Origin of the sequence: Pseudomonas sp. MOIL14HWK12:I2 (assembly GCF_000510745.1) — a bacterium.
Taxonomy (GTDB): Bacteria; Pseudomonadota; Gammaproteobacteria; order Pseudomonadales; family Pseudomonadaceae; genus Chryseomonas; species Chryseomonas oryzihabitans.
In genome coordinates this window covers 610316-653237 of the sequence record NZ_KI783313.1, presented here as the reverse complement: position 1 = coordinate 653237, position 42922 = coordinate 610316, and the positions used below count along the sequence as shown (strand labels likewise).

The window sequence follows — 42922 nt, the reverse complement described above, 5'->3', positions numbered from 1 at the left end:
GGCACGCTTCACGATGAAGGCCCAGGCGGAAAAGGCTGCGCCGTTTTCCACGCTACGGTGCTTTCCTGGCCGCGGAAGACCAACCGCTCGCTCGAACAACCCCTCTCCCCTAGGGAGAGGGTTGGGGTGAGGGCAGGGCTCACCATGGGTGCGTGACCGGAACAGACTCCGATTCGTATCGCGGCCATGCCGGTGCGCCGTAGCGACCGCTCCTACAGAAGATCCAGCTGCTGTAGGAGCGGCCCATGGCCGCGATAAAGACAGTAGCTCTTATCTTCGGAGATCCCCCCCGCAGGAGCGGCCGCATCCGTGGACCGACCTTGCCGCAACCGAAAACGAAAAAAGCGCCCGAAGGCGCTTTTTCAGCTGAGTCCTACAGACCTCAGGCCGGCGCGTTGACCAGCGCCTTGCAGGTATCGAGCATACGGTTGGAGAAGCCCCACTCGTTGTCGTACCAGGCCATGATCTTCACCAGCTTGCCGCTCACCTTGGTGTGGTTGGCGTCGAAGATCGACGACAGGCGGTTGTGGTTGAAGTCGATGGAGACCAGCGGCTTGTCGTTGTAGCCCAGTACCGGCGAGGCTTCGGCCGCGGCCTTCATGAAGGCGTTGATGGTCTTGGCGTCGGTTTCCTTGGCGGTCAGGATGGTCAGATCGACCAGTGACACGTTGATGGTCGGCACCCGCACGGCCATGCCGCTAAACTTGCCTTGCAGCTCCGGCAGTACCAGGCCCACGGCCTCGGCGGCACCGGTCTTGGTCGGGATCATCGACTGGGTGGCCGAACGCGCCCGGAAGGGATCAGAGTGATAGACGTCCGACAGGTTCTGGTCGTTGGTGTAGGCATGGATGGTGGTCATCAGACCGTTCTCGATGCCCAGTTCGCGCTGCAGCACCTGGGCGACGGGCGCCAGGCAGTTGGTGGTGCAGGAGGCGTTGGAGATGATCTGGTGCGACTGGCGCAGGATGTTGTCGTTGACGCCATAGACGATGGTGGCGTCCACGTCCTTGCCCGGGGCCGAGATGATCACCTTGGAGGCGCCGGCTTCCAGGTGGGCAGCGGCCTTGTCGCGGTTGGTGAAGAGACCGGTGCACTCGAACACCACGTCGACCTTCATCTCTTTCCACGGCAGCTCGGCCGGATTGCGGATGGCCGTCACGGCGATGCGATCGCCATTGACCACCAGCTTGTCGCCCTCGACGGACACCTCGGCAGGGAAGCGGTCATGAACGCTGTCATACTGTAGGAGATGCGCATTGATGGCGGCGTCGCCCAGGTCGTTGATCGCGACGACCTCCAGGTCCTGGCGATAGCCTTCGGTATACAGCGCCCGCAGCACGTTGCGGCCGATGCGTCCAAAACCATTGATGGCAATACGAATACTCATTGAGAGAAACCTCGCGATAGCTGGGTTTTGTTGTAAAAAACATTACACATGACGCGTGCTAAGCGGAATAATAGCGCCAATTTGGCTGTGAATGTTTTAAATAACAACAAATTTAGCCCGGTGGAGAATCGAAACCATGCATCCTCGCGTCCTCGAAGTCACACAGCGGTTGGTGGAACGCAGTCGTCCGACCCGTGAGCGTTACCTCGCCATGATCCGGGCCGCCGCCAGCGACGGTCCGCAGCGCGGCAAACTGCAATGCGCCAATTTCGCCCATGGCGTCGCCGGGTGTGGATCCTCGACGGATAAGCAGCGCCTCCGTTTGATGGACCAGGCCAACGTCGCCATCGTTTCCAGCTACAACGACATGTTGTCGGCTCACCAGCCCTATGAGCACTATCCGGAGATCATCAAGCAGGCCCTGCGCGAGATCGGCTCCGTCGGTCAGTTCGCCGGTGGCGTGCCCGCCATGTGCGACGGCGTGACCCAGGGCGAGGCCGGCATGGAGCTGAGCCTGGCGAGTCGCGAAGTCATCGCCATGTCCACCGCCGTGGCCCTGTCGCACAACATGTTCGACGCCGCGCTGCTGCTCGGCATCTGCGACAAGATCATTCCCGGGCTGATGATCGGCGCGCTGCGCTTCGGCCATCTGCCGATGATCTTCGTCCCGGGCGGCCCCATGCCTTCGGGCATCTCCAACAAGGAGAAGGCGCGCGTGCGCCAGGCCTTCGCCGAGGGCAAGGCGACCCGCGAAGAGCTGCTGGAATCGGAGATGAAGTCCTACCACAGCCCCGGCACCTGTACCTTCTATGGCACCGCCAACACCAACCAGGTGGTGATGGAGGTCATGGGCCTGCACCTGCCGGGTTCCTCCTTCGTCAATCCCTACACCCCGCTGCGCGACGAACTCACCCGCGAGGCGGCGCGTCAGGTGACCCGCATCACCCACCAGGGCGGCAACTTCATGCCGCTGGGCGAGATCGTCGACGAGAAGTCCATCGTCAACTCGGTGGTGGCCCTGAGCGCCACCGGCGGCTCGACCAACCACACCCTGCACATCCCGGCCATCGCCCAGGCCGCCGGCATCCAGCTGACCTGGGACGACATGGCCGAGATCTCGGCGGTGACCCCGACCCTGGCCCAGGTCTATCCCAACGGCAAGGCCGACGTGAACCACTTCCACGCCGCCGGTGGCGTCAACTTCATGGTGCACACCCTGCTCGAGGCCGGGCTGCTGCACGAAGACGTCAACACCATCATGGGTCGCGGCCTGTCGCGCTACCTGCAGGAGCCCTTCCTGGTGGAGGGCAAGCTGGAATGGCGCACCGGCCGGGCCGAGAGCCTGGACGAAGACATCCTGCGTCCGGCCAGTCGCCCGTTCAACGAGGAGGGCGGTCTGCGCGTCATGCAGGGCAACCTCGGTCGCGGCGTGATGAAGGTGTCGGCCGTGGCGCCCAAGCACCAGCTGGTGGAAGCCCCGGCGCGGGTCTTCCATGACCAGAGCGAACTGGCCGCCGCCTTCAAGGCCGGCGAGCTGGAGCGCGATTTCGTCGCGGTGGTACGCTTCCAGGGACCCAAGGCCCTGGGCATGCCCGAGTTGCACAAGCTCACCCCCTACCTGGGCGTGCTGCAGGATCGCGGTTTCAAGGTGGCGCTGGTCACCGACGGCCGCATGTCCGGCGCCTCGGGCAAGGTTCCGGCGGCGATTCACGTCTGCCCGGAAGCCATCGATGGCGGTCCGCTGGCCAAGGTCTGTGATGGCGATCTCATCCGCGTCGATGGGCGTACCGGAGAGCTGAAGATTCTGGTCCCGGCGGACGAATGGATGGCCCGCCAGGCGGTCGAAGCGCCCCAGGGCACCGGGGTAGGCTGTGGTCGTGAGTTGTTCGCCTTCATGCGCGGCGCCATGAGCACGGCCGAATCGGGTGCCAGTGCATTTACTTCCAGCCTGGAGGCGCTGAAATGAGTTTGGCTTTGGTTGGCGACATCGGGGGCACCAATGCCCGCTTCGCCCTGTGGCGCGACGGTCGCCTGGAGGCCATCGAGGTCTTCGCCTGTGCGGATTACGCCTGCCCGGAAGACGCCGTGCGCAAGTATCTGGCGCAGACCGGCGTGGCGCTGGACGACATCTCCGCCGTGTGCCTCGCCTGTGCGGGCCCGGTGGGCGAGGGTGACTTCCGCTTCACCAACAATCACTGGGTGATCAAGCGCGAGCAGTTCTGCCGCGAGCTGGGCCTGACCCATCTGCTGCTGATCAACGACTTCACCTCCATGGCCTGGGCGATCGCCCGCCTGGATCCGGCGGACTCCGTCCAGGTGCGCGACGGCATTGCCCTGCCGACCCGCCCGCGCCTGGTGATCGGGCCGGGCACCGGCCTGGGTCTCGCCAGCCTGGTGCCGAGCGGCAAGGATCGCTGGATCGTGCTGCCCAGCGAGGGCGGTCATGTCGACCTGCCGATCAACACTCAGCGCGAATTCGATATCTGGAAGATCCTCAAGCGCCAGTTCGGCAACCACGTCTCCGCCGAGCGCGTGGTGTCCGGCAGCGGCCTGGTCAACCTCTATCACGCGAGTTGCGAACTGGACGGCCGGACCGCCGCCCTGCACAGCGCGGCGGACATCTGCGAGCTGGCGCTCAAGGGTGATCCCTATGCCGACGCCGTGCTGGAACAGTTCTTCATCTGGCTGGCGCGGGTCGCCGGCAACGCGGCCCTGACCCTGGGCGCCCTGGGTGGCGTCTACATCGCCGGTGGCATCCTGCCGCGCTTCGTCGAGCGCTTCCAGAGCGGGGCCTTCGCCCATGCCTTCGCCGACAAGGGCAAGACCAGCAGCGCCTACCTCAAGGACATCCCGGCCTGGCTGGTGACCGCCGAGTACCCGGGCCTGTTCGGTGCCGGCGTCGCCCTGGATCAGACCATCGCCGAGGCACGGCAGGCCTGATCCACCCCCGGGGTCGGGCGACTACTCAAGGTCGCCCGACCCCGGTATGCTGCCGGCACTACCGGTAGCTGGCCTCCGGCCAAGACAACAAGAGCGAACATCGCCATGTCCACCCTGGGCAAATCCCTCCTGGTCGTCGACGACGACGGGGAAATCCGTGAGCTTCTCGACGCCTATCTCACCCGTGCCGGCTATCGGGTGCGCGCCGTCGGCGACGGCCGCGAACTGCGCCGGGCGCTGGGCGACTTCGTCCCCGATCTGCTGATCCTCGACGTCATGCTTCCCGGCGAAGACGGCTTCGCCCTCTGCCGCTGGATGCGCGAGCAGTCCAGTTGCCGCCAGGTCCCCATCATCATGCTTACCGCCAGTTCCGACGAAGCCGATCGGGTGATCGGCCTGGAGCTGGGCGCCGACGACTACCTGGGCAAGCCCTTCAGTCCGCGTGAATTGCTGGCACGCATCAAGGCGCTGCTGCGCCGGGCCGGCTTCGGCGAGACGCGCCCGGCGGCCACCGGTCTGCTCACCTTCGACGACTGGCGCCTGGATCCGGTCAGCCACCGGCTGTTCCATCGCGACGGTGAGGAGGTGATCCTCTCCGGCGCCGATTTCACCCTGCTCAAGCTGTTTCTCGACCATCCCCAGCAGATCCTCGATCGCGACACCATCGCCAATGCCACCCGCGGCCGCGAGGTGCTGCCGCTGGAGCGCATCGTCGACATGGCGGTGAGTCGCCTGCGCCAGCGCCTGAGAGACACCGGCAAGTCGCCGCGGCTGATCCGCACCGTACGGGGTTCCGGCTATCTGCTCGCCGCCGAGGTCAGCGGACTGGTCGCCGATGCGGTGTAGCGGTCTGCTCGCGCGGCTGGTGCCGCGTTCCCTGTTGGCGCGGATGCTGCTCCTGACCCTGCTGGCGGTGCTCCTGGCCCAGGGTGCCTCGGCACTGTTCTGGTCCGCCTCCCTGCGCAGCGACCGCAACCAGGGCCTGCAGACGGCGGCCCGCAGCCTGGGCTATTCCATCGCCGCCAGCGTGCGCTACTTCAGCCTGCTGCCGCCGGCCTATCGGCCGCTGGTGCTGGAGCAGTTGCGCAACATGGGCGGCACGCGCTTCTTCGTCTCGCTCAACGAAAAGCCGCTGACCATGCAGGCGCTGCCGGATACGCCCGGCCGCCGGGCGGTGCTCCAGGGGGTCGAGGCGGTACTGCGCGAACGCCTGGGCGCGGCCATGCCCATGTACGTCGAATTCATCGGCCCGCAGCAGCTGCGGCTGTTCAACGGCGCCGTGGCGCTCGACGAACTGCCGCGCTCCTGGGCGCACTACGCCCTGAGTCTGGAGCCGCTGGAGCCGCCGGTGCTGGTGACCCAGATCCGCATCGGCGAAGGGGAGTGGGTGTATCTCGCCACCCTGATGCCGGCGCCCTACTACAGCCTGGACGAGTCCTGGCTGCCGCTGCAGCAGCTGCTGTTCATGGTCTTCAGCAGCGCCTTCCTGCTGCTGTTCATCGGCCTGCTGATCCGCTGGCAGAGTCGCCCGCTCAAGCGGCTGTCGCGTGCCGCGCGAGAGTTGTCGCTGGAGGTGCATACGCCGCCGGTGCGCGAGGAGGGCGCCCAGGAGATCCGCGAGGTCACCCGCGCCTTCAACGCCATGCGTGAACGCATCGCCCGTTACCTGGACGAGCGCGCCCAGCTGTTCAGCGCCATCTCCCACGACCTGCGCACGCCCATTACCCGGCTGCGCCTGCGCGCCGAGCTGGTGGACGACGAGGTGATGCAGGCCAAGCTGGTGCGCGATCTTGACGAGCTGGACCTGCTGGTCAAGGGCGCCCTGCAGTGCGTCAAGGACACCGACATCCACGAGAATCTGGAGCCCGTCGACCTGCAGGCGCTGCTGCTGCAGCTGGTGGAGCCCTTCACCCAGGAGCAGCCACCGCGGGTGCGCCTCACCGGGGAAGCCCGGGGCACCCTGCTGGGCAAGCCGCTGGCGCTGAAACGCTGCATCGGCAACCTGCTGGACAATGCCCTCAAGTATGGCTATCGCGCCCACCTGCAGGTGGAAGACGACGGCCAGGCCTTCGTCCTGCATGTCGACGACGAAGGCCCGGGAGTGCCGGAGCAGGAGCTGGAGCAGGTGTTCCAGCCCCATGTCCGCCTGGCCACCGACCGCCAGGGTTACGGCCTGGGCCTGGGCATCGCCCGCAACCTGGCCCATGCCCATGGTGGCGAGGTGGAGCTGCGCAACCGCCGCGAGGGCGGTCTTCGGGTTACCCTGACCCTGCCGCGCAGCTAGGTAGCCGTCTTTCGCTATGTCACCAGCCCGTGACAAATCTCCTTCCCTTCGTTACCCACGGCCGCAGTCGTCTGACTAGACTCGGCCCAGCTCCAATAAAAAAACAACAAGGAACGACCCCCTCATGAATGCGTTGAATCGTCTCGCTCTCGCCGTCTCCCTTTCCTGCGCCGCGCTCGCCGCCCCCCTGACCGCCCATGCCGGTGAGGTCGAGGTGCTGCACTGGTGGACCTCCGGTGGCGAGGCTCGCGCCGTCGATGTCCTCAAGCAACTGATGCAGAAGCAGGGCGATACCTGGAAGGACTTCGCCGTGGCCGGTGGCGCCGGCGAGGCCGCCATGACCGTGCTCAAGACCCGCGCCGTCTCCGGCAATCCGCCGTCCGCCGCCCAGCTCAAGGGCCCGGACATCCAGGAATGGGCCGGCATGGGCTTCCTGGCCAACATCAGCGACATCGCCAAGCAGGGCAACTGGGACACCATCCTGCCCAAGCGCGTGGCCCAGACCATGCAGCACGATGGCGAATACGTCGCGGTACCGGCCGGCATCCACCGCATCAACTGGCTGTGGATCAACCCCGCCGTCTTCAAGAAGGCCGGCGCCAAGGTCCCCACCACCCTGGACGAATTCTTCGAGGCCGCCGACAAGCTCAAGGCCGCCGGCGTCGTGCCCCTGGCCCATGGCGGCCAGAACTGGCAGGACGGCACCATCTTCGAATCTCTGGTCATGGCCATCATGGGCCCGGAAGGCTACGACAAGGTCTTCGTCCAGACCGATGCCGACACCATCCGCAGCGACAAGATGGTCGAGGTGTTCAAGACCTTCAAGCGCATCAAGGGCTATGTCGATCCCAACGCCGCCGGTCGCGACTGGAACCTGGCCACCGCCATGGTCATCGAGGGCAAGGCCGGCATGCAGATCATGGGTGACTGGGCCAAGGCCGAATTCACCGCTGCCGGCAAGAAGCCGGGCGTCGACTACGAGTGCGTGGTGATGCCGGGCACCCAGGGCGACTTCATCTACAACATCGACTCCCTGGCCATGTTCAAGATCAAGAACAAGGATAACCAGAAGGCCCAGGACGACCTGGTGCGCACCGTCATCGACAAGCCCTTCCAGGAGGTGTTCAACCTCAACAAGGGCTCCATCCCGGTACGCAACGACATCGACCTGGCCAAGTTCGACAGTTGCGCCCAGCAGTCCGCCAAGGACTTCCAGGCGGCCAACGCCGACGGCAAGGCCGAGCCGAGCATGGCCCACAGCATGGCCAACACCAGCTATGTGCAGGGCGCGATCTTCGACGTGGTGACCAACTTCTTCAACGACGCCAACGCCGATCCGAAGAAGGCCACCGAGCAACTGGTCGCCGCCATCCAGGCCGCCAAGTAAGGCCAATCGCGGCCATGGCGGTCCGCCGCTGCGGCCGCTCCTGCAGGCGCCCGAACTGCCTGTAGGAGCGGCCCATGGCCGCGATAAGCCCAGGTGCTGTGCCGCGATGCATTCTGAGACCGGCCAGCTCCATAAAAATAATACCACCCCTTGGGAGCGCCCCATGGCTCTTACCGAAACCCTTCCCGTCGCGACCGTCAGTCGACGTCCGGACCGGCTGCAGCGCCTGCTGCCCAAGCTGGTGCTGGCGCCCACGGCCATCGCCATGGTCGTCTGCCTCTATGGCTACATGCTGTGGACGGCGGTGATCTCCTTTACCAACTCGCGCTTCCTGCCCAGCTACACTTTCGCCGGCTTCGCCCAGTACGCCCGGCTCATGGAAAACGATCGCTGGCTGGTGGCCTGCAAGAACCTGGCGATCTTCGGCGGCCTGTTCATCCTGCTGAGCCTGGCCATCGGCGTCTTCTTCGCCATCCTGCTGGACCAGCGCATCCGCCGTGAAGGCTTCATCCGCACCATCTACCTTTATCCCATGGCGCTGTCGATGATCGTTACCGGCACCGCCTGGAAGTGGTTGCTCAACCCCGGCATGGGGCTCGACAAGCTCTTGCGCGACTGGGGCTGGGAAGGCTTTCGCTTCGACTGGCTGGTGGATCCCGACCGGGTCATCTACTGCCTGCTGATCGCCGCCCTCTGGCAGGCCTCGGGTTTCGTCATGGCCATGTTCCTCGCCGGCCTGCGCGGCGTGGATTCCTCCATCCTCAGAGCCGCCCAGGTCGACGGGGCAGGGCTGCCGACCATCTACCTGCGCATCGTCCTGCCCAGCCTGCGGCCGGTGTTCTTCAGCGCGGTGATGATCCTCGCCCACATCGCCATCAAGAGCTTCGACCTGGTGATGGCCATGACCGCGGGCGGCCCCGGCTACGCCTCGGACCTGCCGGCGGTGTTCATGTACCAGCACACCTTCACCCGCGGCCAGATGGGCCTGGGTTCGGCCAGTGCGGTGCTGATGCTCGGCGCGGTGCTGGCGGTGCTGGTGCCCTACCTCTACTCGGAATTGCGGAGCAAGCGAAATGGCTAAGGCTCTGAACGTCAATCGCGTGGCCATCCACGCCACCCTGATCATCGCCTGCGCGGTCTATCTGGTGCCGCTGCTGGTGATGCTGCTGACCAGCTTCAAGACCCCGGACGACGTCCGCACCGGCAACCTGCTGAGCCTGCCCCTGGACTGGACGATCATCGGCTGGCTCAAGGCCTGGGACGTGGTGCACAGCTACTTCTGGAACTCCTTCATGATCACCGTCCCGGCGGTGCTCATCTCCACCTTCATCGGCGCGCTCAACGGCTACGCCCTGTCGAAGTGGCAGTTCCGCGGGTCGAATCTGCTGTTCAGCCTGCTGCTGTTCGGCTGCTTCATTCCCTTCCAGGTGATCCTGCTGCCGATGTCCTTCACCCTCGGCCAGCTGGGCCTGGCCAACACCACCGCCGGCCTGGTGCTGGTGCACGTGATCTACGGCCTGGCCTTCACCACGCTGTTCTTCCGCAACTACTACGTGGGCATCCCCGATGCCCTGATCAAGGCGGCGCGGCTGGACGGGGCGGGCTTCTTCACCATCTTCTTCAAGATCCTGCTGCCGCTGTCCACGCCCATCGTGATGGTCAGCCTGATCTGGCAATTCACCCAGGTGTGGAACGACTTCCTGTTCGGCGTGGTGTTCGCCAGCGGCTCGTCGCAGCCCATCACCGTCGCCCTGAACAACCTGGTCAACACCAGCACCGGCGCCAAGGAATACAACGTCGACATGGCCGCCGCCATGATCGCCGCGCTGCCGACGCTGCTGGTCTACATCTTCGCGGGTAAGTATTTCGTCCGGGGCCTGACCTCGGGCGTGGTCAAAGGATAAGGAAGGCCACCATGGCAGCTCTCGAACTCAAAAGCGTACGCAAGACCTACGGCAACGCCGCCCAGGAAGCCCTCAAGGGCATCGACATCCGCATCGACGCCGGCCAGTTCCTCATCCTGGTGGGGCCCTCCGGCTGCGGCAAATCCACTCTGATGAATGCCATCGCCGGCCTCGAAGACATCAGCAGCGGCGCCATCTGCCTGGATGGCGAGGACGTCACCCAGGTCGAGCCCAAGGACCGGGACATCGCCATGGTGTTCCAGTCCTACGCCCTCTACCCGACCATGACCGTGCGCGAGAACATCGCCTTCGGCCTGAAGATCCGCAAGACGCCCAAGGAGCAGATCGACGCCGAGGTGGCGCGGGTCAGCAAGCTCCTGCAGATCGAGCATCTGCTCGAGCGCAAGCCGGCGCAGCTCTCCGGTGGTCAGCAGCAGCGTGTGGCCATGGGCCGCGCCCTGGCCCGCCGGCCCAAGCTCTATCTGTTCGACGAGCCGCTGTCCAACCTCGACGCCAAGTTGCGGGTGGAGATGCGCACCGAGATCAAGCTGATGCACCAGCGCCTGCAGACCACCACCGTCTACGTCACCCACGACCAGATCGAAGCCATGACCCTCGGCGATCGCGTCGCGGTGATGAAGGACGGCGAGGTGCAGCAATTCGGCACCCCCGAAGAGATCTACAACGACCCAGCCAATCTCTTCGTCGCCAGCTTCATCGGTTCGCCGCCGATGAACTTCGTGCCGGTGCGCCTGGAAGCGCGCGAGGGCAGGGTGGTCGCCCGCGTCACCGGCGATACCGGCGACAGCCAGGTCGACCTGCCCGATCTGGATCCGGCGCTCGCGGGGCGAGAGGCTATCCTTGGGGTGCGTCCGGAGCAGATCCAGTCGGCGCATCCGGCGGACAACGCCGTGCCAGGCATCCTGACGCGGATCCAGGTGGTCGAGCCGACCGGTCCCGATACCCTGCTGTATGCCGAGTGGAACGGCACCAAGGTCTGCTGCCGGGTGGCCCCGGGGGAAGCGCCGCGGGCCGGCGACCAGGTGCTGTGGCGGATCGATTCGCGACGGGCGGTGCTGTTCGATCCTGCGAGCGGTCGCCGACTTTCTTGAACGGAGCTCATGGCTGAAACGTTACAGCAATGGTAAGGTCCGCCCGCCGCCGCGCCTGACGTCGGGTCGCGGCCCTACCAGAGGCCAGGAGTGCACCTCCGGCCGCCGTGACAGACAGGAGAACAACAATGGCACTACCCCGCGTCGTGGTCTTTGGCGAAGCCCTCACCGACATCGTCCAGGGTAATCCTGGCGAATGGCGGGGTTACCCGGGCGGTGCCCCCTGGAACGTGGCGCGTGGCCTGGCCCGGCTGGGCGTGGAAAGCGCCTTTGGCGGCGCCATCAGCCAGGACGGTCTGGGTGACGAGATCGCCTGGCAGTCGGAAACCGCCGGCCTCGATACCCGCTTCCTGCAGCGCGTCGCCGCCGATCCGCTGGTGGCCATCGTGCCGTCGAGTCGTCCGCCGCGCTATTTCTTCGCCGGCGAAGCCGATCTCCAGTTCGATCCGGCGCTGCTGCCCGAAGGCTGGCTGGAGGCCGCCGAGGTCTGCCATTTCAGCTGCATCAGCCTGGCCCGTTATCCGCTGGCCGACACCCTGCTGGACCTGGCCCGTCAGACCAAGGCCGCCGGCAAGCGCCTGAGCTACGACCCCAACTGGCGCAACCTGATGGACGATCGCTATCGCCAGCAGACCTTTCCCGAGCTGGTGCGCCTGGCCGACGACATCAAGCTGTCCGACGAAGACATCCGCCAGATCTATCCGGGCCTGGACGAGCGTGCCGCGCTGGACGAATTGCGCGCTCTCAATCCCCACGCCCGCATCCTCTTCACCCGCGGCGAACACGGCCTGGTGCTCTATACGCCGGAAGGCGAGTGGCAGCAGGCCGCCATCGCCGTGGACGTCGCCGACACCGTGGGTGCCGGCGACGCCTGCATGGCCGGCTGGCTGGCCTCCGGCCTGCTGGGCCTGACCGATCTGCAGCAGCGCCTGAGATTCGCCGCGGCCAGTGCCTCGGTGTCCTGCCGCCATGCCGGCGCCTATGCGCCGACCCGCGCCGACGTCGAAGCCCTGTTGCAGGTGAGCCCCCTCTAGACCGCGTTCCCACAACAACAATAGCCGCCAAGGAAACCCGATGGACTTCCCCGATTTTCGTCGTCGCGACACCCTGCTGGAGCACGTCCGCCACACCCTGGCGTTCTACCATCCCCGCTGTGTCGATCCGCAAGGCGGCTTCTATCACTTCTTCAAGGACGACGGCACGGTCTACGACAGCCAGACCCGCCATCTGGTCTCCAGCACCCGCTTCGTCTTCGATTTCGCCATGGCCTACCGGCACTATGGCGATCCGGCCTTTCTGGACGCGACCCGCCATGGCCTGAGATACCTGCGCGAGCGGCATCGCCAGGCCAATGGCGGCTATGCCTGGCTGCTCGACGGCGACACCGTGGTGGATGGCACCAATCACTGCTATGGCCTGGCCTTCGTGGTGCTGGCCTATGCCCACGGTCTGCAGGCCGGCATCGAGGAAGCCCGCGGCTGGCTGAGCGAAGCCTGGGAATCCCTGGAGACCCATTTCTGGCGCGAAGCCGATGGCCTCTATGTCGACGAGATCAGCGCCGACTGGCAGACCGTGGCGCCGTATCGCGGCCAGAACGCCAACATGCACGCCTGCGAAGCCCTGCTGGCCGCCTTCGAAGCCAGTGGCGAGGTGCGCTACCTGGACCGCGCCGAGACCCTGGCGCGCAACATGACCCAGCGCCAGGCCGCACTGACCCTGGGGCAGGGCGGGGTGGCCGACGAGGTCCCCGGCGGCCTGGTCTGGGAGCACTACCACAGCGACTGGTCCATCGACTGGGACTACAACCGCGACGATCCGGCCAATCTGTTCCGGCCCTGGGGTTTCCAGCCGGGGCACCAGATCGAATGGGCCAAGCTGCTGCTCATCCTCGAACGCCATCGCCCCCAGCCCTGGCTGCTGCCGCGGGCCAGGGCGCTGTTCGACATCTCCTGGCGCCTGAGCTGGGATGACGAGCACGGCGGCCTCTACTACGGCTTCGCCCCGGATGGCTCGCCCTGCGATCCGGACAAGTACTTCTGGGTGCAGGCCGAGGCCCTGGCCGCCGCGGCACTGCTCGCGGAGCGCAGTGGCGAGGCCCGCTACTGGGAACACTATGAGGCGCTCTGGCGCTACAGCTGGACGCATTTCATCGATCACGAGCACGGCGCGTGGTGGCGCCTGCTCGACCGTCGGAACCACAAGTACTCCGACGACAAGAGTCCGGCCGGCAAGGTCGACTACCACACCATGGGTGCCTGTTACGAAGTCCTCAACGTCCTGCCGTAAGTATTAGAGACGCGGGTTTCGGGCACCCGGGGTGTCATCACTTCAATAAAAAGGGATCTCAGTAATGAACAAGCAAAACCACAAGAATCGTCCGGGGCGCGCGCTGCCCCTGGTGTCGCTGCTGGCCCTGGCGGTCGCCGCGGGTGCCCAGGCGGCGCCCCAGGCCAATCCGGGTGGCAACTTCAGTGGCGTCAACAACACCGAGGCCGCCTTCGAGCCGCTGGGCAACACCATGACCGGTGACTGGGGTGGCGTGCGCAAGGACCTGCGCGACAAGGGCTGGGACATCAAGCTCGAATACGTCGGCGAGGGCGCGACCAACCTGCGTGGCGGCTACGACGACGACCGCACCGGGCGCTGGAGCTCCCAGTACATGTTCGGGCTCTGGGGCGACATGAACAAGATCGCCGGCTGGGAGAACTCGGTGTTCAAGCTGGCCATCACCTCCCGTGACGGCCGTAACCTGACCGACGACCGCATCACCGATCCGCGCGTCGGCGGCTACTCCTCGGTGCAGGAAGTCTATGGCCGTGGCCAGACCTGGCGTCTGACCCAGCTGTGGCTGTCCAAGGGCTTCTTCGATGGCCGTCTGGACATCAAGGCCGGTCGCTTCGGCGAGGGCGAGGACTTCAACTCCTTCGAGTGCGACTTCCAGAACCTGGCGTTCTGCGGCTCCCAGGTCGGCAACTGGGAAGGCGTCTGGTACAACTGGCCGGTCAGCCAGTGGGCCCTGCGCGTCAAGTACAGCCTGACCCCCGAGCTGTTCGTCCAGGTCGGCGCCTACGAGCAGAATCCGTCGCTGCTGGAAACCGGCAACGGCTTCAAGCTCAACGGCAGCGGCACCAAGGGTGCGGTACTGCCGGTGGAAATGGTCTGGTCGCCCAAGGTCAACGGCCTGCCGGGCGAATACCGCGTCGGCTACTACTACAGCACCGCCGATGCCAACGACGTCTACGAAGACGTCAACGGCAACTCCGCGGCCCTCACCGGGCTGGATTACAAGGAGCACTCCAGCAAGCACGGCTACTGGGTCGTGGCGCGTCAGCAGATCACCGCGCACAACGATGACCCGAGTCGCGGCCTGTCGGTCTTCGCCAACTTCACCGCCCATGCCAAGGACGTCAACAAGGTCAGCAACTACGTCCAGGCCGGCCTAGTGTACAAGGGCCCCTTCGATGGTCGTCCCAAGGATGACATCGGCTTCGGCGTCGCGCGCATCAGCACCAACAGCGACTTCCGCGACAACCAGCGCGCCCTCAACCAGGCCGCCGGTGCCACCGACTACGACGATCCGGCCTACACGCCCCTGCAGCACAACGAGTACGACGCCGAGCTTTACTACGGCGTGCACGTGACCAACTGGCTGACCGTGCGCCCCAACATCCAGTACATCAAGAGCCCGGGTGGCGTGCGTGAAGTCGACAATGCCGTGGTCGGCGGCCTGAAGGTTCAAGCGGTTTTCTAAATCGCCCCCATAGCCCGCCATCCTGCCGGATGGCGCTGGACAGGGCCCTGCAGTGGTTATACTGCAGGGCCTTTTTCATTTCCGAGGTTGCCGTGGGTAAGGTCGAAAGTCCCTGCATCAGCCAATGCAAGATCAAGGACGAAGTCTGCCAGGGATGTGGCCGCAAACGCTCAGAGATCAAGGGATGGAAGGAATTGAAGGACAAGGAGCGCAAGGAAGTCATCGACAAGTCCAGGAAGCGCCTGAAGAAGCTCAAGAAGGGCTGATGCGTTTCTGACGGCGCCGTAGGTTGGTCTGAGCGCCGCGAAGCTCGACAATGCCGGGCCGCGTGCCTTATGCGAGTGCCGGCTGATCGCGGCCATGGGCCGCTCCTACAGCACAGGCCAAATTATAGGAGCGGCCGCATCGGCGGACCGCCATGGCCGCGATAAAGACATCCAGCCCAGGTCGAGCCCGCGCTGTTGGAGCTGAACCCCTACTCGGACAGCCCCCTCTCCCTTGGGGAGAGGGTTGGGTTGAGGGCGCTCCTCGCCATCAACCCCCCTTGCGGAAAAGGCTGTGCCGTCTCCACGCTACGTATCTATGCGTACGTAGCCTGCCTGTAGGAGCGGCCCATGGCCGCGATCTCAGGCACGGCTAGTCCCCAATCACGGCTCAACCCACCTCATCCAGCAATCCCATGAACGCCTGCGCCGCATTCGAATGGGTGCGCTCAGTGTGCAGGATGTACCCGAGCTGGCGCTCCAGCTGAATCCCCGGCAACGGCAGGCGACGCACCTGGTCGTCCAGCAGGGTGCGCGGCAGCACGCTCCAGGCCAGGCCGATGGACACCAGCATCTTGATGGTCTCCAGGTAGTTGGTGCTCATGGCGATATTGGGTGTCAGCCCCTGGGCATCGAACAGCCCATGCACGATCAGCCGGGTAAAGGTGTTGCCACCGGGAAACACCGCCGGATGCCGCGCCACGTCGGCCAGGGTGACCTCCGCCTGGTTCGCCAGCGGATGTTCGGGCGCCGCCACGAAATCCAGCGGATCGCTCCACACCGGCACCGCCTTGATCGGCGCCGCGGTCTGGGGTGCCAGGGTGATGATCGCCAGCTCCACCCGCCCATGCAGGATCTCGTCGTAGGCCGCTTCCGAATCGAGAAAGCGGATGTCCAGGGCGACGTCGGGATAGTCCCGGGTGAAGCGCCTGAGGATCGGTGGCAGCCGGTGCAGGCCGATGTGGTGACTGGTCGCCAGCGTCAGCCGCCCGCCGATGGCACCATTGAGATTGGTCAGGGCACGCCGGGTGTCATCGATCACGCCTAGAATCTGATAGGCGCGGGGGAGCAGGGCGCGTCCCGCCTCGGTCAGGCTGACCTCGCGCCCGATGCGATCGAACAGCCGCAGTCCCAGCTGCAGCTCCAGGGCGGCGATGCGTTTGCTCACCGCCGGCTGGGTCAGGTGCAGCCGCTCGCCCGCATCGGAAAAGCCGCCGGTTTCGGCCACCGCGACGAAGGCATTCAGATTGGCGAGATCCAAGACGTCGAATTCCTGTTGGTTATGCGCTTCATGAAAAAGATGAATTTGTTTCATGCGAGCCTAGCGCGGTATCTTTGACCCCACAAGCACCAAGGGCATGCAAAGGCCCGTGCCGTTCCACGCCTGATGAGGAATCGATCCATGGCTGGCAAGACGCTCTACGACAAACTCTGGGATATGCACCTGGTCAAGCAGCGCGACGACGGTTCCGCGCTGCTCTACATCGACCGCCACATCATCCACGAAGTGACCTCGCCCCAGGCTTTCGAAGGCCTGCGTCTGGCCGGCCGCAAGCCCTGGCGTCTGGACGCCAACCTGGCGACCCCCGATCACAACGTGCCGACCACCCCCGATCGCAAGGAAGGCCTCGACTCCATCAAGGACGAGATCTCGCGCATCCAGGTCCGCACCCTGGACGAGAACTGCGACGACTTCGGCGTCACCCAGTTCAAGATGAACGACGTCCGCCAGGGTATCGTCCACGTGATCGGCCCGGAGCAGGGCGCCGTGCTGCCCGGCATGACCGTGGTCTGCGGTGACTCCCACACCTCCACCAACGGCGCCTTCGGTGCCCTGGCCCATGGCATCGGCACCTCCGAGGTCGAGCACGTGCTCGCCACCCAGTGCCTGGTGGCCAAGAAGATGAAGAACATGCTGGTGAAAGTGGAGGGTGAATTGCCCTTCGGCGTCACCGCCAAGGACATCGTGCTCGCCGTTATCGGCAAGATCGGCACCGCCGGCGGTAACGGCCATGCCATCGAATTCGCCGGCAGCGCCATCCGCGCCCTGTCCATGGAAGGCCGCATGACCATCTGCAACATGTCCATCGAGGCCGGTGCCCGGGTCGGCATGGTCGCGGTGGATCAGACCACCATCGACTACGTCGAGGGCCGTCCCTTCGCGCCCACCGGCGCCGTCTGGGAAGCCGCCGTCGCCCAGTGGCGCGGCCTGGTGTCCGATGCCGATGCCCACTTCGACACCGTGGTCGAACTCGACGCCGCCCAGCTCAAGCCGCAGGTCAGCTGGGGCACCTCGCCGGAGATGGTCCTGGCCGTCGACCAGCAGGTACCGGACCCGGCTCGCGAAGCCGATCCGGTCAAGCGCGGTTCCATCGAGCGCGCCCTGAAGTACATGGGCCTCAAGGCCAACCAGCCGATCACCGACATCGTGCTGGACCGCGTCTTCATCGGCTCCTGCACCAACTCCCGCATCGAAGACCTGCGCGCCGCCGCCGCCGTGGCCAAGGGCCGCAAGGTCGCCGCCACCCTCAAGCAGGCGCTGGTGGTGCCGGGCTCCGGCCTGGTCAAGGCCCAGGCCGAGCGTGAAGGCCTGGACAAGGTGTTCATCGAAGCCGGTTTCGAATGGCGCGAGCCGGGCTGCTCCATGTGCCTGGCGATGAACGCCGACCGCCTGGAGAGTGGCGAGCATTGCGCTTCCACCTCCAACCGCAACTTCGAAGGCCGTCAGGGCGCCGGTGGCCGTACCCATCTGGTGAGCCCGGCGATGGCCGCCGCCGCCGCCATCGCCGGTCGTTTCGTCGACGTCCGCGACTTCGCCAACGCCTGAGGAGCCTGACCATGCAAGCCTTTACCCAGCACACCGGTTTGGTCGCACCCCTGGATCGCGCCAACGTCGACACCGACCAGATCATTCCCAAGCAATTCTTGAAGTCGATCAAGCGCACCGGCTTCGGCCCCAACCTGTTCGACGAGTGGCGCTACCTGGATGTCGGCCAGCCCGGCCAGGACCACAGCAAGCGTCCGCTGAATCCCGAGTTCGTGCTCAACCAGCCGCGCTACCAGGGCGCCAGCATCCTCCTGGCCCGCGAGAACTTCGGCTGCGGTTCCAGCCGCGAGCACGCGCCCTGGGCGCTGGATGGCTACGGCTTCCGCTCGGTGATCGCGCCGAGCTTCGCCGACATCTTCTTCAACAACAGCTTCAAGAACGGCCTCTTGCCGATCATCCTCAGCGATGCCGACGTCGACGAGCTGTTCCGCCAGGTCGAAGCCAGCGAGGGCTACCAGCTGGTGGTCGATCTCGAGAGCCAGACCGTGCGCCGTCCCGATGGCGTGGCGCTGTCCTTCGAGATCGATGCCTTCCGCAAGCACTGCCTGCTCAATGGCCTGGACGACATCGGCCTGACCCTGCAGGATGCCGACGCCATCGCGAGTTTCGAAGACCGCTATCGCCAGAGCAGTCCCTGGATGTTCCCCAGCGCCTGAACCCAGTCGCCGGCCCGCGAGGTCGGCGCTCTTTCCGGAGGCTCCATGAGCGGTGACCACGAGCAACACGTACAGCAGCAATTCGGCGCCACCGCCGAGGCCTATCTGACCAGTGCCGTCCATGCGCAGGGCGCCGAACTCCTCGAACTGCGCGACGCCGTGGCCCAGCGCGAAGGCGCCAAGGTGCTGGATCTCGGCTGCGGTGGCGGTCACGTCAGCTACAACGTGGCGCCCGTGGCCGGGCAGGTTGTCGCCCTGGACCTGGCCGAGGAAATGCTCTCGGTGGTCAAGCGCAGCGCGGCCGAGCAGGGCCTGGACAACATCAGCGTCCAGCCCGGCATGGCCGAGCACCTGCCGTTTGGCGACGCCAGCTTCGACTTCGTCTTCAGCCGCTATTCGGCGCACCACTGGCGCGACATCGGTGCTGCCCTGCGCGAAGTGCGCCGGGTACTGCGCCATGGCGGCGAGATGGCCATCATCGACGTGATCTCGCCAGCCAACCCGCGCCTGGATACCTACCTGCAGACGGTGGAGATCCTGCGCGACATCAGCCACGTGCGTAACTATTCCTTCGCCGAGTGGCACCGCCTGCTGGACATGGCGCGCCTCGGCGTGACCCGTTGCCGTCGCCAGCGCCTGCGCCTGGACTTCGCCAGCTGGACCGCGCGCATGCGCACCCCCGAGCCACAGTGCCAGGCCATCCGCAGCCTGCAGAGCAAGATCGGCCAGGAAGTGCGCCAGTATTTCGAAATCGACCGCGACGGCTCCTTCACCGTCGACGTCATGGTTCTCTGGGCCCAGCCCATCTGATTTGGAACAGGAAAAGACAATGAGCAAGCAGATCCTCATCCTGCCGGGCGACGGCATCGGTCCGGAAATCATGGCCGAGGCGGTCAAGGTGCTGGAAGCGGTCAACCGCGACCATGACCTCGGCTTCGAACTGGTCCATGACGACCTGGGCGGCGCCGCCATCGACCGTTACGGCGTGCCCCTGGCCGATGAGACCCTGGCGCGTGCCCGCGCCGCCGACGCCGTGCTGCTGGGCGCCGTGGGCGGTCCCAAGTGGGACAAGCTCGAGCGCGACATCCGTCCCGAGCGCGGTCTGCTGAAGATCCGTTCCGCCCTGGGCCTGTTCGGCAACCTGCGTCCGGCCATCCTCTATCCGCAACTTGCCGAGGCCTCGACGCTCAAGCCGGAAGTGGTCTCCGGCCTGGACATCCTCATCGTCCGCGAGCTGACCGGTGGCATCTACTTCGGCTCGCCGCGCGAGACCCGCGTGCTGGAGAACGGCGAGCGCCAGGCCTTCGATACCCTGCCGTACAGCGAAGGCGAGATCCGCCGCATCGCCCGCGTCGGCTTCGACATGGCCCGCCTGCGGGGCCGCAAGCTGTGCTCGGTGGACAAGGCCAACGTCCTCGAATCCAGCCGCCTGTGGCGCGAAGTGGTGGAGGAGGTGGCCAAGGACTATCCGGACGTCGAACTCAGCCACATGTACGTCGACAACGCCGCCATGCAGCTGGTCCGCGCGCCCAAGCAGTTCGACGTCATCGTCACCGACAACATGTTCGGCGACATCCTCTCCGACGAGGCCTCGATGCTGACCGGTTCCATCGGCATGCTGCCCTCGGCGTCCCTGGATGCGCACAACAAGGGCATGTACGAACCCTGCCACGGCTCGGCGCCCGACATCGCCGGCCAGGGCGTCGCCAACCCGCTGGCCACCATCCTCTCGGTCGCCATGATGCTCAGATACACCTTCGGTGCCGCCGCGGCGGCCGAGGCCATCGAGGCGGCTGTGGGCCAGGTGCTGGACCAGGGCCTGCGGACCGGCGACATCTGGTCGGAAGGCAAGCAGCGGGTCGGTACCCGCGAGATGGGCGAAGCAGTAGTAGCGGCGCTCGTTAGGCGTTAATCTGATCGGCCGCCAGGGGAGGCGGCCGTCCTCAAGACAACAAAGGTGCAGTAGCGATGAAACGTGTAGGTCTGATCGGTTGGCGTGGCATGGTGGGCTCCGTGCTCATGCAGCGCATGCTCGAAGAGCGGGATTTCGACTTGATCGAGCCCGTGTTCTTCACCACCTCCAACGTCGGCGGCGAAGGCCCGGCCATTGGCAAGGGCGTGGCGCCGCTCAAGGATGCCTACAGCATCGACGAGCTCAAGACCCTCGACGTCATCCTCACCTGCCAGGGCGGCGATTACACCAGCGAGGTGTTCCCCAAGCTGCGCCAGGCCGGCTGGAAAGGCTACTGGATCGACGCGGCCTCCAGCCTGCGCATGCAGGATGACGCCGTCATCGTGCTGGACCCGGTCAACCGTCGCGTCATCGACCAGGCCCTGGCCGATGGCCGCAAGGACTTCATCGGCGGCAACTGCACCGTCAGCCTGATGCTGATGGCCCTGGGCGGCCTGTTCGAAGCCGGTCTGGTGGACTGGATGAGTGCCATGACCTACCAGGCTGCCTCCGGCGCCGGTGCGCAGAACATGCGCGAGCTGATCCGCCAGATGGGCGCCACCCACGCCGCCGTCGCCGACAGCCTGGCCGATCCGGCCAGCGCCATCCTGGACATCGATCGCCAGGTCGCCGAGACCCTGCGCAGCGAAGCCTTCCCCACCGAGCAGTTCGGCGTTCCCCTGGCTGGCAGCCTGATTCCCTGGATCGACAAGGAACTGCCCAACGGCCAGAGCCGCGAAGAGTGGAAGGCCCAGGCCGAGACCAACAAGATCCTCGGTCGCTTCAAGAATCCGATTCCCGTGGATGGCATCTGCGTGCGCATCGGTGCCATGCGCTGCCACAGCCAGGCACTGACCATCAAGCTCAACAAGGACGTGCCGCTGTCCGACATCCATGGTCTGATCAGCCAGCACAACCCCTGGGTCAAGCTGGTGCCGAACAACCGCGACGTCAGCATGCGCGACCTGACTCCGGCTGCCGTCACCGGCACCCTGAGCGTGCCGGTCGGCCGCCTGCGCAAGCTGAACATGGGCTCCCAGTACCTGGGCGCCTTCACCGTGGGCGACCAGCTGCTGTGGGGCGCCGCGGAGCCGCTGCGGCGCATGCTGCGGATCCTGCTGGAACAGTAGGTCGACGGCTAAACGTTTGCTTAGGGAGGAGGGCCGCCAGTAAAGTGCGGCCCTCTTTCGTTGCGGACGCCTCATCATGACTGCCAGAGATATCGCCCTCGTCGGCGCCACCAGCGCCTACGGCGAAGCCATTCGTGAACTCCTCGACGAGCGCGACGTCCCCCTCGGGCGGCTGCACCTGCTCGCCAGCGGTGAGTCGGCGGGTCAGAATCTGCCCTTCCGAGGCAGCAACCTGCGCGTCACCGGGCTCGAAGGCTTCGATTTCGCCCAGGTCGGCATCGCCATCCTCGCCGTGCCCGCCGCCGTGGTGGAAAGCCTGAGGCCGCAACTGGCCGCCGCTGGTTGCGCCGTGCTCGATCTCAGCGGCGCCTCCGCCGCGCTGTCCGTACTGCCGCGCATCAATGGCGAACGCCTGGACAGCCTCGCGGCGAATGCCTGGCTCGGCGTGCCCCTGGCGGCTGCCCAGGCCGCCGCCAGCGTGGCCGCCGTGCTGGCCCGCCTGAATGCGCTCACCGATGCGTCCCTGACCGCCTGCCTGGCGGCCTCCGGTGCCGGCCGTGGCGGCGTCGAGGAATTGGCGCGGCAGGCCACCGAATTGCTCAATGGTCGCCCGGTGGAAGCCCGGCTGTTCGAAGGCCAGCTGGCCTTCAATCTGCTCGGTCGCACCGGTGCACCGGCCGCGGATGGCTATACTGCCCAGGAACATCGCCTGCTGGACGAATGTCAGCAGGTGCTGGGAGCGACCTTGCCGGTGCTGGATGTCACGGCCCTGCAGGCCCCGGTCTTCTTTGGCGACAGCCTAGCGCTGAGTCTGAGGGGCAAGGAGCAATGGCAGCTGGAGCAGGTGCTCGAGGCCCTGGGTGACGAGCCGGGTCTGGCGCTCGACGAAGACGCCGATTGTCCGTCGGCGGTCGGCGATGCCCTGGGGCGGGAAGAGGTGCTGGTGGGGCGAGTACGGCGACATCCGCGGGATGCGCGACGGCTGGAGTGCTGGCTGGTGGCGGACAATGTCAGATTGTCGGCACTGACGGCCGTTCAGCTGGCCGAATTGTTGCTTAAACAGTCGGCCTAAAAGATACTTCGTGAAATGCTTCGCCCTTTTGGCTTGAGTAAAAGGGCAGTGGACGTGGCACGCAGCGATGGACACAGGCGCCCGCACGGTGGCGCGATCGACAGCTTCTAAAAAGGGACGGTCATGGTTCGAGTTCAGAAACTGGTGCGGGCAATTGCAGCGGCGAGCGCCTTGATGTCTGGCGCGGCCCAGGCGCTCAGCCTGGGGGAGATCCACCTCAACTCCGCCCTCAATCAGCCCTTCGATGCCACCATCGATCTGTCGGACCTGCGTGACCTCGGCACCGCCGACTTGCGCCCTAATCTGGCGTCCGTCGAAGAGTTCGGCAAGGCCGGCGTCGACCGTGCCTTCTTTCTCAACGACCTCAAGTTCACCCCGGAGGTGCGCAACGGGCGCACCGTCATCCGCGTGACCTCGGCACGTCCGGTGCGCGAGCCCTATCTCAACTTCCTGCTGGAAGTGAACTGGCCCAGCGGCCGTATCCTGCGCGAGTACACCGTGCTGCTGGATCCGCCGCTCTATACCCCGCAGGCCGCCGCCGCGCCGTTCGCGCCCCAGGTCCCGGCCACGCCGCGAGCACGCGCCAACACGTCGAGCGCACCGCGTCCGGCCACGCCGCCAGCCGCGCCGGCGCCGAGTGCGACCCAGACGCCTGGCACCTACACCACCGAGCCGCGCGACACCCTCTGGGAAGTGGCGGCGCGCAATCGCCCTGCCTCCAGCGTCAGCGTCGACCAGACCATGCTGGCGATCCAGGATCTGAATCCCGACGCCTTCATCGATCGCAACATCAATCTGATGAAGAGCGGACAGGTGCTGCGCCTGCCCGATCAGGCCCAGGCCGGTACGCGACCCCAGCGCGAGGCGGTCGCCGAGATCGCTCGCCAGACCCGTGCCTGGAAGCAGGGTGGCATCGCCGCACCAGCCGGTACGCCGCGCCGTCAGGTGGACGCCTCCGCCCAGCCGAGCGGCAACGAGGCGCCGGCCGCCGCCGCCCCCAGGGACAATCTCAAGCTGCTCTCCGGTCAGCCGGCCGGGCGCGCGGGCGAGTCCGCCGGTGGCAAGGGCGGTGACCAGTCCCTCGCCGATCGCCTGGCGGTGACCCAGGAAAGCCTGGACACCACCCGCCGCGAGAACGAAGAACTCAAGAGCCGCCTGGGCGATCTGCAGTCGCAACTCGACAAGCTGCAGAAGATCATGCAGCTCAAAGATGCCCAGCTGGCGCGGATGCAGGCCAACATGGCCAATCCGCAGGCTGCGGGCCAGCCGGCCCAGCCGGCGGCGACCCCGGAAGCCGCGGCGCCGGTCGCGCCTGCGCCGACCGAGAACACCGCCACGCCGGCGCCTCAGGAGCCGACGGCCGCGACCCCGGCCACACCGGTCGAGGCCACCCCTGCGCCCGCCACCACGCCGCCGGCCAGCGAGGCGGGTACCGGCTCGGCGCCGCCCGCGGCCAGCGAGCCCAAGGTCATTCCGGTCACCCCGAGCACCCCGGCCACCGAGCCGACCGAGGCCACCAACAGTTTCCTCGACGAGATCCTCAGCAATCCGCTGTGGCTGGGCATCATCGGCGGCAGCGCGCTGCTGGCGCTGCTGGTGCTGCTGATGATCAATTCGCGCCGCAATGCCGTGAAGGAGGCCGAGCGTGAGCGCGACGCCGAAGCCGCGCGCAGCGATACGGTGTTCGACGCCGATCCTGAACTCGGTGATCACCACGCGCTCGCCGGTCTGGAACTGAACCAGGGTACCCAGGACGCCGCGCGAGACGCCGATGCCCAAGACGATGCCCTGGGTCAGGCCGACATCTACATGGCCTATGGTCGCTTCAGCCAGGCGGCCGAGGTGCTCAAGAAGGCCAGCGACCAGGAGCCCCATCGCGCTGATCTGCGCCTCAAGCTCATGGAAGTCTATGCCGAGATGGGCGACAAGGATGGCTTCCAGCGCGAAGAGCGCGAACTCAAGGAGATCGGCGGCGCCCAGCCGGCGGTCGAGCATCTCAAGTCGCGCTATCCGGCCATGGCCACCGTCGCGGTAGCCTCCGCTGCGGTCGGCGCGGCTGCCCTGGCCGCCGCCCACGAACTGAGCGAGGAGCAATCCCGCAACCAGGGCTTCTCGGCCACCGAGGACAGCCAGGACTTCGATCTGTCCCTGGATGACTTCGGCAGCGAGGACACCCAGGGTCATCAGCCTGCCGGTCCGGCCGAGGAGCCGCTGTTCGGCGAGGCCTTCGCCGATGCCCAGGCCAAGGCGGCCGACCCGCGCGACGATTTCGACTTCGATCTCAATTTCGATGCCGAACCCGCGGCCACCCCGGCGGCGACTCCCGCCGCCAAGGACGACGACTTCGCCCTGGACTTCAGCGAATTCGAACGGCAGGGCGACCTGGCGCACGAGGAGCCCCTTGCGGATTCCAGTGCGGTCTCGGCCTTCGACGAGCCGCTGGCGCCGCCGGCGGCCTCGACGACCGACGCCGAATTGCCCGCGAGTTTCGATCTGTCCGACTTCGACGACGAGCAGCCGGCGCCCAAGCGCGAAAGCGACGAGGAATTCGCCGCCCGCCTGCAGGAGGCCTCCCGCCAGTTCGATGCGGAGACCACCAGCGGCACCACCGGGGGCGATGGTCTGGACGACTTCGACTTCCTGTCCGGCGAAGACGAGACCGCCACCAAACTGGACCTGGCGCGTGCCTACATCGACATGGGCGATCCGGAAGGTGCCCGGGACATCCTCGACGAGGTGCTGGCCGAGGGTAACGCCGGGCAACAGCAGGAAGCGCGCGAGATCATCGCCCAGCTCAGCTGAGGCTGGCCGGACTTGGCAGAGGAGGGGAGGCGCTATAAGCTGCCTCCCCTTTTTTTCGCCTGGCCGTCGCCTTGGATTTTCTAGACCCCACCATCATCGTCCCGCCGCAGCGCATCGCGCTCGGCGTCGAGTACAAGGGCGCCCGCTATCGCGGTTGGCAGCGCCAGCAGCCGGGCGTGCGCTCCGTTCAGGAGACCCTGGAAGACGCCCTGTCCGAGGTCGCCGCGGCGCCCGTCGCGCTGCATTGCGCCGGGCGTACCGACTGTGGCGTGCACGCCACCGGCCAGGTGGTGCATTTCGAGTCCCCGGTCGCGCGGCCACTCAAGGCCTGGGTAATGGGCACCAACGCCAATCTGCCGTCCGACATCAGCGTCACCTGGGTCAAGCCGGTCAGCAACGAATTCCATGCCCGTTTCAGCGCCATGGCGCGGCGTTACCGCTATGTGATCTATAACGATCCGATCCGGCCTGCGCACCTGGCGGAGGAGGTCACCTGGAATCATCGTCCGCTGCGCATCGAGCCCATGCGCGAGGCAGCCCAGGTGCTGCTCGGTACCCATGATTTCACCTCCTTCCGGGCCAAGGCCTGCCAGGCCAAGTCGGCGATCAAGACCATCCACCACCTGCGCCTCTGGCAGAGCGGGCGGCTGATCGTGCTGGACATCCGCGCCAACGCCTTCCTGCATCACATGGTGCGCAACATCGCCGGGGTGCTGATGGCGGTGGGCTGTGGCGAGCGACCGGTGGAGTGGGTCGCCGAGGTCCTGGCGGCGCGGGAGCGGCGCCTGGGTGGCGTAACCGCCCACCCATACGGCCTCTACCTGGTGGACGCCGAATATCCCGAGAGCACGCCGGTGCCCAAGCGGCCGCTGGGTCCGCTGTTCCTGGGGCATATCCCCGAGCTGGATGACCCCCAAGGCTGACGCTGCGCGGGTGGTCTGCTAACATCCATCGATTTGGAACGAGGTCATTCCGGTTTGGCTAACGTTCGAGTGAAGATCTGCGGGATCACCCGGGTCGAGGATGCGCTGGCCGCCGCGGCCGCCGGCGCCGACGCCATCGGCCTGGTGTTCTATGCGCGCAGCCCGCGGGCGGTGAGCGCTGCCCAGGCGCGCCAGATCGTCGCGGCGCTGCCGCCCTTCGTGACCACTGTCGGGCTCTTTGTCGATGCCTCGCCCTGCGAGATCGAGGAGACGCTGGACGCCGTGCCCCTGGACCTCCTGCAATTCCACGGCGACGAGACCCCGGCGCAGTGCGCCCGTTATCGCCGTCCCTATATCAAGGCCCTGCGCATGCGCGAGGACATCGACCTCGCCGCCATCGCCCGGGACCATGCCGGCGCCCGCGGGCTGCTGCTCGACACCTATGTCGCCGGCGTACCCGGAGGGACAGGGCAGGCCTTTGACTGGACGCGGGTGCCTCGGGATCTGTCGCTGCCGCTGATCGTGGCCGGTGGCCTGGACGCGACTAACGTTGCCACCGCCATCGCCGCGTCCCGCGCCTATGGCGTGGACGTGAGCGGCGGCGTAGAGCAGGCCAAGGGCATCAAGGATGCCGCCGAGATCGCGCGTTTCGTGGCGGCCGTGCGGGGTGCGCAGGTCGCCTGATGTGACCCTCGTCGGGTGGTTGCCGTCCACACCTGCGACATATTCAAGCAGATCCGCCCTGGTGGGCCTGCCGTCCGACTCTTCGGGAGTCGGCATGAGACAACAGGGTGGCGACCCGGGAAATAGCGGGCGCTGCCGAACCTATTACAGATGCTCAAGGAAGGCGCGGCCGCGGTCGCGCTGGGAGCCCATGCAAGTGGAGAGAGATGCATGAGCAATTGGCTGGTCGACAAACTGATTCCTTCCATCATGCGGTCCGAGGTGAAGCGCAGTTCGGTGCCGGAAGGTCTTTGGCACAAGTGTCCGGCCTGCGAAGCGGTCCTCTACCGTCCGGAGCTGGAAAAGAACCTGGACGTGTGCCTGAAGTGCGGTCACCACATGCGCATCAATGCGCGACGCCGCCTGGACATCTTCCTCGACGCCGAGGGCCGTGAAGAGCTGGGCACCGAGCTGGAGCCGGTGGACCGCCTGAAATTCCGCGACAGCAAGAAGTACAAGGACCGTTTCACCGCCGCGCAAAAGGAAACCGGCGAAAAAGACGCCCTAATCTCCATGCGCGGCACCCTCAAGGGCATGCCGGTGGCGGTCTGTGCTTTCGAATTCTCCTTCATGGGTGGCTCCATGGGCGCCGTGGTCGGCGAGCGCTTCGTGCGCGCGGCCAATGTGGCTTTGGAAGAGCGTTGCCCGCTGATCTGCTTCTCCGCCTCGGGTGGTGCGCGGATGCAGGAAGCGCTGATCTCGCTGATGCAGATGGCCAAGACCTCCGCGGTGCTGGCGCGTCTGCGCGAAGAGGGCATCCCCTTCATCTCGGTGCTGACCGATCCGGTCTATGGTGGCGTCTCCGCCAGTCTGGCGATGCTGGGTGACGTCATCGTCGCCGAGCCCAAGGCGTTGATCGGCTTTGCCGGTCCGCGCGTGATCGAGCAGACCGTGCGCGAAAAGCTGCCGGAAGGCTTCCAGCGCAGCGAATTCCTGCTGGAGCACGGCGCCGTCGACATCATCGTCTCGCGCAAGGAATTGCGTGATCGCCTGGCGCGTCTGCTGGCGACCTTCCAGCACCAGCCGGTACCGGCGGCCTGATGGCTTCGCGCAGCCTCGCGCAGTGGCTGGCCTATCTCGAGCAGCTGCATCCGTCGGCGATCGACATGGGCCTGGACCGGGTGCGCGAGGTCGCGCAGCGGCTGGGTCTGACCCGGCCGGCCCCGCGGGTGGTGACCGTGACCGGCACCAACGGCAAGGGCTCCACCTGCGCCTTTCTCGCCAGTCTGCTGCGCGCCAGCGGACAGCGGGTCGGCGTCTATGCCTCGCCGCATCTGGTGCGCTACAACGAGCGCGTCGATGTGGACGGCACCCTGGCCAGCGATAGCGATCTGTGCACCGCCTTCGCCGCGGTGGAAGCCGCGCGGGGCGAGATCAGCCTGACCTATTTCGAAGTGGGTACCCTGGCGGCCTTCTGGCTGTTCGAGCGTGCCCGGCTGGACGTCGCCGTCCTCGAAGTCGGTCTGGGCGGACGCCTGGACGCGGTCAATCTGATCGACGCCGATCTGGCGCTGGTCACCAGCATCGGCCTCGACCACGCCGAATGGCTGGGTGATACCCGCGAAAGCGTGGCCGTGGAAAAGGCCGGTATCTTCCGCGCCGGCAAGCCGGCCCTCTGCGGCGATCTGGAGCCCCCCGCGCCACTGATCCAAGCCGCCGAGCGCCTGGGTGCTCCCTTGCTGCTGCGCGGCGAAGCCTTCGACCTGCAGATCGAGAGCGCCGGCTGGTTCTGGCGCGGGCGCGATGCCCAGGGCAACGCCCTGGCGCTGCCCGGTCTGCCGTTGCTCGACCTGCCCATGGAAAATGCCGCCCTGGCCTTGCAGGCCTACGCCTTGCTCGACCAGCCCTGGCTGCCGGGAAAGATCGCGGCGGCCCTGCAGGCGACGCGCATGACCGGACGACTCGATCGCCGCCAGGTCGAGTGGGCAGGGGAGACCCGTAGCGTCCTGCTGGACGTGGCCCATAATCCCCATGCCGCCGAGTACCTGGCCCGGCGCCTGGCCATGAAGCCGATCGCCGGCGTGCGTCGCGCGGTGTTCGGCGTCCTGGCCGACAAGGACCTGGACGGCATCCTGGCGCCCCTGGAGGGCCTGTTCGCCAGCTGGGCTGTCGCGACCCTGCCGACCCCGCGCAGTCGCGAAGGTGCCGAGGTGGCCGCACTGCTGGCCGCACGCGGTGTCCAGGCCGAGGCCCATGCCTCCCTGCTGGCCGCCTTCGAGGCGCAACTGGCCGCCAGTGCGGCCGACGACGAGGTGGTCGTGTTCGGCTCCTTCTACAGCGTCGCCGAGGTGCTCGCGCAGCTCTCTTCCCCATCCGAATCCGCGGAGGCATAACCCATGCTCAAGCAAAGAGTCATCGGAGCGCTGGTGCTGCTGGCGCTGATCATCATCTTCGTGCCCATGCTCTTCAATCGCCAGGACGACGCCCGCAAGGTGGCGGTCGAGGCGCCGCCCCAGCCGGCCGCACCCACGGTGCCCGCGACCGAGGTGCAGCCGGTGCAGACGCCCGAGGCGCCGCCCGTGGTGGTGGTACCGGACGAGCCGGCCAAGCCGCTCGGCAAGCCGCAGACCCCCATTGCCGGTACCGCCGGCCAGGCGCCGACGCAGAATGCGCCGGTAAGTCCCGCGCCTGCCCAATCCCAGCCTGCCGCGCCGGTCGCCAAGGCGCCCGCCACCCCTGCACCCGTCGCAAGCGCGCCGGCAGCACCCGCAGCTACACCGGCGCCGGCGGCCAAGCCGGACTCGCGGCTGGGCGCGGCCAATCTGCCCAACAGCTGGTCGGTCCAGCTCGCCAGCCTGTCGTCCCGGCCCAGCGCCGACGCCCTGCAGGCCAAGCTGCGCAGCCAGGGCTACAACGCCTATGTGCGCACCGCCGACGGCATGAATCGCGTCTTCGTCGGGCCGGTGATAGAGCGCAGCGAGGCGGATCGGCTGCGCGATCAGCTCAACAAGCAGAATGGCGTCAAGGGTTTCGTCGTGCGCTTTCAGCCGGAGCGCGGTTAACCCGGTCACAAGGCTCTGCTAGAATGCAGGGCCTTTTTGTAAGTGGACCTTGCCGTGGGCTTCACCTGGGTGGACTGGGCGATCGTCGCCGTTGTCATCGTTTCCAGCCTGATCAGTCTCAGGCGCGGCTTCGTCAAGGAAGCGTTGTCACTGGCCACCTGGATCGTTGCCGGTGGCGTGGCCTGGGTCTTCGGTGGGGCACTGTCCACCTATCTGGTCGACTATATTCAGGTGCCGTCCGGGCGAGTGATCGCCGCCTGTGTCATTCTTTTCGTGCTGACGCTGCTGGTGGGTGCCCTGGTTAGCTTCTTGCTTGGCGAACTGATCCGCGTCACCGGATTGTCGGGCACCGATCGCTTTCTCGGCATGGCCTTTGGCGCTGCCCGCGGTGCCTTGCTGATCACAGTGGCCGTGGGGCTGTTGAGCCTGGGGCCGGTCCAGCAGGATGGCTGGTGGCAGCAGTCGGTGCTGGTTCCACATTTTCTGCTGGTGGCCGATTGGTCGAAGAATCTGCTGTTGGGCTTTGCCGGCCAGTGGCTGGGCGCGACGCCCATGCCCAGTCTGCAACTGCTGCCGCAGCTGGGGCCCAAGGCTCCTTGAACGCTTTTCCAGGCCTCGCATTGCCGGGGTCATCCTGCGATGGTCCGCCGTCGCATCACTTGAAACAGTGGGGTCGCGTCACATGTGTGGCATCGTAGGTATCGTGGGCAAGACGAACGTCAACCAGTCTTTGTACGACGCGCTCACCGTCCTTCAACATCGCGGTCAGGATGCCGCCGGTATCGTCACCAGCCTGGACGGTAAACTCTTCCTGCGCAAAGACAACGGCCTGGTCCGCGACGTCTTCCAGCAGCGGCACATGCAGCATCTGGTCGGCCACATGGGCATCGCCCACGTGCGCTATCCCACCGCCGGCAGCTCCAGCTCCGCCGAGGCGCAGCCGTTCTACGTCAACTCGCCCTATGGCATCACCCTGGCGCACAACGGCAACCTGACCAACGTCGAGCAGCTGTCCCGCGAGATCTACGAATCCGATCTGCGCCACGTCAACACCACCTCCGATTCCGAGGTGCTGCTCAACGTCTTCGCCCACGAGCTGGCGGTGCGCAACAAGCTGCAGCCGACCGAGGACGACGTCTTCGCCGCGGTCTCCGAGGTCCATGAGCGCTGCCGTGGCGGCTATGCCGTGGTGGCCATGATCACCGGCTACGGCATCGTCGGCTTCCGCGATCCCAACGCCATCCGTCCCATCGTCTTCGGCCAGCGTCACACCGAATACGGCGTGGAGTACATGATCGCCTCCGAGAGCGTCGCCCTCGACGTACTCGGCTTCACCCTGATCCGTGATCTGGAGCCGGGCGAGGCGGTGTACATCACCGAGGACGGTCGCCTCTACACCCGCCAGTGCGCGCAGAATCCGCAATACGCGCCTTGCATCTTCGAGCACGTCTACCTGGCGCGTCCGGATTCCATCATCGATGGCATCTCGGTCTACAAGGCGCGCCTGCGCATGGGCGAGAAGCTCGCCGAGAAGATCCAGCGCGAGCGCCCCGAACACGACATCGATGTGGTCATCCCGATTCCGGACACCAGCCGCACCGCGGCGCTGGAGCTGGCCAATCACCTGGGCGTCAAGTTCCGCGAGGGCTTCGTCAAGAACCGCTACATCGGCCGAACCTTCATCATGCCCGGCCAGGCCGCGCGCAAGAAGTCGGTGCGCCAGAAGCTCAACGCCATCGAACTGGAATTCCGCGGCAAGAACGTGATGCTGGTGGACGACTCCATCGTCCGCGGCACCACCTGCAAGCAGATCATCCAGATGGCCCGCGAAGCCGGCGCCAAGAAGGTCTACTTCTGCTCGGCGGCCCCGGCGGTGCGCTTCCCCAACGTCTACGGCATCGACATGCCCAGCGTGCACGAGCTGATCGCCCACGGCCGCACCACCGAGGAAGTCGGCGAACTGATCGGCGCCGACTGGCTGATCTACCAGGATCTGCAGGACCTGCAGGAAGCCGTGCGCACCCGCAAGGCACCCAAGGTCGAGCAGTTCGACTGCGCGGTGTTCGATGGCGAGTACATCACCGGCGACGTCGATGCCGCCTATCTGAACCGGATCGAGCAGGCGCGCAACGACGCGGCCAAGGTCAAGCACAAGGCGGTCAGCGCCATCATCGATCTCTACAACGACTAAGGAGCTGCACATGAGCCAAGACTGGGATGCCGGACGCCTGGACAGTGATCTCGAGGGCGCGGCCTTCGAGACCTTGGCGGTGCGGGCAGGGCAGCAGCGCTCGCCGGAAGGCGAGCATGGCGAAGCCCTGTTCCTGACCAGCAGCTACGTGTTCCGGACCGCCGCGGATGCCGCGGCGCGCTTCGCCGGCGAGGTGCCGGGCAACGTCTATTCGCGCTACACCAACCCCACGGTCCGTACCTTCGAGACCCGCATCGCGGCCCTCGAGGGCGCAGAGCAGGCGGTGGCCACCGCCTCGGGCATGTCGGCCATCCTGGCGATGGTCATGAGCCTGTGCAGCGCCGGCGACCATGTGCTGGTCTCGCGCAGCGTGTTCGGCTCGACCATCAGCCTGTTCGAGAAGTACTTCAAGCGCTTCGGCATCGAGGTGGACTATCCGCCGCTGGCCGATCTGGACGCCTGGCAGGCGGCCTGCAAGCCCAACACCCGGCTGTTCTTCGTCGAGTCGCCGTCCAATCCCCTGGCCGAGCTGGTGGACATCGCCGCCCTGGCCGAGATCGCCCATGCGCAAGGCGCGCTGCTGGCGGTCGACAACTGCTTCTGCACCCCGGCGCTGCAGAAGCCGCTCGCGCTGGGTGCCGACATCGTCATCCATTCGGCGACCAAGTACATCGACGGTCAGGGTCGCGGCATGGGCGGCGTGGTCGCCGGTCGTGCCGAGCAGATGAAAGAGGTGGTGGGTTTCCTGCGTACCGCGGGCCCGACCCTGAGTCCCTTCAACGCCTGGCTGTTCCTCAAGGGCCTGGAGACGCTGAAGATCCGCATGCAGGCGCACAGCCAGACCGCACTGGAGCTGGCACGGTGGCTGGAAGGCCAGCCCGGCGTCGAGCGGGTCCACTATGCCGGCCTGGAAAGCCATCCGCAGCATGAGCTGGCGTGCCGCCAGCAGAGCGCCTTTGGCGCCGTGGTGAGCTTCGAGGTGGCCGGTGGGCGCGACGCCGCCTGGCGCTTCATCGACGCCACCCGGATGATCTCCATCACCACCAACCTGGGCGATACCAAGACCACCATCGCCCACCCGGCGACGACCTCGCACGGGCGGCTGTCGCCGGCCGAGCGCGCCAATGCCGGGATCAGCGACAGCCTGATCCGCATCGCCGTGGGTCTCGAAGACCTGGGTGATCTGCGCCAGGACCTGGCCCGCGGACTGGCGGCGCTATGAGTCTGACGTTTGCACCGGTAGAGCTGCGCGTCGCCCTGGTCACCGGCGCGGCGCGTGGGATCGGGTTGGGTATCGCCGCCTGGCTAATAGCCGAAGGCTGGCGGGTGGTGGTGGCCGACATCGAGCAGGAGCGCGGCGCCAAGGTGGCCGCCGCCCTGGGTGAGCGGGCCTGGTTCGTGGCCCTGGACGTGGCCGACGAGGCGCAGGTGGAGGCCGCCGTGGCCCAGGTGATCGGCCAGTTCGGTCGGCTGGACGCCCTGGTCAACAACGCCGGTCTCGCCACCGCCCAGGGCCAGCCGCTGGAAAGCCTGGCGCTGGCCGAGTGGCGCAAGGTGCTCGGGGTGAATCTGGACGGCCCCATGCTGCTGGCCAAGCATTGCGCGCCCTATCTGCGCGAGCAGCAGGGCGCCATCGTCAACATCGCCTCGACCCGCGCCCGGCAGTCCGAGCCCCACAGCGAAGCCTATGCCGCGAGCAAGGGCGGGTTGCTGGCTCTGACCCATGCCCTGGCCGTCAGCCTCGGCCCGGAAGTGCGGGTGAATGCCCTCTGCCCGGGCTGGATCGACGCCCGCGATGCCCATGTCCGCGCGGCCGAACCGCTGTCCGCCGCCGACCACGAGCAGCATCCGGTCGGACGGGTAGGGACGGTGGAGGACGTGGCGGCCTGCGTGGCCTGGCTGCTCGGCGGCAACGCCGGTTTCATCACCGGCGAGGCCATCACCCTGGACGGCGGCATGACCCGCAAGATGATCTACCTGGAATAGCGCCCGTAAAAAATAAAATTGGAAAAATCCTTGACGGATCAAGGGGCTACGAGGAGAATGCGCGTCACCCGAAGGGGATGGCTGATTAGCTCAGCTGGGAGAGCACCTGCATCACACGCAGGGGGTCGGCGGTTCGATCCCGTCATCAGCCACCAAACTCTTCGGGAAGTGTTCCGCAAGGTGCACGCAATGCGCGGCGGTAGTTCAGTCGGTTAGAATACCGGCCTGTCACGCCGGGGGTCGCGGGTTCGAGTCCCGTCCGCCGCGCCATACGAGTCGTTCCGGGTCCTCTGAACTGCCCGAACGACGCAAGAGAAGCTGCCCTAGGGCAGCTTTTTTTGTGCCTGGAGAAAAGGCCGGCCGATCCTTCGCGGACTGGCGCCGTTTTGGCGGCCAGCGCTGGCCCCGGTCAAATCACGAATTCCGCCACCACCTGACGGAGACCGGCCGCCAGGCGCGACACCTCGTTGCTGGCGCTGGAGGTCTGACTGGCGCCCGCGGCGGTCTGGTCGGACAGGTCCTTGATGCTGATCAGGCCCCGGTCGATGTCCTTGGCCACCAGGGCCTGTTGTTCGGCGGCCGTGGCGATCAGCGCCGTACGCTCGTCGATGCCACCCATGGCTCCGGCGATGGCCAGCAGGGCGCCATTGGCTTCCCGGGCAACGGCCAGGGATTGCTCGGCGGTCTGGCTGCTCTGCTGCATGGCCTTCACCGCGTCCGTCGAATCCTGCTGGATGGTGCCGATCATGGCCTCGATCTCCCGCGTCGACTGCTGGGTGCGGTGGGCGAGGGCGCGAACCTCATCCGCGACCACGGCGAAGCCGCGACCCTGATCGCCTGCGCGTGCCGCTTCGATGGCGGCATTGAGCGCCAGCAGATTGGTCTGCTCGGCGATGGCGCGGATGACGTCGACCACGTTGCTGATGGCCTGGGCGCGCCCCGAAAGCGTCTGGATCTGGCCGCTGCTCTGATCGACCTGGGTGGCCAGCCGTTCGATGGCGGTCAGGGTCGCGGCTACGTGTTGCAGACCGGCTTGGGTAAGGGTGCTGCCCCGTTGCGAGGCGCCGGCGCTTTCCTCCGCGTGGCGCGCCACCTCGTCCACCGCGGCGCTCATTTCCGTCACCGCGGTGGCTACCTGGCCGATCTCGTCGTTTTGCCTGAGCAGGCCGCGATTGCCAGCGTCGGTCACCGCGGTCATCTCCTCGGCGGAGGCGGCCAACTGACTGGAGCTGTCCGCCAGATGGGCCACGGTATCGCGCAGATTGGCCTGCATGTCGGCCAGGGCGGTCAGCAGGCCGGCGGCCTCGTCGCGGCCCGTGACCTGGATGTCTTCGGCAAGATCCTTGTTGGCGATCCGCTGGGCGATGCGCAGGGCTTCGCCGATGGGCAGGGTGATGCTGCGCGTCAGCAGGAAGGCCAGGGCGATGGTGGCCAGCAGGGTGGCGAGGATCAGCCCCACGACCCAGGCCAGGCCGTGGTCGTAGATCCGTCCCGCTTCGATGCCTGAGGCGACGGCGCCCCGGTCATTCAGCGCGGCCAGGTTTTCGATCTGCGTCTGCAACTGGTCGGCGGCCGCGCGCATGCTGCCGTTGGCCAGGGCCTCGGCACCGGGCAGATCCCCCGTGCGGTAAAGGGTCTCGAAGCTGTCCAGCAGGCCCAGATAAGCCGTGGCCCCGTCCTGCACCGCCTGGTACAGCCGCTGCTCCGCATCGCTGGACACCAGGGGTGCATAGTCCTTTACCCCGGTGGCGAAGCGGCTGCGCAGATCGACCAGGGCCATGGCCATTTCCGGCTGGCGCGCGGGATCCCGGGTGCCCAGGGCTCTCAGGCTTTCGAGGCGCAACCTGAGCAGTGCCGCGGTCATCTGACCGGCCTGGCGGACGCTGGGCATCCAGTCCGTCTCCACCTCGATTTCCGACTGCCTGAGTTGCCGCATCTGGATCAGGGCGATGGCCCCGAGCGCGATGACGATTGCTACGATAACCGAGAAGGCCAAGGCCGACCGGCGACCCACCTTGAGTGTGCGCATCATCATGACAGTCACCGTGAGGGTAGCCCCGGCGGGACACCGGGTTGGAGTTGTGATGTGCATCACACGCTATAGGGGGTGGCTTAGCGGCGGCTTAAGGCCGAGCCGGCCATAGGACCATTGGTCTGACTATGGCTGGACGCCCGAATCAGTGCCCTCGTGGGACCGACGATCCCGGCTGGCGCTAGCCGGCCGGGGCACCCATCTGCGCCGAGATGCGCGCCGTGGTGGCGAGCATCTGCTCGACGTACTCGGCCTTGAGGTCTTCGCGAAAGCGGAAGCAGGGAAAGGACACGCTCAGGCCGGCGATGACCTGGCCGAAGCGATCGCGGATCGGCGCCGCCAGGCATCTCATGTTGGCCTCGAATTCCTCGTGGTCTTCGGCGAAGCCCAGCTCACGAACCCGCGCCAGTTCCGCGAGGTAGGCGGCCAGGCTGTCGAGGGTGTTGGGCGTGCGACGGACAAAGGTTTCCTGGGCGAGGATCTGCCGCACCTCGGCTTCAGGGCGCCAGGCCATCAACACCTTGCCGATCCCGGTGCAATACAGCGGAGCCCGCCGACCGATGCGTGAATACATGCGCAGGGTGTAGCGCGAATCGAGCTTGTGCACATAGACGATGGCGCCCTCGTCGAAGATGCCGAGGTGGACGGTCTCGCCGGTGAGGTCGTTGAGCAGGCGCATGCCTGGTTCGGCTTCGCGGACCAGCTCCAGCTGGGGCAGGGCGCGGGCGCCCAGTTCGAACAGCTTGACGCTGAGGCGGTAGCGGTCCTCGGCGTCCTGGACCACATAGCCCAGCGCCTTGAGCGTCTGCAGGAAGCGGTGGACGGTGCTCTTCGACAGGTCTAGCTGCTGCGCCAGCTCCGAGACGCCGCAGTCGTCCTCGCGCTCGCCGAGGGCTTCGAGCACCGCCAGGGTGCGCCCGACGGCGCTGACCATGTCATTGCCGAGTTGCTGATTCTTTTCCATGGGACCGCCGGTCGCCTGGTTGCCGGAACACTGTTCCATTCTGATTGACGGATGCGGGAAAGGCCAGCAACACTGTCCGCCAGCGAATGGAACAACGTTCCAAAGCATTTCGCGCGTAAGGGTCTTCTCTCACCGCTGGCGGTCGCCGGCGGTGCGAACAAAAACAACAACGGAACCCGCGACGATGAAATCCATGACCAAGGCCCCGGGCGCATTGGCGCCTGCCGTTCGTACCCCCCGCTGGCTGCCCCGTGCACATCCGGTGTCCTGGCAGATGCTCGGCATCACCACCCTGGCGATGCTGATGATCTCGGTAGATCGCCAGCTGTTGCCGACCGTGCTGCCGGCGATCATGCAGGAATTCGGACTGGACGCCGCCCAGGGCGGCTGGCTCAGTTCGCTGAGTTTCGTCGGCACCCTGGTCGGCGCTCTGGTGGTGGGGGTGCTGGCCGACAGCGTCGGTACCGGCCACCGCCGTGCCTGGAGCTGGGTGGGAGCCTGCGCCCTGACCATAGGCTCGGCCTTCGCCACCGTGTACGCGCGCTCGCTGGGCACCCTGCAGGTGCTGAGATTCACCATGGGCCTGGGCACCGGCGCCATGGAGCCGGTCAACATCGCCGTGGCCAGCGAATTCTGGCAAAAGGAAAATCGCGGCTTCGCCCTGGGCGTCCACCATACCGGCATGCCCCTGGGGCAATTCGTCGGCCCGGTCCTGATGGGGCTGATCCTGGCCAATGGCGACTGGCGCGCCACCTTTCTCTGGATTCCCCTGATCGGTCTGCCGATCATCCTGCTGCAGCTCTACCTGGGCCGCCGCCGCAACGAGGAACAGGTCTATGCCTGGATCCGCGAGGAGGGGCTGACCGTGCCGGTCGACACCGCCGCGCCGGTCTCGCGCAATCCGCTGAGCAACCTGCGCCAGGCCTTCGCCGAGCGCAACGTGCGCCTCTGCCTGGTGATGAACTTCCTGTTTCTCTGGACCGAGATGGGCGTGGCCACCTTTCTGACCTACCAGCTCACCAGCCAGCTGGGGCTGAGCCTGGCCGAGGCCGCGGTGATCTCCGGCGCCTCGGGGCTGGTGGGCTGGGCGGGGCAGATCTTCTGGGGGACGCTGAGCGATCACCGCGGCCGCAAGTTCGCGCTGGGCATCCTGACCGTCGGTTTCTCGATCTGCGTGGCGCTGTGCATGTTCATCGACAGCCGCGCCATGGCCTGGACCCTGCTGCTGGCCTGGGGCCTGTTCCGCAACTCGCCCTATGTGGTGCTCTATTCGCTGGCGGTGGATTCCTCGCCCCGCGCGGCCGGCAGCGGCCTGGGTCTGCTGATTGGCGTGGGCCTGGGCCTGGCGGGCTTTCTGGTGGGGCCGGTGGCCGGCTACGTGATCGAGCATTTCGGCTGGCACTGGAGCTACGCCATGCTCGCCCTGAGCTGCCTGCTGGTGCTGATACCGCTGCGCTTCGTAGAGGAGACCCAGCATGGCGCCACCTGAGTGCCTGTTCGATCATGGCGATGAACTGGGCGAAGGCCCGGTCTGGGATACCCGACAGCAGCGCCTGCTGTGGGTGGATATCCTGGCCGGTCGCCTGTTGCGCGCGGCGCCGCAGCCGGCGGCTCCGGTCGAGGTGCTGGAGTTCGGCCGACCGCTGGGCTGCGCCGTGCCCCATGTCGACGGTTCCACCTGGCTGGCCCTGAGCGACGGCGTCTGGCGCCTGGCCGCCGGGGCCGCCCAGCCGACGCCCGTTGCGCAGCCGCCCCGTGCGGTCCATGGGCCTCAGCACCGTTTCAATGACGGCAAGTGCGATGCGCTCGGCCGCTTCTGGCTGGGTACCACGCTGCTCGACGAGGCGCCCGGTGGCGGCCGGCTGTATTGCCTGGACCTGGACGGCCAGCTGCATCAACGCCTCGACGGCATCACCGTGTCCAACGGCCTGGGCTGGAGCCCGGACAACCGGACCTTCTACTACATAGATTCGCCCACCCGCCGGGTGCAGGCCTTCGACTTCGATCTCGCCAGTGGCCAGCTCGGTCGCGGACGCACCCTCATCGACTTCGGCGAGCAGCCCGGCGTGCCCGATGGCCTGGCCGTGGACAGCGAGGGCGCGCTGTGGATCGCCCACTGGGACGGCTATCGCCTGAGTCGCTGGAGCGCCGAGGGCGTATTGCTCGCCTGGGTGGAGCTGCCGGTGGCGCGGGTCACTTCCTGCGCCTTCTATGGCGCGCGCCTGGAGCAGTTGCTGATCACCACCGCCCGGGTGGGTCTCGATGATTCCGCCCGCCAGGCGCAACCCCTGGCCGGGCGCAGCTTTCGCCTCGATCCCGGCGTGACCGGCCTGGCGGTGTCCGCCTGCCGCGTCCGGGTTCCGGACCATCCTCAGGAGTCTGCATGACGCTACCCCTCGTTTCGTCCCCCCTGACCCGCATCGGCCTCATCGGCGAATGCATGGTCGAGTTGCGCAGTCAGGAAGATGGCCAGCTGGGCCAGGCCTTTGGCGGCGATACCCTGAATGCGGCGGTCTATCTGCGGCGGCTGCTCGGCGACGACCCGGTGCAGGTGGATTACCTTACCGCGGTGGGCGACGACAGCCTGAGCCAGGCCATGCGCGCACGCTGGCGGGAGGAGGGGGTGAGTGACGCGCGGGTGCGGGTATTGCCCGGGCGTCTGCCGGGACTCTATCTGATCCAGACCGATGCCGACGGCGAGCGGCGCTTTCTCTACTGGCGCGGCGAGGCGGCGGCGCGGGAGTGTTTCGACGGCGCCGAGGCCCAGCCGCTGCTGGCGGCCCTGGCCGAGTATCAGTTGCTCTATCTCAGCGGCATCAGCCTGGCGGTGCTGACCGATACCGGTCGCGAGCGGCTGCTGGAAGCCCTGCGCCAGGCGCGCGCCGCCGGCACCCGCATCGTCTTCGACAACAACTACCGGCCGCGGCTATGGCCGAATCTGCAGGCGGCGCGCACGGCCTATCACCGGTTGCTGCAGCTCGCCGACCTGGCGCTGGTGACCTGGGAGGACGACGCCGCGCTGTTCGGCTTCGCCGACGAGGCGGCGCTGCTTGCCCAGTACGCCGAGTGGGGCGTGGCCGAGGTGGCGCTCAAGCGCGGCGCGCGCAGCTGCCTGCTGCAGCATCGCCAGGGGCGCCAGGAGGTGGCCGGCGAAGCCGTGGCCCGAGTGGTGGACACCACCGCCGCCGGGGATTCCTTCAGCGCCGCCTACCTGGCCTGCCGCCTCCAGGGCGGGGCGCCCGAGGCGGCCGCCGCCTGGGGGCATCGCCTCGCCGCCACGGTCATCCAGCATCCCGGTGCACTCATCCCGCGCGCCGCCATGCCGGCGCTGCCGCCCCTGATTCCCGCGCTCACTGCCCAGGCCTGAAGCCATGAAGATCACCGAAGCCCGCGTCATCGTCACCTGTCCCGGTCGCAACCTGGTCACCCTCAAGATCGTCACCGACGAAGGCCTCTATGGCCTCGGTGACGCCACCCTCAACGGCCGCGAACTGGCGGTGGTGGCCTACCTGGAAGAGCACGTGCTGCCGGCGCTGGTCGGTCGCGACGCCCATCGCATCGAAGACATCTGGCAGTACCTCTATCGCGGCGCCTACTGGCGGCGCGGACCGGTCACCATGACCGCCATCGCCGCGGTGGACGTGGCGCTCTGGGATCTCAAGGCCAAGGCCGCCGGTATGCCGCTGTACCAGCTGCTCGGCGGTAAGAGTCGCGAGCGGGTGATGGTCTATGGCCACGCCACCGGCAAGGACATCGACAGCTGCCTGGACGAGGTGGCCCGCCATGTGGAGCAGGGCTATCGCGCGGTGCGGGTGCAATGCGGGGTGCCGGGCATTCCCACCACCTATGGCGTGGCCAAGCGCGAGGGCGAGCGCTACGAGCCGGCCGACAGCGACCTGCCGGTCGAGCACGTCTGGGACACCGCCAAGTACCTCAATCACGTGCCCAAGCTGTTCGCCGCGGTGCGCGAGCGCTTTGGCGACGACCTGCACCTGCTGCACGACGTGCATCACCGGCTGACGCCCATCGAGGCGGGACGGCTGGGCAAGCGGGTCGAGGAATACAACCTGTTCTGGCTGGAGGACTGTACCCCGGCGGAAAACCAGGAGGCCTTCCGCCTGATCCGCCAGCACACCACCACGCCGCTGGCGGTGGGCGAGGTGTTCAATTCCATCCACGACTGCCGCGAGCTGATCCAGGAGCAGCTGATCGACTATATCCGCGCCACCCTGGTGCATGCCGGCGGCATCACCCACATGAGGCGCATCGCCGATCTGGCCGCGCTCTACCAGGTGCGCACCGGCTTCCATGGCGCCACCGACCTGTCGCCGGTGTGCATGGGCGCGGCGCTGCACTTCGACAGCTGGGTGCCCAACTTCGGCATCCAGGAGCACATGCCCCACGAGGCGCGCATCGAGGAGGTCTTTCCCCACGCCTATCGCTTCGACGACGGCCATTTCACCCCGGGCGAGGTGCCCGGCCACGGCGTGGACATCGATGAAGACCTCGCCGCCCGTTATCCGTACCAACGCGCCAGCCTGCCGGTGAACCGGCTGGTGGATGGCACCCTGTGGCACTGGTGAAGGAGGAGTCCAGGATGAAAGCCTTTCAGGTCAGAGCGCCCCACGAATTCAGCATCGCAGAGGTCGCGGTACCCACGCTGGCGCCCGGTGAGGTCCGCGTCGGAGTGGCCTATGCCGGCATCTGCGGCTCGGACATGCACATCATCCATGGGCAGAACGCCTTCGTGCGCTTTCCCCGCGTCACCGGCCACGAGTTCGCCGGCGTGGTGCGCGAGGTGGGCGCGGGCGTGAGCGGCCTGGCGGTGGGCGATCCGGTCTGCGTCGATCCGGTGATCGCCTGTGGAAGCTGCTATCCCTGCCGCATCGGCCGGCCCAATGTCTGCAGTCGCCTGCAGGTGCTGGGGGTGCACCGCGATGGCGGCTTCAGCGAAGAGGTCTGCGTACCCGCCGCCAACGCCCATCGCCTGCCGCCCGGTCTGCCGCTGGCCCAGGCCGCCCTGGTCGAGCCCTACAGCATCGCCCTCAATGTGCTGGAGCGGATGCAGTTCCTGCCCGGCGATGGCCTGCTGATCTACGGCGCCGGCGTGATCGGCCTGACCCTGGTGCAGATGGCCCGGGCGCTGGGCATCGCCGACATCACGGTGACCGATGTGCTGGACGATCGCCTGGCCACCGCCCGGACCCTGGGCGCGACCCGCACCCTCAATGGTCGCGAGACCAATGTCGAGGCGGCCATGCGCGAAGCCACCGGCGGCGAGGGCGTGCCGCTGATCGTCGACGCCGCCTGCCATCCAGCCTTGCTGCCGGAGATCGTCCGGCTGGCGTCGCCGGCCGGGCGCATCGGCCTGCTGGGCTTCAGCGCCACGCCCAGCGAGCTGGTGCAGCTGGAGATCATCAAGAAGGAACTGACGCTGGTGGGCTCGCGGCTCAACAACGGCCGCTTTCCGCGGGTCATCGAGCTGCTGGCGACGGGCCGGCTGGATGCCGCGGCGCTGATCAGCCACCAGGTGGCCAGCCAGGAGATGCCGGGCGCCATCGAGCTGATCGAAAGGCACCCCGAGCAGACCCGCAAGGTGCTGGTGCAATGGGGTGGCAACGCCTGACAACACGGG

Annotated in this window: 37 protein-coding genes, 2 tRNA genes and 1 pseudogene; 35 read left to right on the top strand and 5 right to left on the bottom strand. The window is 66.8% G+C overall.

The window, feature by feature from the left end; genetic code table 11:
* Window positions 1-382: 382 nt before the first annotated feature.
* Window positions 383-1387, bottom strand: a complete 1005-nt coding sequence (gap, locus tag PSK12I2_RS0119310) for a type I glyceraldehyde-3-phosphate dehydrogenase (RefSeq protein ID WP_007158681.1) — start codon at window positions 1385-1387, stop codon at window positions 383-385.
* A 136-nt stretch (window positions 1388-1523) separates the two neighbouring features.
* Here gap and edd point away from each other — a divergent pair, with 136 nt between their 5' ends.
* From edd to PSK12I2_RS24165, 12 genes are all read left to right on the top strand, one after another.
* The gene (edd, locus tag PSK12I2_RS0119305; protein WP_027599671.1) at window positions 1524-3353 is read left to right on the top strand and encodes a phosphogluconate dehydratase; all 1830 of its coding nucleotides are present in this window, start codon (window positions 1524-1526) and stop codon (window positions 3351-3353) included.
* Window positions 3350-4327, top strand: coding sequence for a glucokinase (locus PSK12I2_RS0119300; RefSeq protein WP_027599670.1), 978 nt, complete (start codon window positions 3350-3352; stop codon window positions 4325-4327). Before edd ends, PSK12I2_RS0119300 begins: the two co-directional genes overlap by 4 nt.
* A 105-nt stretch (window positions 4328-4432) precedes the next feature.
* The gene (locus PSK12I2_RS0119295) at window positions 4433-5173 is read left to right on the top strand and encodes a response regulator (protein ID WP_027599669.1); all 741 of its coding nucleotides are present in this window, start codon (window positions 4433-4435) and stop codon (window positions 5171-5173) included.
* The gene (locus PSK12I2_RS0119290; protein WP_007158677.1) at window positions 5163-6611 is read left to right on the top strand and encodes an ATP-binding protein; all 1449 of its coding nucleotides are present in this window, start codon (window positions 5163-5165) and stop codon (window positions 6609-6611) included. The genes PSK12I2_RS0119295 and PSK12I2_RS0119290 overlap by 11 nt, the downstream gene beginning before the upstream one ends.
* A 124-nt stretch (window positions 6612-6735) precedes the next feature.
* Complete coding sequence (locus PSK12I2_RS0119285) at window positions 6736-7998, top strand: ABC transporter substrate-binding protein (protein ID WP_027599668.1); 1263 nt, start codon at window positions 6736-6738, stop codon at window positions 7996-7998.
* Between the two features lie 163 nt (window positions 7999-8161).
* The gene (locus PSK12I2_RS0119280; protein WP_027599667.1) at window positions 8162-9079 is read left to right on the top strand and encodes a carbohydrate ABC transporter permease; all 918 of its coding nucleotides are present in this window, start codon (window positions 8162-8164) and stop codon (window positions 9077-9079) included.
* The gene (locus tag PSK12I2_RS0119275) at window positions 9072-9902 is read left to right on the top strand and encodes a carbohydrate ABC transporter permease (RefSeq protein ID WP_007158674.1); all 831 of its coding nucleotides are present in this window, start codon (window positions 9072-9074) and stop codon (window positions 9900-9902) included. Before PSK12I2_RS0119280 ends, PSK12I2_RS0119275 begins: the two co-directional genes overlap by 8 nt.
* 11 nt (window positions 9903-9913) lie before the next feature.
* A complete protein-coding gene (locus PSK12I2_RS0119270; protein ID WP_027599666.1) occupies window positions 9914-11014 on the top strand; it encodes an ABC transporter ATP-binding protein in 1101 nt (366 codons plus the stop codon).
* A gap of 128 nt (window positions 11015-11142) precedes the next feature.
* Window positions 11143-12048, top strand: a complete 906-nt coding sequence (locus PSK12I2_RS0119265) for a carbohydrate kinase (protein ID WP_027599665.1) — start codon at window positions 11143-11145, stop codon at window positions 12046-12048.
* Between the two features lie 40 nt (window positions 12049-12088).
* Complete coding sequence (locus PSK12I2_RS0119260; RefSeq protein WP_027599664.1) at window positions 12089-13300, top strand: AGE family epimerase/isomerase; 1212 nt, start codon at window positions 12089-12091, stop codon at window positions 13298-13300.
* A 64-nt stretch (window positions 13301-13364) separates the two neighbouring features.
* Window positions 13365-14765 (top strand): carbohydrate porin, encoded by a 1401-nt coding sequence (locus PSK12I2_RS0119255; RefSeq protein WP_007158670.1) that lies wholly within the window; start codon window positions 13365-13367, stop codon window positions 14763-14765.
* 92 nt (window positions 14766-14857) lie between these two features.
* Window positions 14858-15031 (top strand): DUF1289 domain-containing protein, encoded by a 174-nt coding sequence (locus tag PSK12I2_RS24165; protein ID WP_007158669.1) that lies wholly within the window; start codon window positions 14858-14860, stop codon window positions 15029-15031.
* 388 nt (window positions 15032-15419) lie between these two features.
* Here the strand turns inward: PSK12I2_RS24165 and PSK12I2_RS0119245 are convergent, their stop codons facing one another.
* The gene (locus tag PSK12I2_RS0119245; protein ID WP_027599663.1) at window positions 15420-16289 is read right to left on the bottom strand and encodes a LysR family transcriptional regulator; all 870 of its coding nucleotides are present in this window, start codon (window positions 16287-16289) and stop codon (window positions 15420-15422) included.
* Between the two features lie 141 nt (window positions 16290-16430).
* Here PSK12I2_RS0119245 and leuC point away from each other — a divergent pair, with 141 nt between their 5' ends.
* From leuC to PSK12I2_RS0119155, 18 genes are all read left to right on the top strand, one after another.
* A complete protein-coding gene (leuC, locus tag PSK12I2_RS0119240; protein ID WP_027599662.1) occupies window positions 16431-17855 on the top strand; it encodes a 3-isopropylmalate dehydratase large subunit in 1425 nt (474 codons plus the stop codon).
* 11 nt (window positions 17856-17866) lie between these two features.
* Window positions 17867-18511 carry a 3-isopropylmalate dehydratase small subunit gene (gene leuD, locus PSK12I2_RS0119235; RefSeq protein ID WP_027599661.1) on the top strand — a complete coding sequence of 215 codons (645 nt, stop codon included), beginning with the start codon at window positions 17867-17869 and terminating at the stop codon, window positions 18509-18511.
* A 45-nt stretch (window positions 18512-18556) separates the two neighbouring features.
* Window positions 18557-19321 carry a class I SAM-dependent methyltransferase gene (locus PSK12I2_RS0119230; protein ID WP_027599660.1) on the top strand — a complete coding sequence of 255 codons (765 nt, stop codon included), beginning with the start codon at window positions 18557-18559 and terminating at the stop codon, window positions 19319-19321.
* 19 nt (window positions 19322-19340) lie between these two features.
* A complete protein-coding gene (leuB, locus tag PSK12I2_RS0119225) occupies window positions 19341-20423 on the top strand; it encodes a 3-isopropylmalate dehydrogenase (protein ID WP_027599659.1) in 1083 nt (360 codons plus the stop codon).
* 56 nt (window positions 20424-20479) lie between these two features.
* Window positions 20480-21592 (top strand): aspartate-semialdehyde dehydrogenase, encoded by a 1113-nt coding sequence (gene asd, locus PSK12I2_RS0119220; RefSeq protein WP_007158663.1) that lies wholly within the window; start codon window positions 20480-20482, stop codon window positions 21590-21592.
* Between the two features lie 76 nt (window positions 21593-21668).
* A complete protein-coding gene (locus PSK12I2_RS0119215) occupies window positions 21669-22664 on the top strand; it encodes an aspartate-semialdehyde dehydrogenase (RefSeq protein ID WP_027599658.1) in 996 nt (331 codons plus the stop codon).
* 123 nt (window positions 22665-22787) lie between these two features.
* The gene (locus PSK12I2_RS0119210) at window positions 22788-25466 is read left to right on the top strand and encodes a FimV/HubP family polar landmark protein (protein ID WP_027599657.1); all 2679 of its coding nucleotides are present in this window, start codon (window positions 22788-22790) and stop codon (window positions 25464-25466) included.
* Between the two features lie 71 nt (window positions 25467-25537).
* A complete protein-coding gene (truA, locus tag PSK12I2_RS0119205) occupies window positions 25538-26389 on the top strand; it encodes a tRNA pseudouridine(38-40) synthase TruA (protein WP_037007850.1) in 852 nt (283 codons plus the stop codon).
* Window positions 26390-26443: 54 nt separating this feature from the next.
* The gene (locus tag PSK12I2_RS0119200; protein ID WP_027599655.1) at window positions 26444-27073 is read left to right on the top strand and encodes a phosphoribosylanthranilate isomerase; all 630 of its coding nucleotides are present in this window, start codon (window positions 26444-26446) and stop codon (window positions 27071-27073) included.
* 210 nt (window positions 27074-27283) lie between these two features.
* On the top strand, window positions 27284-28153 hold the full coding sequence (gene accD, locus PSK12I2_RS0119195) for an acetyl-CoA carboxylase, carboxyltransferase subunit beta (RefSeq protein WP_007158658.1): 870 nt from the start codon (window positions 27284-27286) through the stop codon (window positions 28151-28153).
* Window positions 28153-29445 (top strand): bifunctional tetrahydrofolate synthase/dihydrofolate synthase, encoded by a 1293-nt coding sequence (folC, locus tag PSK12I2_RS0119190; RefSeq protein WP_027599654.1) that lies wholly within the window; start codon window positions 28153-28155, stop codon window positions 29443-29445. Before accD ends, folC begins: the two co-directional genes overlap by 1 nt.
* A 3-nt stretch (window positions 29446-29448) precedes the next feature.
* Window positions 29449-30114 (top strand): SPOR domain-containing protein, encoded by a 666-nt coding sequence (locus tag PSK12I2_RS0119185; RefSeq protein ID WP_027599653.1) that lies wholly within the window; start codon window positions 29449-29451, stop codon window positions 30112-30114.
* 54 nt (window positions 30115-30168) lie between these two features.
* The gene (locus tag PSK12I2_RS0119180; RefSeq protein ID WP_007158655.1) at window positions 30169-30714 is read left to right on the top strand and encodes a CvpA family protein; all 546 of its coding nucleotides are present in this window, start codon (window positions 30169-30171) and stop codon (window positions 30712-30714) included.
* Between the two features lie 82 nt (window positions 30715-30796).
* Window positions 30797-32305 (top strand): amidophosphoribosyltransferase, encoded by a 1509-nt coding sequence (purF, locus tag PSK12I2_RS0119175; protein WP_007158654.1) that lies wholly within the window; start codon window positions 30797-30799, stop codon window positions 32303-32305.
* 10 nt (window positions 32306-32315) lie between these two features.
* Window positions 32316-33527 carry an O-succinylhomoserine sulfhydrylase gene (locus tag PSK12I2_RS0119170; protein WP_027599652.1) on the top strand — a complete coding sequence of 404 codons (1212 nt, stop codon included), beginning with the start codon at window positions 32316-32318 and terminating at the stop codon, window positions 33525-33527.
* Entirely contained in the window at window positions 33524-34291 is a 768-nt protein-coding gene (locus PSK12I2_RS0119165; RefSeq protein WP_007158652.1) for an SDR family oxidoreductase, read from the top strand. Before PSK12I2_RS0119170 ends, PSK12I2_RS0119165 begins: the two co-directional genes overlap by 4 nt.
* Window positions 34292-34370: 79 nt before the next feature.
* Window positions 34371-34446, top strand: a tRNA-Val gene (locus PSK12I2_RS0119160).
* 38 nt (window positions 34447-34484) lie between these two features.
* A tRNA-Asp gene (locus PSK12I2_RS0119155) sits at window positions 34485-34561 on the top strand.
* 139 nt (window positions 34562-34700) lie between these two features.
* Here PSK12I2_RS0119155 and PSK12I2_RS25630 read toward each other — a convergent pair.
* The 3 genes and pseudogenes from PSK12I2_RS25630 to kdgR form a co-directional block, all read right to left on the bottom strand.
* Window positions 34701-35489, bottom strand: a complete 789-nt coding sequence (locus tag PSK12I2_RS25630; protein WP_371100811.1) for a methyl-accepting chemotaxis protein — start codon at window positions 35487-35489, stop codon at window positions 34701-34703.
* A gap of 66 nt (window positions 35490-35555) precedes the next feature.
* Window positions 35556-36320, bottom strand: a pseudogene (locus tag PSK12I2_RS25625) (MCP four helix bundle domain-containing protein); the annotation flags it as partial.
* 184 nt (window positions 36321-36504) lie between these two features.
* Window positions 36505-37287 carry a DNA-binding transcriptional regulator KdgR gene (gene kdgR / locus PSK12I2_RS0119145; RefSeq protein WP_027599650.1) on the bottom strand — a complete coding sequence of 261 codons (783 nt, stop codon included), beginning with the start codon at window positions 37285-37287 and terminating at the stop codon, window positions 36505-36507.
* Between the two features lie 193 nt (window positions 37288-37480).
* Here kdgR and PSK12I2_RS0119140 point away from each other — a divergent pair, with 193 nt between their 5' ends.
* The 5 genes from PSK12I2_RS0119140 to PSK12I2_RS0119120 are packed head-to-tail and all read left to right on the top strand — an operon-like array spanning window position 37481 to window position 42913.
* Window positions 37481-38776 carry an MFS transporter gene (locus PSK12I2_RS0119140; RefSeq protein ID WP_256204003.1) on the top strand — a complete coding sequence of 432 codons (1296 nt, stop codon included), beginning with the start codon at window positions 37481-37483 and terminating at the stop codon, window positions 38774-38776.
* Window positions 38763-39674, top strand: a complete 912-nt coding sequence (locus PSK12I2_RS24160; protein WP_051398760.1) for an SMP-30/gluconolactonase/LRE family protein — start codon at window positions 38763-38765, stop codon at window positions 39672-39674. The genes PSK12I2_RS0119140 and PSK12I2_RS24160 overlap by 14 nt, the downstream gene beginning before the upstream one ends.
* The gene (locus PSK12I2_RS0119130; protein WP_027599648.1) at window positions 39671-40654 is read left to right on the top strand and encodes a sugar kinase; all 984 of its coding nucleotides are present in this window, start codon (window positions 39671-39673) and stop codon (window positions 40652-40654) included. The genes PSK12I2_RS24160 and PSK12I2_RS0119130 overlap by 4 nt, the downstream gene beginning before the upstream one ends.
* Before the next feature lie 4 nt (window positions 40655-40658).
* Window positions 40659-41870, top strand: coding sequence for a D-mannonate dehydratase ManD (manD, locus tag PSK12I2_RS0119125; RefSeq protein WP_027599647.1), 1212 nt, complete (start codon window positions 40659-40661; stop codon window positions 41868-41870).
* 14 nt (window positions 41871-41884) lie between these two features.
* Window positions 41885-42913 (top strand): Zn-dependent oxidoreductase, encoded by a 1029-nt coding sequence (locus PSK12I2_RS0119120; protein WP_027599646.1) that lies wholly within the window; start codon window positions 41885-41887, stop codon window positions 42911-42913.
* Window positions 42914-42922 lie beyond the last annotated feature (9 nt).

Bases quoted from the DNA above. Each gene is read 5' to 3' on its own strand.
- gap (WP_007158681.1), bottom strand. From the start codon at position 1,387: ATGAGTATTCGTATTGCCATCAATGGTTTTGGACGCATCGGCCGCAAC.
- edd (WP_027599671.1), top strand. From the start codon at position 1,524: ATGCATCCTCGCGTCCTCGAAGTCACACAGCGGTTGGTGGAACGCAGT.
- PSK12I2_RS0119300 (WP_027599670.1), top strand. From the start codon at position 3,350: ATGAGTTTGGCTTTGGTTGGCGACATCGGGGGCACCAATGCCCGCTTC.
- PSK12I2_RS0119295 (WP_027599669.1), top strand. From the start codon at position 4,433: ATGTCCACCCTGGGCAAATCCCTCCTGGTCGTCGACGACGACGGGGAA.
- PSK12I2_RS0119290 (WP_007158677.1), top strand. From the start codon at position 5,163: ATGCGGTGTAGCGGTCTGCTCGCGCGGCTGGTGCCGCGTTCCCTGTTG.
- PSK12I2_RS0119285 (WP_027599668.1), top strand. From the start codon at position 6,736: ATGAATGCGTTGAATCGTCTCGCTCTCGCCGTCTCCCTTTCCTGCGCC.
- PSK12I2_RS0119280 (WP_027599667.1), top strand. From the start codon at position 8,162: ATGGCTCTTACCGAAACCCTTCCCGTCGCGACCGTCAGTCGACGTCCG.
- PSK12I2_RS0119275 (WP_007158674.1), top strand. From the start codon at position 9,072: ATGGCTAAGGCTCTGAACGTCAATCGCGTGGCCATCCACGCCACCCTG.
- PSK12I2_RS0119270 (WP_027599666.1), top strand. From the start codon at position 9,914: ATGGCAGCTCTCGAACTCAAAAGCGTACGCAAGACCTACGGCAACGCC.
- PSK12I2_RS0119265 (WP_027599665.1), top strand. From the start codon at position 11,143: ATGGCACTACCCCGCGTCGTGGTCTTTGGCGAAGCCCTCACCGACATC.
- PSK12I2_RS0119260 (WP_027599664.1), top strand. From the start codon at position 12,089: ATGGACTTCCCCGATTTTCGTCGTCGCGACACCCTGCTGGAGCACGTC.
- PSK12I2_RS0119255 (WP_007158670.1), top strand. From the start codon at position 13,365: ATGAACAAGCAAAACCACAAGAATCGTCCGGGGCGCGCGCTGCCCCTG.
- leuC (WP_027599662.1), top strand. From the start codon at position 16,431: ATGGCTGGCAAGACGCTCTACGACAAACTCTGGGATATGCACCTGGTC.
- leuD (WP_027599661.1), top strand. From the start codon at position 17,867: ATGCAAGCCTTTACCCAGCACACCGGTTTGGTCGCACCCCTGGATCGC.
- PSK12I2_RS0119230 (WP_027599660.1), top strand. From the start codon at position 18,557: ATGAGCGGTGACCACGAGCAACACGTACAGCAGCAATTCGGCGCCACC.
- leuB (WP_027599659.1), top strand. From the start codon at position 19,341: ATGAGCAAGCAGATCCTCATCCTGCCGGGCGACGGCATCGGTCCGGAA.
- asd (WP_007158663.1), top strand. From the start codon at position 20,480: ATGAAACGTGTAGGTCTGATCGGTTGGCGTGGCATGGTGGGCTCCGTG.
- PSK12I2_RS0119215 (WP_027599658.1), top strand. From the start codon at position 21,669: ATGACTGCCAGAGATATCGCCCTCGTCGGCGCCACCAGCGCCTACGGC.
- PSK12I2_RS0119210 (WP_027599657.1), top strand. From the start codon at position 22,788: ATGGTTCGAGTTCAGAAACTGGTGCGGGCAATTGCAGCGGCGAGCGCC.
- accD (WP_007158658.1), top strand. From the start codon at position 27,284: ATGAGCAATTGGCTGGTCGACAAACTGATTCCTTCCATCATGCGGTCC.
- folC (WP_027599654.1), top strand. From the start codon at position 28,153: ATGGCTTCGCGCAGCCTCGCGCAGTGGCTGGCCTATCTCGAGCAGCTG.
- PSK12I2_RS0119185 (WP_027599653.1), top strand. From the start codon at position 29,449: ATGCTCAAGCAAAGAGTCATCGGAGCGCTGGTGCTGCTGGCGCTGATC.
- purF (WP_007158654.1), top strand. From the start codon at position 30,797: ATGTGTGGCATCGTAGGTATCGTGGGCAAGACGAACGTCAACCAGTCT.
- PSK12I2_RS0119170 (WP_027599652.1), top strand. From the start codon at position 32,316: ATGAGCCAAGACTGGGATGCCGGACGCCTGGACAGTGATCTCGAGGGC.
- PSK12I2_RS0119165 (WP_007158652.1), top strand. From the start codon at position 33,524: ATGAGTCTGACGTTTGCACCGGTAGAGCTGCGCGTCGCCCTGGTCACC.
- PSK12I2_RS25630 (WP_371100811.1), bottom strand. From the start codon at position 35,489: ATGACCGCGGTGACCGACGCTGGCAATCGCGGCCTGCTCAGGCAAAAC.
- kdgR (WP_027599650.1), bottom strand. From the start codon at position 37,287: ATGGAAAAGAATCAGCAACTCGGCAATGACATGGTCAGCGCCGTCGGG.
- PSK12I2_RS0119140 (WP_256204003.1), top strand. From the start codon at position 37,481: ATGACCAAGGCCCCGGGCGCATTGGCGCCTGCCGTTCGTACCCCCCGC.
- PSK12I2_RS24160 (WP_051398760.1), top strand. From the start codon at position 38,763: ATGGCGCCACCTGAGTGCCTGTTCGATCATGGCGATGAACTGGGCGAA.
- PSK12I2_RS0119130 (WP_027599648.1), top strand. From the start codon at position 39,671: ATGACGCTACCCCTCGTTTCGTCCCCCCTGACCCGCATCGGCCTCATC.
- manD (WP_027599647.1), top strand. From the start codon at position 40,659: ATGAAGATCACCGAAGCCCGCGTCATCGTCACCTGTCCCGGTCGCAAC.
- PSK12I2_RS0119120 (WP_027599646.1), top strand. From the start codon at position 41,885: ATGAAAGCCTTTCAGGTCAGAGCGCCCCACGAATTCAGCATCGCAGAG.